Here is a 57,671-nt window from a genome sequence, read left to right as displayed (position 1 = left end):
CACTTTGCAGGAGTTTGTCGATGGTCTTCGTTGCCGCCACGTCGCCTAGAAGCATTTGGGCGAGCTCGGCGTACGAGTAGCCGTACTGCTTCTGCAGCAGCAGCACCTTGCGCTCAAGCGGCTCGAGGTTGCGCAAAGCACGGTCAAGTGCCTCTTGCTGTTCATACCGCATCGCAGGACCTGGCTCGAAGTTTACGGCATCGCACGCGGCGATCAGGTCTTCCGTCTCGACGGGAAGCTCCTGGTACCGCCGACGGGAGCCTGTTCGCTGGCGGACCACGTCGACGTAGGACAGGGCTGCAGCTTGAAATGCCCAAGCCGCGCCGCTTCCTCGGGTCGGATCAAAGCGGGAGGCAGTGCGACGGGACCTCTCAAGGGCATGCACAGCGACGTCGTGAGCCAACTCTTCTAGGTCGTGGGCATCTGCAAACGGCAGGGAGATTTGGCCTGTCGGGACGAGCCGTGCCGCGTTGGCGGCAAGGAGACCCCCTCGCTGCACCACGTGGGCGACCAGGTGCTCGAAGAGGAGTTCGTCGTACTCTTTTGCCGCATCTGGGTCACCCGCCGCGACGGCCAGTAGCAGCCGAGTCGCCTCCTCGGCCAAGAACTTGCTGCCCATCAGCCTCACCCGTCCTTACCGGTGGGTGTTCCGCCCGACCAACCGCCGCAGGCTGAGGCGGTTAACTTGCGCGGTTCGTATCGCGTCGGGATGTCGTCTCGACGCGAGACGACATCCCGACCCTCCGAACCACCGCTCTGAAGTCGCCCCAGGTTTCCGAGATCGCCTCTGAGGAGGCGATCTCGGGCTTAGGGACCTGCAGAGAACCTTCTCGGGCTCAGCTGCAGCCGCTGGTGGAGCCGCAGCCCTCGCAGACGTAGCAGCTACCGGCCGGCCGCATCTTCGTACCGCAGGTGAAGCAGAGCGGCGCGTCCGCGGCCTTGCCGATCACGGCCTCCAGCAGCTCGGTGCTGGAGCCGACCGACGGCGCCGGCTTGACGGCGGCGACGTCGGCGACCTCCTGCTTCGGCTGGGCGACCGCCTTCGGCTCGGGCGCCTCGACCGGGGCGGAGGCGGCCATCGCGGTGAGGTCCGCACCGCTCGCCTCCGCCTCCGCCTCGGCCTGAAGCTGGGCGGCCCGCTCCTTGGCGGTGAAGATGCCCAGCTCCGCGCGGCGCTCGTACGGCAGGAAGTCCAGGGCCAGGCGACGGAAGATGTAGTCCATCACCGAGGCCGCCATCCGCACGTCCGGGTCGTCGGTCATGCCGGCCGGCTCGAAGCGCATGTTGGTGAACTTGCTGACGTACGTCTCCAGCGGGACGCCGTACTGGAGACCGATGGAGATGGCCACCGAGAAGGCGTCCATCACGCCGGCCAGGGTCGAGCCCTGCTTCGACATCTTGAGGAAGACCTCGCCCAGGCCGTCGTCCGGGTACGACGAGGCGGTGAGGTAGCCCTCGGCGCCGCCGACCGAGAAGGAGATGGTCTCCGAAGGGCGCTTCTTCGGCAGGCGCTTGCGCACCGGCCGGTACTCGACGACCTTCTCCACGACCTTCTCGACCTCGGCGGCCGGGGTCTCGGCGGCGGCCTTGTTCGACTTGGCCACCGAGAGCGGCTGGCCGACCTTGCAGTTGTCCCGGTAGATCGCCAGCGCCTTGAGGCCGAGCTTCCAGCCCTCGAAGTAGATCTTCTCGACGTCCTCGACGGTCGCCTGCTCGGGCATGTTGACCGTCTTGGAGATCGCGCCGGAGACGAACGGCTGGATCGCCGCCATCATCCGCACGTGGCCCATCGGGGCGATGGACCGCTCACCCATCGCGCAGTCGAAGACCGGGTAGTGCTCCGGCTTGAGGCCCGGGGCGTCCACCACGTGGCCGTGGTCGGCGATGTGCTCGACGATCGCCTCGACCTGCTCCTCGGGGTAGCCGAGGCTGCGCAGGGCACGCGGCACGGTCTGGTTGACGATCTGCATCGAGCCGCCGCCGACCAGCTTCTTGAACTTGACCAGCGCCAGGTCCGGCTCCACGCCGGTCGTGTCGCAGTCCATCATGAAGCCGATGGTGCCGGTCGGCGCGAGGACGCTGGCCTGCGAGTTCCGCCAGCCGTTCTTGTCGCCGATCTTGTTGCCGAGCGTCCACTGCTTGGTGGCCTCGCGCTGGATGGCGGTGGCCACGGTGCCGGTCGGCTTGATGGCGTCGTTCGCGGCGGCGTGCTTGCGCATGACCCGCTTGTGCGGCTCCGCGTTGCGGGCGTAGCCGTCGTACGGACCGACGACGCCGGCCAGCTCGGCGGAGCGGCGGTAGGCGGTGCCCGTCATCAGCGAGGTGATCGCCGCGGCGACCTCCCGGCCCTGCTCCGAGTCGTACGGCAGGCCGGAGGCCATCAGCAGCGCGCCCAGGTTGGCGTACCCGATGCCGAGCTGCCGGTAGGCACGGCTGGTCTCGCCGATCTTCTCGGTCGGGAAGTCGGCGAAGCAGATCGAGATGTCCATCGCGGTGATGACGAACTCGACCGACTTGACGAACTTCTCCACCTCGAAGCTGCCGTCGGCGCGCATGAACTTCATCAGGTTCAGCGACGCCAGGTTGCACGAGGAGTTGTCCAGGTGCAGGTACTCCGAGCACGGGTTCGACGCGGTGATCCGCCCGGTCTCCGGGCAGGTGTGCCAGTCGTTGATGGTGTCGTCGTACTGCAGGCCGGGGTCGGCGCACTCCCAGGCGGCCTGGGCGATGCTGCGGAACAGCTTCTTGGCGTCGATCGTCTCGATGGTCTGCCCGTCGAGCCGGCCGCGCAGGTCGAAGCCGCCGCCGTTCTCCACCGCGGTCATGAACTCGTCGGAGACCCGGACCGAGTTGTTGGCGTTCTGGTACTGCACGCTGACGATGTCGGCGCCGCCCAGGTCCATGTCGAAGCCGGCGTCCCGCAGCGCGCGGATCTTGTCCTCCTCGCGCGCCTTGGTGACCACGAACTCCTGGATGTCCGGGTGGTCGACGTCAAGGATGACCATCTTGGCCGCGCGCCGGGTGGCGCCGCCGGACTTGATGGTGCCGGCGGAGGCGTCCGCGCCGCGCATGAAGCTGACCGGACCGGAGGCGTTGCCGCCGGAGGAGAGCAGCTCCCGGGAGGAGCGGATCCGGGACAGGTTCACGCCGGAGCCGGAGCCGCCCTTGAAGATCAGCCCCTCCTCCTTGTACCAGTCGAGGATCGAATCCATGGAGTCGTCGACGCTGAGGATGAAGCAGGCGCTGACCTGCTGCGGCGACGGCGTGCCCACGTTGAACCAGACCGGCGAGTTGAAGCTGAACACCTGGTGCAGCAGCATCCAGGTCAGCTCGTGCGCGAACACCTCGGCGTCGGCCGGGGTCGCGAAGTAGCCGTACTCCTCACCGGCGGTGCGGTAGGTGCCGACCACCCGGTCGATGAGCTGCTTGAGTGACCACTCCCGCTCCGGGGTCCCCACCGCGCCCCGGAAGTACTTGGTGGTCACGATGTTGGCCGCGTTGACGGACCACGACTCGGGGAACTCCACCCCGCGCTGCTCGAAGTTGATCGAGCCGTCCCGCCAGTTCGTCATCACGACGTCGCGGCGCTCCCAGGTGACCTCGTCGTAGGGATGCACCCCCTCGGTCGTCCAGACGCGCTCGATCTTCAGCCCCGCCCCGGCCTTGTTCCGTGACTTGCTGGTCGTCACGCCCTCGCCCCCCTCGTCGGCGCGGTCACCCACCGCGCCTCGTCATCTGTCAGAAATCCGAAAACTCAACTGGTCGCGTCGGCGGTCTCGGCCGCCCCGGCGCCCTCCCGGGCCCGCGCCGCCGCCCGCAGCGTCTCGATCTCGCGCTCGAAGTCGGCGAGCGAGTCGAACGACCGGTAGACGCTGGCGAACCGCAGGTAGGCCACCTCGTCCAGGTCGCGCAGCGGCCCGAGGATGGCCAGCCCGACCTCGTGGCTGGGGATCTCGGCGGCCCCCTTGGCCCGCACGGTCTCCTCCACCTTCTGCGCCAGCAGCGCGATGGAGTCGTCGTCGACCGGCCGACCCTGGCACGCCTTGCGCACCCCGCCGATGATCTTCGTACGGCTGAACGGCTCGGTCACCCCGCTGCGCTTGACCACCGCGAGCACCGCCTCCTCGACGGTGGTGAACCGCTTGCCGCACTCCGGGCAGGACCGCCGCCGCCGGATGAGCTGGCCGTCGTCGGCCTCCCGCGAGTCGACCACCCGGGAGTCGGCGTGCCGGCAGTACGGACACCGCATCGCCTGACCTCCTTCATCGATCGCGGGCACACCAACCGGCTCCCGGGCACGTTCCACCGCGGCGGAGCCATCGTCCGATGGCCGACGCCGGCTTGACGGTACGGGAGTGCGTTCGGTAGTTGAACCCAACCTGTAGGCGACTTACGCCCGTGTGACTACTACATCTAGGGGTTGACCGTATGCCGTCGCACTAGCGAGGTCAAGTTGGCCGGCGTGTCCGGCGCGTCATCAGAATCACTCACCCGTCCCACCTCTTCGCACGCGTCACCGAGGGGCCCAACGCCCGGCCGCCCCGGGGGTCACGGGACGCGCGGATAGAACATTCGTTCGACAGCGACGTACCATTTATCAGAACAGGCGTTCGGAAATCCAGGATTTCTGTGCGACACGCCGACAACAGGTCGTACAGATGTTTGAAAATGGCCGATCTCACCTATACGGTCAAGAACGACCGGACGCGGCGTGTCGCGTCGGGCCGGTCGGCAGCACCACCTGAGCACGCACCACGAGCCGACGAGGCACCCAGCGCCGACCAGGGAGGACGGACGTGACCGAGGACCGGGCCAGCCGGCAGAAGAACCCGCAGCCGATCGACGGGGCGGGTCCGCCGGCGACCCGTCGACCCCGCACCGCGCGCAGCCGGGCGGCCCAGCCCGCCGTGCGCCCGGTAACCCCGGTGGTCAGCAGCTTCCCCGACCCCACCACGGTCGACCTCACCGCCCGGCAGCGCCGGATCCTGGAGTTCATCCGCACCTGGGTGGAGCGGCACGGCTACCCGCCGAGCGTGCGCGAGATCGGCGAGGCGGTCGGCCTGGTCTCCCCGTCCAGCGTCGCCTACCAGCTCAAGGAGCTGGAGAAGAAGGGCTTCCTGCGCCGCGACCCGAACCGGCCCCGCGCCGTGGACGTGCGCGCCCCGGGCGACGTCGACGACGAGGTGGCCCGCGCCCAGCGGCCCGCCCCGGCGTACGTGCCGATGCTCGGCCGGATTGCCGCCGGTGGCCCGATCCTCGCCGAGCAGGCGGTGGAGGACATCTTCCCCCTCCCCCGCGAGCTGGTCGGCGAGGGCGAGGTCTTCATGCTCCAGGTCAAGGGCGACTCGATGCTCGACGCCGCGATCTGCGACGGCGACTGGGTGGTGGTCCGGCAGCAGCCCAACGCCGAGGTGGGCGACATCGTGGCCGCCATGCTCGACGGCGAGGCGACCGTGAAGACCTACCGCCGCCGCGACGGGCACGTCTGGCTGATGCCGCAGAACCCGGCCTTCGACCCGATCCCGGGCGACGACGCCACCATCATGGGTCGCGTGGTCGCCGTGCTGCGCCGGATCTGACGCGCGTACGGGTGACCGCCTCCGGGCGGTCACCCGTAGGTCAGCTCAGTAGCGGTCGCCCCGGTACTCCCGGCCGCCCGACACCGGCCCGTACTGGCCCCGGTCGTCGTAGCCGGCCCGGTCGTCGTAGCCCCGCCGGCCGTGCGGGTCGCCGTGGCCCCGCTCCCGCCGGGGCGGCTCGCCCCGACCGCCGCCGTAGCCGCCACCACCCTGCTGGTGGCCGCCGCCGTAGCCGCCCCCGCCCTGGGGGCCACCGCCGTAGACGCCGCCGCCCTGCGGCCGGCCACCGCCGCCGCGCGGGCCGCCGCCGTAGACGCCGCCACCGCCCCCGCCGCCGTCCTGGGGACGGCCACCGCCGTACACGCCGCCGGCCGGGGGCCGGGCGGGGGTGCCGTTGGCCGGCCCGCCGCCGTAGACGCCACCGCTGCCGCCGTAGACGCCGCCCCGCGGCGGCCCCGCCTCGGCCCGGTTGCCGGGCGGCGGGAAGCCGTCGTTCGCCGGGAACTCGTCGGCCCGGTCGGCCGGCTCCGGCGGCGCCGGCTTGCTGCGGGCCCGCATGATCCCGAAGATGCCCGCGAAGACCATCAGGGCACCGATCACACCCACCGCCGCGATCAGGTACGTGATCTCGTCGAGGGAGAGGCTCTCGAACCAGGACTTCTCGGCGGCCGGCTTCGCCGCCGCCCCACCGACGTTGGGCAGCGCCTCGACGCCCTTGGTCGACGGGACGTAGCTGAGGATCTCCACCGGCTCGGTGTCGTCCAGCAGGCCGACGTCGGAGACCGTGACAAAGCTCTTGCCGTCCGGGGTGTACGAGATCGCCTCGCCGAACACGTCGGCGAGCGGGGTCACCCGCGGGGTGCCCTTCAGCGCCCCGACGAGGTCGCCGTTGGCGACGTCGTACTCGAAGGCGTCGGCGTAGGTGCGCAGGACCACCTTGGTGCCGTCGGGCGAGCGGGCCGCGCCGGTGATCGTAAGCCGGCCGGGAGCGCCCAGCTTGTTGTCGGTGTTCGTCTTGGGAACGGTGACCTCGCCGACCTTCTCCATCGGCACCGGCTCGGTGTCACCCGACTTGAGGGCGCCCGCGGGCTTGAAGATCTCCGCCTTGCCCGACGGGTCCTTGGTGATGATCAGCGGCAGCTTGTCGTCCCCGACGAGCAGCGCCTCGGCGTCGTGCGGCTTGTTCTCCGGGTACGACAGCCGGTGCAGCACCGGCCGCTTCTTGCCGTTCAGCGGCATAGTCCAGACGGCGATCCGCTCCCGGCGGGTCTTGCTGGTCGCGTTGTCCCCGATGTCGGCGATCCAGAGCGTCTGCTTGTCCGGCCCGAGCGCCAGGTCCTCGGTGTCGTACGGTCCTTGGCCTGAGTAGGAGACCGGCTCCTTCGCAATGCCGCACTTGGTGTCGAGGTAGAAGACCTTCTTGTGGCTGTCGTCGTCGCTGCCGTCGTCGATCACGACGTAACCGGTGCCGGTGGCGACCAGCCCGGACAGCTCGCGCAGCCGCTTGTCTTCGACGGTGCACTTCTTCTTGGGAGCCGCGGCCAGCACGGGGGCGGCGGCGGGAGCCGCCACCGCGAGGCCGGCAGGCGCCACGACCGCGCCGATCAGGCTGAGCGCGATCGTGACCGAGGAGACAGCGTGCCGCATGGCGCCAAGTGTCGCACGGCGCGGGTTTCGGGCGGGTGACGCCGGACGGCTCAGCCGCCGACGCCCACCCGCTCGTCCGTGGTGAGCCGGTCCCCCGCCCGGTACGGCACCAGCTCGGCGGCGAGCGCCTCGCCGACCCGTACGTGCAGCAGGGTGCCCTCGGGCAGGTGGGCGGTGCTCAGCACCTCACCCTGCCGGTGCACCCGGGCCACCAGGTCACCCCGGTCGTACGGGAGCACCGCGCGGACCTCGACCGCCGGGCGGGGCAGCCGCTGCTCGACCGCCTCGCGCAGCCCGTCGATCCCGCGCCCGCTGTGCGCGGAGACGAAGACCGCCTCGGGCCAGAGCCGCTTGAGCCGCAGCAGCGTCTCCTCGTCGGTGGCGTCGGTCTTGTTCACCACCAGCAGCTCGGGCAGCCGGTCGGCGCCCACCTCGGCGAGCACCTCGCGGACCGCCCGGACCTGCTCCTCCGGGTCCGGGTGGGTGCCGTCGACCACGTGCACCACCAGGTCGGCGTCGGCGACCTCCTCCAGCGTCGAGCGGAACGCCTCGACGATCTGGTGCGGCAGGTGCCGGACGAACCCGACCGTGTCGGAGAGGGTGTAGAGCCGCCCGTCGGACGTGGTGGCCCTGCGGGTGGTCGGGTCCAGGGTGGCGAACAGCGCGTTCTCCACCAGCACACCCGCCCCGGTCAGGCGGTTGAGCAGGCTGGACTTGCCGGCGTTGGTGTAGCCGGCGATGGCCACCGCGGGCACCGCGTTGCGGGAGCGCCGGGCGCGCTTGGTCTGGCGTACCGTCGTCATGCTCTTGATCTCGCGGCGCAGCCGCGCGATCCGGTGCCGGATCCGGCGCCGGTCGGTCTCGAGCTTGGTCTCACCGGGACCGCGCAGACCCACGCCACCCGCACCGCCAGCGCGAGCGCTACCACCGGACTGGCGGGAGAGGGTCTCACCCCAACCGCGCAGCCGCGGGAGCAGGTATTCGAGCTGGGCCAGCTCGACCTGCGCCTTACCTTCGCGGCTCTTGGCGTGCTGGGCGAAGATGTCGAGGATCAGGGCGGTCCGGTCGACCACCTTGACCTTGGTGCGCTGCTCCAGGTTGCGCAGCTGTGACGGGGAGAGCTCACCGTCGCAGATCACCGTGTCGGCCCCGGTGGAGAGCACCACGGCGCCGAGGTCGTCGACCTTGCCCCGACCGATGTACGTGGCCGGGTCGGGCCGGTTACGCCGCTGGATCAGCCCCTCGAGCACCTGCGAGCCGGCCGTCTCGGCCAGCGCCGCCAGCTCGGTGAGGCTGTTCTCCGCGTCCTCCTGGGTCCCCTCGGTCCAGACGCCCACCAGGACGACCCGCTCCAGCCGGAGCTGGCGGTATTCGACCTCGGTGATGTCGGTCAGCTCGGTGGAGAGGCCGGGGACCCGCCGCAACGCCTGCCGCTCCGACAGCTCGTACTCGCCGGTGGTGGCGTCGAGCTCGTCGTCCTCGTAGGGGAGGTAGGTCTCCTGCTCGCGCAAACCGCGTCTCCTGTCCGTTATGTCTATCGTCGGGGTATTTCCCGTTCGTATGAGCATCCTGACATGTGCCAACGCCCGACGCACCTGCTATATGCCCGTGGCGCTACTAACTGGTAGCGGGGCCGGATGCCGGCCGAGCTGGGCGGGCGAGTAGAAATGCCAGGCGAGCCGCTCAGTGCCGACGGAGGAGTTCTACGTGGCCAACACCCGACTGCCGAGTGCCGGATTCTCGATCACCATCCGGATCGCGGTACCCGCGGACGCCTCCTCGATCGGCCGGCTGACCACCGCGGCGGGCGAGGCGGGCGCCATCGTCACCGCGCTCGACGTGGTCGACTCCGACCCGGCCCACGTGATCGTCGACCTCACCTGCGACACCGCCGACGCCAACCACGCCGACCAGGTGGTCGACGCGCTGACCGCGCTCGACGGGGTGGACGTCCGCAAGGTCTCCGACCGGACCTTCCTGCTGCACCTCGGCGGCAAGATCGAGGTCCACTCGAAGGTCGCGCTGCGCACCCGGGACGAGCTGTCCCGGGCGTACACCCCCGGGGTGGCCCGGGTCTGCCAGGCGATCGCGGAGAACCCGGCCGACGCGCGCCGGCTCACCATCAAGCGGAACACGGTCGCCGTGGTCAGTGACGGCTCGGCCGTGCTCGGCCTGGGCAACCTCGGGCCGGCCGCCTCGCTGCCGGTGATGGAGGGCAAGGCGGCGTTGTTCAAGCGCTTCGGCGGGGTGGACGCCTGGCCGGTGGTGCTGGACACCCAGGACACCGACGAGATCGTCTCGATCGTGAAGGCGATCGCGCCCGCGTACGGCGGGATCAACCTGGAGGACATCGCCGCGCCGCGCTGCTTCGAGATCGAGGCCCGGCTGCGCGAGGCGCTGGACATCCCGGTCTTCCACGACGACCAGCACGGCACCGCGATCTGCGTGCTGGCCGCGCTGACCAACGCGCTGCGCGTCGTGGGCAAGCAGCTGGAGGACGTCCGGGTGGTGGTCTCGGGCGCCGGCGCGGCCGGCACCGCGATCATGAAACTGCTGCTCCGGCAGGGTGTGGGCGACATCATCGCGTACGACCGGCAGGGCGCCCTGCACCGCGGGCTGCCCGACCTCAACCCGGCCTGGCAGTGGCTGGCCGACCACACCAACAAGGAGAACTACTCCGGCGACCTGCCCGGCGCGGTGCAGGGCGCGGACGTGTTCATCGGGGTCAGCGCGCCGAACCTGCTCACCGGCGAGGACATCGCCACCATGGCCAAGGACGCGATCGTCTTCGCGCTGGCCAACCCGGACCCGGAGGTGGACCCGCGGGAGGCGCGCAAGCACGCCGCGGTGGTCGCCACCGGCCGCTCCGACCAGCCGAACCAGATCAACAACGTGCTCGCCTTCCCGGGCGTCTTCCGCGGCATGCTCGACGCGCACGCCGAGGAGTTCACCGAGGAGATGGCGATCGCCGCGGCCCGGGCCATCGCGGACGTGGTCGGCGAAGACAAGATCAACCCGACGGTGATCGTGCCGAGCGTCTTCGACTCCCGGGTCGCCCCGGCGGTCGCGGCGGCGGTCCGCGCCGCCGCGCAGAACCCGGGCGCCACCCCGCCCCCGGCCGCGGACCCGGGCCCGGCCGACCTCCCGGAGATCGCCGCCAACGCCAGCGCCACCCCCTGACCCTCCATCGCAAGCGCCGCCCCGCCCCGCGCCGCCCGGCCCGCGCCGCCCGGCCCGCGACGGCCGGACCCCGACGGCCGGACCCCGCCGGCGGGGCCGCGACGGCCGCCGGCTTCGGCGTGTCTCGGGGGCTCAGTCCAAGCCCGGAGAGCGGTATGTCTCTCAGACATGTTTATGTCGCAGAGACATACCGCTGAAAACTCTTGTGCCGTCCGGGGCGGTCGACCCCATCCGGCGCGCGGACCGCATCGACCGACGGACGCCGCGGACGGAAGGAGGAAGGCGCGGCGGGGCAGCGGGTCAGGGACGCAGGGCGATGGAGGTGATCTCGCCGGTGGCGACCAGGACGGCCGGGCCGGAGAGCCAGCAGGAGTCGTCGGTGACGGTCACCGTGAGGCGGCCGCCGGGGACGTCCACGGTCATCGTGCCGGTGTCCAGGCCGGCGTCGCGCAGCGCGACCGCGGCGACCGCGCAGGCGCCGGTGCCGCAGGAGAGCGTCTCGGCGGAACCGCGCTCGTAGACCCGCATCAGCACGTGCCCGTCGGTGCCCCCCACCGGCTCGCCGGGGGCGGTGAACTCCACATTCACTCCGGACGGGAAGACCGCCGGGTCGATGCCGGGCGCCCGGGTGAGGTCCAGACCCGGCAGCTCCAGCCCGGTGGGCAGCGCGCAGACCAGGTGCGGGTTGCCGACGTCCACCGCGGTGCCGGCCAGGGTCAGCCCGCCCAGGGTCGCGGTGGCCGTGCCGGACAGCCGGGGGCGGCGCATCTCGACGGCGACGGCCTCCCCCTCGATCCGGGCACGCACGACGCCGGCCCGGGTGGCCACCGGCAGCGCCGCGCCGGCCGGGGTGGCCAGGCCGGTCTCCAGCAGGTAGCGGACGAAGACCCGGGCGCCGTTGCCGCACATCTCGGCGAGCGAGCCGTCCGAGTTCCAGTAGTCCATGAACCACTCGGCCTCGCCGGCCAGGGCGGCGCCCTCCGGGTGCTTGGCGGCCCGCACCACGCGCAGCACGCCGTCGCCGCCGATCCCGCGCCGCCGGTCGCAGAGCGCCGCGACCAGCCCGGGCGTCAGGTCGAGCGCGCCGTCCGGGTCGGGCAGGATGACGAAGTCGTTGCCGGTGCCGTGGCCCTTGGTGAACTCCACGCCCCCATCATTCCCGATGCTCGGCGACCAACCGCAGCGCAGTGTCGAGAAACGAGGGCGAGGCGGAGTCCAGCCAGTGGATCCGGGGGTCGCGCCGGAACCAGGAGCGCTGCCGGCGGACGAAGCGGCGGGTGGCGCGGATGGTCTCGTCGTGCGCCTCGGCCTCGGTCAGCTCCCCGGCCAGGAAGCGCAGCACCTGCTGGTAGCCGAGCGCCCGGCTGGCCGTACGCCCCTCGGGCAGGCCCCGGCCGACCAGGGTCCGGGTCTCGGCGACCAGGCCGTCGGCCCACATCCGGTCCACCCGCAGCGCGATCCGCTCGTCCAACAGCGCGGTGTCCAGGTCCACGCCGACCTGCACCGACGGGTAGAACGGGGTCGGCTCGGGCAGGGCGGCGGTGAACGGCGCGCCGGTCAGCTCGATCACCTCCAGGGCCCGGACGATCCGCCGCCCGTTGGTCGGCAGGATGCCGGACGCCGCCGCCGGGTCGGCCTCCTTCAGCCGGGCGTACAGCGGGGCCGGGCCGGCCGCCGCCAGCTCCGCCTCCAGCCGCTCCCGCACCGCCGGGTCGGTGCCGGGGAACTCGAACTGCTCCAGCACCGCCCGCACGTAGAGCCCCGAGCCGCCCACCAGCAGCGGCACCTTCCCCCGGGCCAGGATGTCGTCGACCGCCGCGCGGGCCAGTTTCTGGTACTCGGCGACGCTGGCCGGCTCGGTCACCTCCCAGATGTCGAGCAGGTGGTGCGGCACCCCTTCCCGCTCGGCCGGGGTCAGCTTGGCGGTGCCGATGTCCATGCCCCGGTAGAGCTGCATCGAGTCGGCGTTGACCACCTCGCCGTCGAGGGCGTGCGCGAGGGCGATGCTGAGCGCCGACTTCCCGGCCGCGGTCGGCCCGACCACGGCCACCACCCGGCCGGTCATGCCCGCTCCCAGTTCGCCACGAAGTAGGCAACGCCGTAGGGGGCCTCGTGGTGGCTGAGCCGACCCCGCCAGTCGCCGCCCGCCGCGCGGACCGCGCCGGCCAGCACCTGCCAGGGCGCCCGCCCGGCCGCCTTCAGCTCCGCGGACACCGCCGGGTCCAGGCCGAGCAGGGCGTCGGCGTCCGCGTCGGCCAGGGCTCGGGCCACCCCCTCGTCGTACGCCTCGGCGCGCGGGTCGTCGTAGCCGGGCGCCCGCACGCCCCGGCAGGCCGACCCGTCCCCCAGCACCAGCAGCGCGGTACGCCCCGCCGCCTCGGCCTCGATCGTCGCCCCGAGCTCGGCGCACTCGGCCGGGGACGCGTCGGCGGCGACCGAGCGGGCCAGCCGGGGCAGGTCGGTGCCGGAGCGGCCGACCAGCCACGCGCCGATGGTCAGGCTCAGCGGCAGCGATTCGATCCCGGAGCAGTTGGTGTGCCAGAGCCGGACGTACCGGTTCACGCCGTACCCGCGCAGCGAACCGTAGTCGGCGGCACCGAACCGCTCGGTCGCCGGACCGCTGCCGAGCAGCAGGATGACCTCGGGCTCCGCGGCGAGCAGCCCGGTGACGGCGGCGTCGCAGGCGGCGCGGAGATGATCCAGCTCACCGGCTGCCGCGCCGGCGACCTCGGGTACGAGCAGGGGCGGGTGGGGGCAGACGGCGGCGGCGACCAGTGGCACCCGTTCAACCTATCCGTATCACCCGGTGCGTCCCCGGGCCGATCCGGTCATCGCGGCGCTACGACACCGTATGGTCACGGTCGACGACAGGCGCTCGACACGGACGGGGGCGGACCTGTGACAATGCCGGGAGTAACTTTGCTGCGCCGTGGCGGCGATCGAGGGGGCAGCCCCGTCGACGCCGGGAGAACGAGGATGGGCACATGAGCGACTGGACTGCCTTCGGACGGGTGGACGCGGACGGCACCGTCTACGTCAAGACCGCCGAGGGCGAGCGGGTGGTCGGATCCTGGCAGGCGGGGGCCCCGGAAGAGGGGCTGGCCCACTTCGCCCGGCGCTTCGCCGACCTGGTGACGGAGGTGGACCTGACCGAGGCCCGGCTCAACTCGGGCGCGGCGGACGCCGGCCACTCGCTGGCCACGATCCGGCGGATCCGCGCCTCGCTGGCCGAGGCGCACGTGGTCGGTGACATCGACGCGCTGGCCGCGCGCCTGGACAAGCTGGCCGCGGTGGCCGAGGAGAAGGCCGGCGAGGCCAAGGCGGCCCGGGACGCCGCCCGGGGCGAGGCCCTGGCCCGCAAGACCGCCCTGGTGGAGGAGGCGGAGAAGCTGGCCGCCGAGTCGACCGGCTGGAAGACCGCCGGGGACCGGCTCAAGGAGATCCTCGACGAGTGGAAGACCATCCGCGGGGTCGACAAGAAGACCGACGGCGAGCTGTGGAAGCGGTTCGCCGCCGCCCGTGACGCGTTCACCCGCCGCCGGGGCGCCCACTTCGCCTCCCTGGACCAGCAGCGCAAGCAGGCGCAGTCGGTCAAGGAGGAGCTGGTCACCGAGGCCGAGAAGCTGAAGGACTCCACGGACTGGGCGATCACCGCCAACCAGCTCAAGGACCTGATGGCCCAGTGGAAGGCCGCGCCGCGGGCGTCCAAGGAGGCCGAGCAGAAGCTCTGGGAACGGTTCCGCGCCGCGCAGGACCACTTCTTCACCCGGCGCAGCGAGGTGTTCTCGGCGCGCGACAACGAGCAGCGGGCCAACCTGGAGCGCAAGCAGGCGCTGCTGGCGGAGGCCGAGGCGCTCGACGTCGACGGCGACCCGAAGGGCGCCCAGGCGAAGCTGCGGGAGATCCAGGCGCAGTGGCACGAGGCCGGTCGGGTGCCCCGCGAGGCCGCGGCCGGGCTGGAGCGCCGGCTGCGCGCCGTGGACGACAAGGTCCGCGAGGTCATGGACTCCGCGTGGCGGCGTACCACCAAGGAGGACAACCCGCTGCTGGCCCAGATGCGGGCGCAGGTCGCCGAGGCCGAGGAGCGGCTGGCCCGGGCCCAGGCCGCCGGCGACGCCCGGCGGATCAAGGAGGCCGAGCAGGCGCTCTCCTCGAAGCGGCAGTTCCTCCAGCTGGCCGAGCAGGCCGGCTGACCTGACCCACCCCGGCAGCCCCCGGTCCCGTGCAGGGATCGGGGGCTGCCGCGTGTTGACGCATCGAGGTGGGCTGATCAGAATGGGCGGCGGAGCCAGGTTCCGACACCGGCACGAGGGCACCGACGGCTGATCGCGCCGTCGGGGATTGCCGGTGCTCCCCCGCGGGTGGCCGTCCACGTGGCACGGCCCGGCGCGCACTGTCCGCGTACTCGATGACGAGCGGGCCGTCTCCCCTGGTCGCACCGTCCGCGGCGGCTACGCCCTGCGGGCATCCGAAGTGGAGCTTCCATGCACCGACCCACCGCCCTCGGCGGCGCGCTCGCCGCGCTCGCCACCGCCGCGGCCGGCGTCCTCGTCGCCGCCGCCGTCAGCACCACCCCGGCCGCCGCCGCCACCGGCGGGACCGGCACCGGCTACCTGCACACCAGCGGCAACAAGATCGTCGACAGTACGGGGGCCACGGTCCGGCTCACCGGCATCAACTGGTTCGGCATGGAGACCGACAACAAGACCTTCCACGGTCTGTGGTCGAGCAACCCGTGGCGCAGCCAGCTCGACACCATGGCCCGGCTCGGCTACAACACGCTGCGCATCCCGTACTCGAACGACGCGCTGAAGCCGGGCGCGACGGCCACCGGGATCAACGACTACGTCAACCCCGACCTGGTCGGCCTCTCCCCGTTGCAGATCCTCGACAAGGTCATCGACTACGCGGGCAGCAAGGGGATGCGGGTCATCCTGGACCGGCACCGGCCCACCTCGGCCGGGCAGTCGCCGCTCTGGTACACCTCGACGGTGTCCGAGGCGACGTGGATCGCCGACTGGAAGACGCTCGCCCAGCGGTACGCGAACAACCCCACGGTGATCGGCGCCGACCTGCACAACGAGCCGCACGCCGAGGGCACCAACCCGGCGGCCACCGGCGCCTGCTGGGGCTGCGGGGACACCGCCCGGGACTGGCGGCTGGCGGCCGAGCGGGCCGGCAACGCGATCCTCGGGGTGCAGCCAAACTGGCTGATCTTCGTGGAGGGGGTGAGCTGCCCCAGCGGCGGCCTGTCGAACGTCTGGGACAACGACCCCAGCAACGACGAGGACTGCGGCTGGTGGGGCGGCAACCTGTCCAAGGCGGGCGAGTTCCCGGTCCGGCTGAACGTGGCCAACCGGCTGGTCTACTCCCCGCACGAGTACGCCACCTCGGTCTACCACCAGGCCTGGTTCGACGACCCGACCTACCCCGCGAACATGCCGGGGATCTGGGACAAGTACTGGGGCTACCTCTACAAGCAGAACATCGCGCCGATCATGATGGGCGAGTTCGGCACCACGCTCCAGGACCCGAAGGACAAGGTCTGGCTGCAGAACCTGATGGCGTACACCGGGACCGGGGTGAACGGGATGTCCTTCACCTACTGGTCGTGGAACCCGAACTCGGGTGACACCGGTGGCATCGCGAACGACGACTGGACCACCATCAACCAGGCCAAGCAGGACATCCTCCAGCCGTACCTGATCCCGCCGGTGGGTGGCGGCGGCACCGGCAGCCCGTCGCCGACCGGCACGCCGAACACCTCGCCGTCGCCGACCACCCCGGCGCCGACCACCCCGGCCCCGACCGGGGGCTGCACCGCCACCTACAAGCAGGTCAACGCGTGGCAGGGCGGCTTCCAGGGCGAGCTGACGGTGAAGAACGCCGGCACCGCCACGGTGAACCCGTGGTCGGTGACCTGGTCCTGGCCGTCCGGGGTGACCCTGGCCAGCGGCTGGAACGCCACCGTGACGCAGTCCGGCACCACGGTCACCGCCGCCGCCCCCGACTGGTCGAAGGCGCTCGCGCCGGGCGCCTCGGTGACCATCGGCTTCACCGCCAACGGCACGGCGTCCGCGCCCGCGTCGGTGAAGCTCAACGGCACCGCCTGCTGAGCCGCGACGGCCGGGGCCTCCGCTGGAGGTCCCGGCCGTCGGCGGTCGCCTCAGTGGGCGGCGCAGCCGCCGCTGGGGGCGGGCGCCGCGGCCGGCGCGCCGATCGTCGGCAGCCCCAGCAGCACCCCGGGGGTACGCGGGGCGCGCCCCGCCTCGGCCGCGTCGCCGGCCCGGGTACGCCGGTGCGACAGCGGCTCCCCGTCGGCGTTCAGGTGGTGCGGGGCGGCGTACGTGACGGTGGTGTGCACGATGTCGCCGGGGCGGATCTGCCCGGCCAGGGTGCCCGCGTCGAAGTGCACCAGGCGGCCGTCCCGGGCCCGGCCGGACATCCGGCCGGTGCGCTCGTCCTTGCGCCCCTCGCCGACGGCGACCAGCACCTCGACGGTCTCCCCGACCAGCTTCCGGTTCTCCGCCCAGGTGATCTCCTCGACGGCGGCGATGAGCCGCTCGTAGCGCTCCTGCACGACCTGCTTGGGGAGCTGGCCGTCCATGGTCGCGGCCGGGGTGCCGGGGCGCTTGGAGTACTGGAAGGTGAACGCCGAGGAGAAGCGCGCCTCCCGGACCACGTCGAGGGTGCGCTCGAAGTCGGCGTCGGTCTCGCCGGGGAAGCCGACGATGATGTCGGTGGTGATCGCCGCGTCCGGCATCGCCGCCCGGACCTTCTCGATGATGCCCAGGTACTTCTCCGACCGGTACGAGCGGCGCATCGCCCGCAGCACGTCGTCGGAGCCGGACTGCAGCGGCATGTGCAGCGAGTGGCAGACGTTCGGCGTCTCGGCCATCGCGGCGATGACGTCGTCGGTGAAGTCCTTCGGGTGCGGGCTGGTGAAGCGGACCCGCTCCAGGCCCTCGATGTCGCCGCAGGCGCGCAGCAGCTTGCCGAACGCGTACCGGTCACCGAACTCGACGCCGTAGGAGTTGACGTTCTGCCCGAGCAGGGTCACCTCCAGCACGCCCTCGTCGACCAGGGCGCGCACCTCGGAGAGGATGTCGCCGGGTCGGCGGTCCTTCTCCTTGCCGCGCAGGGAGGGCACGATGCAGAACGTGCAGGTGTTGTTGCAGCCGACCGAGATCGACACCCAGCCGGCGTACGTCGACTCGCGCCGGGTGGGCAGCGTGGAGGGGAAGACGTCTAGGGACTCGAGGATCTCCACCTCGGCGGCGGTGTTGTGCCGGGCCCGCTCCAGCAGCACCGGCAGCGAGCCGATGTTGTGCGTGCCGAAGACCACGTCCACCCAGGGGGCCTTGCGGACGATCTCGCCGCGGTCCTTCTGGGCCAGGCAGCCACCGACGGCGATCTGCATCCCGGGGTGCTTGTCCTTCACGGGGCGCAGGTGACCCAGGTTGCCGTAGAGCCGGTTGTCGGCGTTCTCCCGGACGGCGCAGGTGTTGAACACCACCACGTCGGGCTGCTCGTCGGCCTCGGCGGCGCGCACGTACCCGGCCTGTTCGAGCAGGCCGGAGATGCGCTCGGAGTCGTGCACGTTCATCTGGCAGCCGTACGTGCGCACCTGGTAGGTACGCGGGCTGCCCGCGGCTGCGGTAGTCATGACCCGGACAGCGTATCCGGGCCGAGCCGGTCGGAACGAACGAGGAGGAGCCCTGTGCCGGAGCATCAGGACCCTGCTCGACCAGCTGGTGGTCCGGGGGCAGCAGCCGGCCGCCCGGGGCTGACGGGGCGCGGCCCGCATCGTTCACGCGCCGTACGCCTGACGGCCGGGGCCGGTGCCGTCAGGCGGCGGCCAGGGCCGGCGCGACCGTGTCGGGCGCCCAGCGGGAGCGGTGGCACTGCGACCAGCCCCGGCAGCCGGGGTGCGACACGGTGCAGAGCCGCTGATCGCTGAGCACCTCGCCGTCGTCGGTCTCCACGACCTCGAAGTGCACCGGACGGATCGTGCCGTCCGGGGCGATCAGCAGGTGCCGCCCGGCGTCGAGGGTGTCGTCGCGCATCAGGCAGTTGCGGTCCAGCAGCCGGGCCAGCGCCGCGATGCTGGGCAGTTCGGGCAGCCCTTCGGGCACCCCGTAGCAGTCGACCATGGTGCCGTACACCCCGGGCGCCTCCCAGACATCGCACACCACCGCGTACGCGGGGAGCCGGGCCGGGTCGGCGACGGCGAGGGGCATCACCACCCGGCCGAGCGCCTCGGCGAGCGCCGGGTAGACCTCCACGGGCGCTGCGCCGTCGATTCTCCAGTTCCACAGCTCGGTCATGCCGCCTCCTCGCTGTGCTCGTCCCACCGGCCTCCGGATCGGGCCTTACTGACGATGGTGGGGTGCATATGACCTCAGCCGGGGGCAAGTTACCGGTCTGTGACCATTCCGGGCAAAATTTCCTCGGGCGACGTTGCTCCGAGTAGCGGGAAGATGACAGTTTATCGGGTATGGTGCCGCTTTCGCGGCGCGGATCACCGGGTGTCGTGCCGCATCCGCGCCGACGACATGATGCTCAGCGGACCCGGACGAGGTGGTCGCTCGCCGGCAGCAGCCCGCCGACCACCGTCCCGCCCGGCACCTCGCCGGCGACCAGCAGGCCGCCGGAGGTCTGCGCGTCGGCCAGCAGCAGCCGCTCCCCGTCGTCGACCCGACCGAAGTCGGTCCACGGGGTCACCCAGTCCAGGTTGCGCCGGGTGCCGCCGCTCACGTACCCGTCGCGCAGCGCCTCCCGGGCGCCCGGCAGGTACGGCACGGCCGCCGCGTCGATCGCCGCCGTCAGCCGGCTGGCCCGGGCCAGCTTCGAGGCGTGCCCCAGCAGCCCGAACCCGGTGACGTCGGTGCCGCACCGGACGCCGGCGCCGACCGCCGCGCGGGCCGCGTCCCGGTTGAGCCGGGCCATCGAGGCGACCGCCTCCGGGAACCGCTCCCCGGTCCGCTTGTGCCGGGTGTTCAGCACCCCGACGCCGAGCGGCTTCGTCAGCGAGAGCGGCAGGCCGGCACGGCCGGCGTCCAGCGTGATCAGCTCCTCCGGGCGGACCACGCCGGTGACCGCGAGGCCGTACTTCGGGCCGTCGTCGTCCACGCTGTGCCCGCCGGCCAGGTGACAGCCGGCCTCCCGGGCGACGTCCTGGCCGCCGCGCAGCACCTCCCGGGCCAGTTCCAGCGGCAGCACCTCCCGCGGCCAGCAGAGCAGGTTGAGCGCGACCAGCGGGGTGCCGCCCATGGCGTACACGTCGGACAGGGCGTTGGCCGCGGCGATCCGGCCCCAGTCGTACGCGTCGTCCACGACCGGGGTGAAGAAGTCGGCGGTGCTGACCAGCCCGGTCCGCTCGTCCAGCCGGACCACCGCGGCGTCGTCGCCGTTCTCCAGGCCGACCAGCAGGTCGGCGGCGCCGGCGGCCGGGCCGAGGCCGGCGACCATCGCCTCCAGCTCGCCCGGCGGGATCTTGCAGGCGCAACCGCCGCCGCGGGCGTAATCGGTCAGCCGGAGCGCTTGGGTCATCCCCCCATGATCTCCGCGGGGTGAGGACTTCGCCACGCGGACCGGGCGGATCGTGACGGAATTCGGACTTGCGGGTACGCCGGGGACCGGTGTTACCGCTCCGTGACCATTCGAGTTGCGTTCCGCCACGTCACGCCGCCTACAGTGGCCCAACCGGGGGTCGATCGACCCCGCTTTCCGCACGGACACAGGGACGGTGGACGACGTGACGACGGGCGAACCGCTCATCGTGCTGGACGGGGTCAACAAGTGGTTCGGCCCCCTGCACGTGCTCGACGACGTCTCGCTGTCGGTCGGCCGGGGCGAGGTGGTCGTGGTGATCGGCCCGTCGGGTTCCGGCAAGTCGACGCTCTGCCGGACGATCAACCGGCTGGAGCCGATCAACTCGGGCACCATCACGTTCGACGGCACCCCGCTGCCGGCCGAGGGGAAGGCCCTGGCCAAGCTGCGCAGCGAGGTCGGCATGGTCTTCCAGTCGTTCAACCTCTTCGCGCACAAGACCATCCTGGAGAACGTCACCCTCGGCCCGATCAAGGTCCGCAAGGAGAAGCCGGCCGCCGTCCGCGAGCGCGGCCTGGCCCTGCTGGACCGGGTCGGCATCGCCAACCAGGCGGACAAGTACCCGGCGCAGCTCTCCGGCGGCCAGCAGCAGCGGGCGGCGATCGCCCGCGCGCTGGCCATGCAGCCCAAGGCGATGCTCTTCGACGAGCCGACCAGCGCGCTGGACCCGGAGATGGTCGGCGAGGTGCTGGACGTGATGACCTCGCTGGCCCGCGACGGCATGACCATGGTCGTGGTCACCCACGAGATGGGCTTCGCCCGGCACGCGGCCAACCGGGTGATCTTCATGGCCGACGGCAAGCTCGTCGAGGACGCCCCGCCGGCCGAGTTCTTCGCGAACCCGCGCAGCGAGCGGGCCAAGGACTTCCTCTCCAAGATCCTCACCCACTGAGCGTCCGTAGTGGAGCGCGCCGTCCCCCGGCGGCTCCGTCGAAGAAGGAGATGAATATGCGTTACAAGCGCGTGGCGGCGGTCGCCGCGGCAGCCACTCTGGCGCTCGGCATGAGCGCCTGCGGCGGCGACGGGGACGGCGGCTCCGGCAGCGGCGGGGCCAAGGGCATCGTCGGCAAGGCGCAGAGCCAGAAGAAGCTGGTCATCGGCGTGAAGGCCGACCAGCCGGGCCTGGGCCTGCAGACGGGCAGCCAGTACGAGGGCTTCGACGTCGAGATCGCCAAGATCATCGCCAAGGGCCTCGGCGTGGACGCAAACAACATCGAGTGGAAGACCACCGTCTCGGCCAACCGCGAGCCCTTCATCCAGCAGGGCACCGTCGACCTGGTGGTGGCCACCTACACCATCAACGACGAGCGCAAGCAGAAGGTCAACTTCGCCGGCCCGTACTTCATCGCCGGCCAGGACCTGCTGGTCAAGGCGGACTCCACGATCGCCGGGCCGGAGGGCCTGGACGGCAAGAAGGTCTGCTCGGTGCAGGGTTCCACCCCGGCCAAGCGGATCCAGACCGAGCACCCGAAGGCCAAGCTGCAGCTCTTCGACGCGTACTCGAAGTGCATCACCGCCCTTGACGGTGGCCAGGTCGACGCGGTGACCACCGACGACATCATCCTCGCCGGCTACGCCGCGCAGCCCCAGTACGCCGGCAAGTTCAAGGTGGTCGGCAAGCCCTTCTCCACCGAGCCCTACGGCATCGGCCTGAAGAAGGACGACAAGGACGGCTGCGAGAAGATCAACGAGATCCTCAAGACCGCCGCCACGGACGGCTCGTACAAGGCCGCCTGGGACGCCACCCTGGGCAAGAGCGGTAAGGCCGCGCCCGAACTGGACACCACCAAGCTGACCAACTGCGGCAGCGTCTGACCGGTTCCGGGGCCGGCATCCCTAGGGATGCCGGCCCCGCCCTGTCGCGACGCCGACGACGTGCCCCGGGAGTCGACGCATGCACGTGTTCACTGATCCGACCAACCTCGACGCGTACCTGTCGGGCTTTCTCTGGATCCTCAAGCTGACCGGAGCGTCGGCGGTCCTCGCGCTGCTGCTCGGCGTGCTCCTGGCCGCGTTCCGGGTCTCTCCCGTGCCGGTGCTGCGGGGTTTTGGCACCGCCTGGGTGAACATCTTCCGCAACACGCCGCTGACGCTGATCATCTTCTTCTGCTACTTCGGCCTCTACTCCACGCTAGGCGTGAGCCTCGCCGAAGACCTGAACGTGAACAACTTCTGGCTCGGTGTGATCGGCCTGTCCGTCTACACCGCAGCGTTCGTCTGCGAGGCGGTCCGCTCCGGCATCAACACCGTCCCGGCCGGGCAGGCCGAGGCCGCCCGGGCGATCGGGCTGACCTTCTTCCAGACCTTGCGGATCGTGATCCTGCCCCAGGCCGGGCGGGCCGTGGTGGCTCCGCTCGGCAGCGTGCTCATCGCGCTGTGCAAGAACGCGACGATCGTCGGCACCATCGGACTGATCGAGGCGTCCAGCGTGATGAAGCAGTTGATCAACGATAACGGCGACGCCGTCATCCCGATCTTCCTGGTCTTCGCCGGCACATTCGCGGCGATCCTCGTCCCCACCGGCTACTTCTTCGGCTGGCTGGCCAACCGTCTGGCGGTGAAGCGCTGATGAGCACCAGCACGGTCCTGTACGACCACCCGGGGCCCCGGGCCCGCGTCCGCAACGCGCTGCTCAGCGTCGTCTTCGGCGTCGGCCTGGCCGCACTGCTCTGGTGGATCTACGCGAAGTTCGATCAGGCCGGGCAGTGGGAGGGCAACCTCTGGAAGCCGTTCGCCGAGGTGCCGACCTGGACACAGTTCATCCTGCCTGGCCTGCGGCAGACCCTACTCGCCGCAGCCACGGGCATGGTGCTGTCGCTGGCCTTCGGCATCATCTTCGCCGTCGGCCGACTCTCCGACCACTGGTGGGTCCGGGTGCCGTCCGGCGTGGTAGTCGAGTTCTTCCGCGCTGTGCCGCTGCTCCTGATGATCTTCTTCATCTTCTACGGCGTGCCGTTCCTCATCCAGGGGCCGGTCCCGGCATTCTGGTCGGTGGTCGTCGGCCTCACCCTCTACAACGGGTCGGTGCTGGCCGAGGCGTTCCGCGCCGGCATCCGAGCCATCCCCGGCGGGCAGTCCGAGGCCGCGTACGCCGTGGGCATGCGCAAGAACCAGGTGATGCGGCTCATCCTGGTGCCCCAGGCCGCGCGGGCCATGCTGCCGGTGATCGTCAGCCAGCTCGTGGTGCTGCTCAAAGACACCGCGCTCGGCTACATCGTGGCCTTCCCCGAGCTGCTCCAGCGGGGCGTCAACGATCTATCCGCCAACCGGGGCAACGTGGTGGCCGCCGCGATCGTGGTGGCCGCGATCTACATCCTGATCAACTCACTGCTAACTACGCTGGCCGGCTGGCTGGACCGGCGTACCCGGCGGCGGGGCTTCCGGATCCCGAAGCAGGCCGCAGCGCCGGACTCCACCCCGGCTGGTGGCAACACGGTGGCCGAGCCGCAGGGCTGACCCCGTCCATCCACGCGAAAGCCCTGCCACCTTACGGAGGTGGCAGGGCTTCCTTCCTAGGGTCGCCATACATAACAGTCCACCTGTGTCGCCGCTAGGGTGCGGCGAACGCCCTGGGCAATGCCCCTCACCTACGGGGACTCGCCGAGACTGCGCTGCCGGCCTGGGCCTTTGGGGGCGGAGCAGCGGATCCGGCTGCTGTATGAGATTAGCGACACGGCCGGCTGGACCCGTACCGCAGGCCCCGCCGACTTTGTTGATCGCCTGCTCGCGGTTATCGACGCTGCCATGGTCGTATTCTCGTTGCCAGAGGCTATCGGACACGGCACCCGATCTTCGCGACGAGCCTGCTCGCTACGTTGGGCGGGTTGGTTCGCCACCTACCTCGGTGCGCTTCGGGCACGACCTTCGCGTGTTTTCAACAACTCCTTGCCGAGCGGGACACCCATATGGTCAAACTCCGGTAGAAGCTAGTTCAGCGGCCGTTTTTCTCGCTGGGTAGCGCAGAACGTCTTCTACCATCCGCAACTACCTTCCAGCGTCTGGAAGCAAGACGATCGATGATACTTATTCCGTATAGCTCCTGAGAGCGGCGAGACGGGTGCGTAGTTCTCCGGCCTCATGAGAGTTCGGTTCGGGGTGTAGTGCCAGTGCTCGAATGCAGTGCTGGAGGGCACGGTCGCGGTGGCCCAACGTCTGGTGGGCGCGGGCCAGGCCGGCGTGCGCGCGGGCGTGCTGGTCACGAGCACCGATCTCCGTGGCGATGGCGTGAGCGGCGGTGTGGTGACTAGTCGCCTCGGCGGCGTCGCCAGCGGCGTGAACGGCTTCGCCGAGACCGTTCAGAGCCCACGCCTCGCTGTCCCGGGCGCCGATCTCGCGAAACAGGGTGAGCGCCTGCAAGTGGTGCTCGGCAGCTTGGCTAGGCCGGCCCAGGCGGGTGTAGACGATCCCCAGGCTGTCCAGAGCGCTGCCTTCGCCGCGCGGATTGCCCAGTCGCCGGAACAGGGTCAAGGCCCGCCGAAGATGATCGGCGGCGGCCTGGTACCGCTGCAACCGTTGCTCAACGAGACCAAGGTTGTTCAGGGCCGTCGCTTCACCGTGTGGGTCAGCGAGCCGCCGGAACAGGGCCACAGCCTGCTGGAGATGATCGGCCCCGCGTTCAGCCTCATTCAATCGATGCTCGACTGTGCCCAGGCCGGTCAGCGCATCTGCCTCGCCCATCGGGTCGCCAACACGGCGATACAACGATAAGGCCAGCATGTGGTGGTGGACGGCCATCCGGTAATGGCCGGTGCGCCGCTCAACATCGCCGAGGCCGTCCAGCGCCCTGGCTTCGCCGAGCGGGTTCCCGAGTCTGCGGAACAGGGTCAATGCCTGCTGCAGACACTCCGCAGCCACCTCGTACCGGCCTAGTCGATAGTGGACGCCACCGAGACCGAGTAGCCCCTGCGCCTGTCCTTCCCGGTCGCCGATACGGCGGCCGACGTCCAGAGCATGGCTATGGATGGCGATGGCGTCGCCGTAGTGGCCGCTGACGAGGTATGTAAGCAGGATGGCGGAGAGCCGGATGGTGTGGCTGGGCAAACCATGGTCGGCGGCGTGGCATGCGACCGAGACCAGGCAGGGCAGCTCGGCGGCTAACCACGCGCGGGCGGTGTCGGGGGAGACGAAAACGGGCGCCGGGGTGACGCAGGGTGGGATGCGGGGGCGCCGGTGTGCCTCGGCCGGCTGCACGATGTCCATCGCGGCCGCCGCCGTTGCCAGGTAATAATCGAACAGGCGGGTTAGGGCCTCGCGTCGTTCGGCCGGCCGGTCCTCGTCGGCGGCCCGCTCCATGCCGTACACCCGCACGAGTTCGTGGAACGCGAACCGTCCCGGCCTGCCCTGCTGCAATAGGTGATCGCTGTCCAGGAGGCGCAACTGCTCGCCCGCGGTGTCCAAATCGATGTCGGCGAGTGCGGCGGCGGCGTAGGTATCGAAATCGAGACCGGGATGCAGCGCCAGCAGCCGGAACAGCCGCTGCCGCAACGCCGGCAGGTGCTGACACGAGAGAGCGAGGGCCCTTTCCACCCCGGCCTCCAACCGCCGATCTTGGTGCCGTTGTTCGAGCCGCTCGGCATGATCGCTTACGCTCCAGCTGGGCGTGGCGCGCATGAGGCTGGCGAGCAGGGCCAGCGCGAGCGGCAGGTGTCCACAACGATTTGCGATACGCCCCAAGGCGTCGGAATCCTCGTTGGCGCTGATGTCGGGAACGAGCCGAGCCAGGAACGCGGTGGCCTCGTCCGGCGTGAACACATCCAGAGTGATACGAATTGCCACTCGCAGCCGGCCCAGGCTGTGCCGGCTGGTGATCAGGGCGACAGAGCCGGGGCTGTCCGGCAAAAGCGGTTCGACCTGCTGTTCGTTAACGGCGTTGTCGAGCACCACCAAGATTCGGCGATCGGCTAGCCACCGCCGGTACGCCGCGGTGCGCGCCGGAAGGCCGTGCGGGATGCGGTGAGCAGGCACGCCGAGCAGACGCAGGAAGCTGTCGAGGACGGCAACCGGCTCGACCGGAGGCTGGGCGGGGTCGGGGTGGACACCCCGCAGGTCCACGAAGAGCACATGATCGAATGGCTTCTCCCCGGCGAGCAAGTGTCCTACATGGGTCGCAAGCCGGGTCTTGCCGATCCCCGCCAGCCCCTCGATCGATGCGACCGCCAGCGAGGCATCATGAGCGTTCACAAGGTGCCGGATTCGCTCCACTTCAACATCGCGGCCGACGAACTCGGGCAGGTCGTTGGGCAGCATGTCCTGCGCACGGACTTGAGCGCCCGCCTGCATCTCGCCACTGATGACATACAAAGCCTGGCGCCACTGCGTCACATACCCAGCGTCCGGATGCAGCGCCTTCACAACGGCGGCGACCAGGTCGACATTGAGTCGCCGCCGGCCGACCTTGAAGCAGTCTACGACGGTGCCCTTCTTGGTTAGCTCCGCAGCGGGTCGTCCGGCCGTCTGCCATGCCGCATTTACGCGATTCTTGATCGTTTCAAACGACGGGTTCCCGGCCCAGATCTTCAGTAGCCGCAGCCGCCCGACCAACTCATCCAGTGTGCGGCACTGACCCGGGTCGGGCGGCGCGGTGAAGGTGTCACGATGCGCTGCCTGATTCACCGGCCAGTCCGAGAAGGACGCCCGTCGCATGCGTGATCATGCGGTTCAGGATGATCGATGAGTTGATCTAAGAATGGTTTCATGTGTGGAATTGTATGGGATTTCCTCTCCCAACGCAGGTGATGCGGCAGGGTCATATCAGCGGCGATGGCCTATAGAAGGAGCAAACGAGACTGGACTTCGGCAATAGACAGGCCAGCGCAGACCTTGCTCGTTCGCCGCATGACCTCATGAAGGGGAAGTAAGTCTGCTTTATGGGAAGCGGCCATCGCCTGCCATCGGTGTCAATAGGTCGGCACCAACGACAATACCGGCATATGTCACATGAGGAGGAGGCAATGATGAGATCTACGGAGCCAAGTCGTGTTCCACAGCGGCAGCCAGTAGTGCGCCAGGCGGGAAGGACGATTGCAGCAACCATCGCGCTGGCGTGCATGACGGTGGCGATGGGGTCGGCACCGGCAGCAGCGTCGACGAAGCTGACATGCAACACGGGTTTCGCGGGGACCTGCACTACAGGTAGCCTCTACCCGTACTATAACGGCCCCTACGATGGCATCTTCTACCTCGGAAAGGGCACCTCAAGCTGCGCCGACGTGTCACTCGAAGTCGTTCAAGCGGACAACGGGTTCGTCCACACAAGCATCATCGTCACCACCAAGTCGACCTGGCACGACTACCGCGGCGGCTTCAACCCCAGTAAGCGCTACTACCTGCGTGTGGGAGGGCCCGGCCACTACTGCGAGGGCATAGTCGGCAGTATCGAGAACCGACCACTTCCCTAACTAGTGCATGCTGGCCGTCCTTGCCATTAAGCAAGGACGGCCAGCATGGCAGCACTGCCATCCTCCCTTTAGCTTTGGCTCGGAGGAGAGGAGCAAAATGGCGGATCTCGAATTATCCGATATAGCACGACGAAAAGCTGCGGCCTGGTGCGAACGGCCAGCAGCAGATCTCGCCTCAGATGATCGTTGCCCTTGCTCAACGGGCGATCTCGGTGACCCGGGACTCGCGGACCACGGTGACCCGGATCTGACCCGGGTAGGTCAGCTCCTCCTCGATCTGCTTGGCCACGTCCCGGGCGAGGACCGCCGCGCCGATGTCGTCGACGTCCTCCGGCTTGACCATCACCCGGATCTCGCGGCCCGCCTGCATGGCGAAGACCTTCTCCACACCGATCTTGCCGGCCGCGATCTCCTCGATCCGCTCCAGCCGCTTCACGTACGCCTCGAGGCTCTCCCGCCGCGCCCCCGGCCGGCCGCCGGAGCACGCGTCGCTGGCCTGAGTGAGCACGGCCTCGATGGTCTGCGGCGGCACCTCGTTGTGGTGCGCCTCGATGGCGTGCACCACGTCCTCGCTCTCGCCGTACTTGCGGGCCAGGTCGGCGCCGATGATGGCGTGGCTGCCCTCCACCTCGTGGGTGAGCGCCTTGCCGATGTCGTGCAGGAACGCGCAGCGCTTGATGGTCGGCACGTCCAGCCGCAGCTCGGCGGCCATGATGCCGGCGATGTGCGCGGTCTCCACCAGGTGCTTGAGCACGTTCTGCCCGTACGAGGTCCGGTAGCGCAGCCGGCCGAGCAGGGTGACCAGCTCCGGGTGGATCTCGGTGATGCCGACCTCGACCAGGGCGTCCTCGGCGGCCCGGTGGCAGAGCTCCTCGACCTCGTGCCGGGCCAGGTCGTAGACCTCCTCGATCCGGTGCGGGTGGATCCGCCCGTCCAGCACCAGCTTCTCCAGGGTGAGCCGGCCGACCTCGCGGCGTACCGGGTCGAAGCAGGAGAGCAGCACCGCCTCGGGGGTGTCGTCGATGATCAGGTTGACCCCGGTGACCGACTCGAAGGCGCGGATGTTGCGCCCCTCCCGGCCGATGATCCGTCCCTTCATCTCGTCGCCGGGCAGGTGCAGGACGCTGACCACGCTCTCCGCGGTCTGCTCGCTGGCGACCCGCTGGATGGCGTCCACCACGATGTGCCGGGCCCGCTGCTCGCCGGTGCTGCGGGCGTCCGCCTCGATCTCCCGGACCAGCAGCGCCGCCTCCCGCTTGGCCTGGCCCTCGATCGACTCGACCAGCTCGGCACGGGCCGCCTCGGCGGTCAGCCCGGCCACCCGCTCCAGCTCGCGGCGGCGCTGCTCCTCCGCCGCCGCGACGGCCTGCTCCCGCTCGACCAGGGCGGCCTCCCGGGCGGCGAGGGCGGCGCTGGCGGCGGTGAGCTGCCGCTCCCGTTCGGCGAGCCGCTCCACCTCCTCGGTGTGCAGCCGCTCCCGCTCGTCCATCCGGGCCGCCCGCCGCTCCACCTCGGCGGCCTGCTCGCGGGTGGTCGCGGCGAGCACCGCCACCTCCCGCTCGCCGCTGCGCCGGGCGGCGGTACGCAGCTGCTCGGCGTCCGCCTCGGCCTGCCTGTGCGCCCGCTCCAGCACCGTGTCGGCCTCGGCGCGGGCGTCATCGAGGACCCGGCGGGCCTCGGCCCGGGCCGCCTTCGCCTCGGCCTTGGCGGCGGCCGCCTCGGCGCGGGCCGCGGCGGCGGCCGACTTCGCCACGTCGATGGTGCTGTTCGCCTCGTCGGCGGCGCTGCGCAGGGCCGCCAGGGACTGCTCCTGCCGGTCCTTCTCGGCGATGAAGGCCGGATCCTCGGGCGCCGGTGCCACACTGATCCGGCGCAGGGTACGCACGCCGAACACCACGGCGCCCACCACCACGACGGTGAGGATCAGCACCACCACCAGGAGAACCACGTCGAAGCCGCTCATGCCGCCGCCTCCCACGGACGGCCGGACGGACGGGCCGTGGCGGTGCGCGTCGCGCTGACCCGGGAGCCGCCGGCCGGCCTGAGGCGTACGGCGTGGCCGGGGCCGGTGGCCGGACGGGCGCGGTCGGGAACGCGGCCCGGCGAGGAGCGACCGGCAGCGCGTGGAAGACCGCCGGTGAACCTCTGCCGCCCCGTCATGGCCGCCTCCCCTGAACGTCACGCCGCAGACGACGTGCCGACTGGGCACGCACCTGCGGCTCTGGACGCCCGACCGGAGCGACTGGCCGTGGGTAGCGTTCCGTCGGCGGTGCCCACGGAGGGGGCATCGCCGACAACCGGTTGCAGTTGTCGGTCGGCTCCGGACCGGTTGTCCGGAGCTGCCGTCAAAGGCCGGTGACGCTGGCCGAAAGTGATGCTGTTCTGTTACGCGATCTATGTTGTGCGCTTAGCCTGCGCTGGTCGGGCAAAGTGAGCCTGTATGGCGAGGCTAGGTCGCCGGAGGCGGTTCGGTCAAGGACTCATGATCAAACCACCCGGACGGAGAGAAGTTACGACATCACGCAGCGCTCATCAGATGCCGGACACGGCCGGACAAACCTCGCGTCCGCCAAGCCCCTCCGTCGCCTTCCCGACCTGCTCAGAGCCCTCGCGCCGCCACCCACCGGACTCCCTGACGCGCCGCGTCGCGTCACCTCCCCCGGCAATGACCAACGGCACGTCGCGGTGGCGACAACTTCCCCGAAAGTGTGGCCTCCGACTCGCGGGAGGCGACAACTTCCGGGAAGTTGCGCGGATCATGACGGCCGTGAGTGGCGGGCGGCGGAGGCCGCCGACCGGTCAGGCGGCGCCGAGAGTGCGGGCAGCGGCCACGAGGGCGGTGTTGTCGGACGCGACGGAGCCGTCCGGCAGGAGCAGGGTGTCCTCCAGGCCGATCCGGGTGGCCAGGCCCCGGAGTACCGCCTCGGTGAGGACCGGCCAGGTGGCGGCACCCTCGCCGTGCAGCAGCACCGGCGGGCCGCCGGCGGGCAGCGCGCCGAGGATCGCGGCGGCGTCGGCCAGCGCCACGTCGGGCTCCTCCGCCAAGCACTCGACGAGGATCCGACCGACCGGCACCCGCCAGCGCAGCCAGGCTTCGACCGCCGCCACGGTCCAGAGCCCGACCTCCACCATGACCCCCCGCTCGTGCAGGGCCGCGGCGACCGCCGCCGCGCCCGGCTCGTGGGCGTTGACCGAGGCGAAGTCGGGCAGCACCGTCCAGGCCCGGACGGCGGCGACCCGGACGGCCGGGTCGGGCGCGATCCAGGCTCCGGTGCTCACCCCGATCGGCAGGCCCGGCGGGCGGCCCGGACGGCGGTGACCGCGTCGGCGATCGCGGTCGGGGCGAGGGACTCGGCACCGGCCGGGTCCCGGGGGTGGACGTGCACGGCCGCGACCCCCGACGCGGCGCACCGGACGGCATCGGCAGCCAACTCGGCCGGCGTGACCGGCACGGCCAGGTGCTCCTCCCGTCGCCGCCCACCGTTCAGACAGGCTTTCAACATCCGGCCATCATGGCCCGACCGAGCGACATTCTGGCCGACTCGGGCCGCCCGCCGTGCCCGGGCAAGCCCCGTCGCCGGCCGCGCGCCGAGATACGGCAATCCGGCCCGCCCCGGCGCCCCGACATGCCGCACCCCGCGCGTCCACCCGCCCGGCACGGGTCGCACCCCGGACCACGGGCCGCGGCCCCGGAACCACGGGCCGCGCTCGGCATGCCGCAATCCGGCCGTCCCGGCGCCCGCATGCCCCGACATGCCGCACCCCGCATACCGGCCACGCCAGACCGGCCGACCACGCCAGACCCGGCCGGGCCTGGCGCACGGTCAGTCGAGGGGGCGGGAGTCGCGGTCGAGGTCGTTCTCGGCGTCGGCGAGGGCGTCGGCGTCGATGTGCTCGGCGAACTCGGCGGCCTCGGCGCTCTGCGCGGCGAGGCCGTCCTTCACCGCCCGAATCGCCACGCCGGGCGGGTAGCCCTTGCGGGCCAGCATGCCGACCAGGCGGCGGAACACCGCGTCGGGCTCGCCGCGGGCCGAGCGCAGCTTCCGCTCGACCAGGGCGCGGGCGGTCTCCGCCTCGGTCTCCTCGTCCAGCTCGCCGAGGGCCTCGGTGGCCACGTCGCCGTCGACGCCGCGTTGCCGCAGCTCGTTGGCGAGCGCCCGCCGGGCCAGCCCTCGGCCGGTGTGCCGGCTGGTGACCCAGGCCCGGGCGAAGGCGGCGTCGTCGATGATGCCGACCTCGTCGTACCGGTCGAGGACCTGGGCGGCGACCTCCTCGGAGATGCCCCGCTTGGCCAGGACCCCGGCCAGTTCTGCCCGGGTACGCGGCCGGACCGCGAGCTGCCGCAGGCAGATCTCCCGGGCCACCTCGGCCTCGTCGCGCGGCGGAGCCGGAGCCTCCCCGGAATCGGGCTCCTCCGCGCGGCCACGTCGACCTCGGCGGGGTCGGGGCGTGCTGTTGGCGTCACCCGCGCGGGGCGGACTGGCGTCCCAGCCGCGCCCCGTACGGGCACGTCGTCCTGCCACGGGTCAGCGGATCAGAAGTCGACCGGCGGCAGCTCCGGGCCACCGGCGGCGTCGCCGGCGCCGCCGACCCCGACGCCGAGCTTCTCCAGGATCTTCTTCTCGATCTCGGCGGCCACGTCCGGGTTCTCCCGGAGGAACTCGCGGGCCTTCTCCTTGCCCTGGCCGAGCTGGTCGCCGTCGTAGGTGTACCAGGCGCCGGACTTGCGGATGATCGCCTGCTCCACGCCGACGTCGATCAGCGAGCCCTCGCGGGAGATGCCCTTGCCGTACATGATGTCGAACTCGGCCTGCTTGAACGGCGCGGCGACCTTGTTCTTCACGACCTTGACCCGGGTGCGGTTACCGACCACGTCGGTGCCGTCCTTGAGGCTCTCGATGCGGCGCACGTCGAGCCGGACCGAGGCGTAGAACTTCAGGGCCCGACCACCGGTGGTGGTCTCCGGGCTGCCGAACATCACGCCGATCTTCTCGCGGAGCTGGTTGATGAAGATCGCCGTGGTGCCGGTGTTGTTGAGCACACCGGTGATCTTCCGCAGCGCCTGGCTCATCAGCCGGGCCTGGAGACCCACGTGGCTGTCGCCCATCTCGCCCTCGATCTCGGCGCGCGGCACCAGGGCGGCCACCGAGTCGATCACGATGATGTCGAGCGCGCCGGAGCGGACCAGCATGTCCGCGATCTCCAGCGCCTGCTCGCCGGTGTCCGGCTGGGAGACCAGCAGGGCGTCGGTGTCGACGCCGAGGGCCTTCGCGTACTCCGGGTCGAGCGCGTGCTCGGCGTCGATGAAGGCGGCGATGCCGCCGGCCCGCTGAGCGTTGGCCACGGCGTGCAGGGCCACGGTGGTCTTACCGCTGGACTCCGGGCCGTAGATCTCGATGACCCGGCCGCGGGGCAGACCGCCCACGCCGAGCGCCACGTCGAGCGCGATGGAGCTGGTCGGGATGACGGCGGTCTGCACGACCGGCCGCTCCCCCAGCCGCATCACCGAACCCTTGCCGAACTGCTTGTCGATCTGAGCGAGAGCAAGGTCGAGCGCCTTCTCCCGGTCCGGCCCTGCCGCCATCGTTGCCACCCCTGCCTTCGCCGGCGTCTTACCTGAGCTTCGCGTCACGCGGGACACGCTAGGCGCTGGGTCCGACAGAAAACCAGCCGACGGGCCGCGAGCTGTGGACGAGCACCCCGCTGTGGACAATAGCCGAACAGGTGTACGACTCGGCAAGCGACACGCGGAACCGGAGAAAAGGCTGCTCAGCGTAGTCGCGCGGGTACCCGGTCGGGATAGGCGGCGACGACCGCCCGCCACACCACGTGGGTCTCCTCACCCGCCGCCAGCGCCTGCTCGATGGTCCGCCCACCGAGCTGGGACAGCACCTGGTCGCTGGCGATGCTGGCCGCGTAGCCCGGCCCGAACGCCTCCTCCAGCCGCGCCCAGAAGTCGGTCAGCCGCACGTGATCATTCCTCCTTGACCGGCACCCCGGCGGGCACCGGACGCAACGCTAGCGCCACCAGCGGCACCACCGTGATCGCCGCCAGCAGGGTGAGCGTGGGATAACCGGCCACCCGCATGACAAACCCGCTGAGCGCCGCGGCGCCTGCGCCGGCCAGCCCCATGATCAGGTCGGAGAACCCCTGCACGGCCGGCCGCACCCCGGTGGGCACCGACTCCGACAGCAGCGTGGAACCGGCCACCATGGTGCCCGACCAGCCCAGCCCGAGCAGCGTCAGGCCGACGGAGAGCGCCGGCGTGTGGTGCCCGGCCGTGCCGGCGACCGCGCAGGCGGCCAACAGCACCGCGACCCCACCGAGGATCACCGCCCGCCGGCCGAGCCGGTCGGTCAGCCAGCCCACCACCGGCGACAGCGCGTACATGCCGGCGATGTGCAGGCTCAGCACGATGCCGACCACCCGCAGCACGTCGGCGTCGTGGTGGAACTCGCCGAGCCGTACCGGGGTCATCGACATCACCGCGACCATCACCACGTGGCCCACCGCCACGGCCGCGATGCCGAGCCGGGCGGCCGGCCGTTCGCGTACCACCAGCCAGGCCGCACGCATCCCCGCGCCGCGCCGCGCGGCGACCTTGACCGGCGGGGAGCCGACCGGCTCGGCGACCGGCGCGTCGGCCGCCGCCAGGCGGCGCGCGGTGAGCAGCGGGTCGGGGCGCAGCAGGGCCAGCAGGACGACCGCGGCCAGCACGAACGCGGCCGCACTGAACGCGAACGGGCCGGCCAGCGGCGGCAGGCCCCAGCCGTTGGTGGTGTGATCGGCGAGCGCGGCGAAGTTCGGCGCCGCCACCGCACCGATGGTGGTGGCCCAGACGATCAGCGAGAGCTGCCGCCCGCGGCGGGCCGGTTCGGCGAGGTCGACGGCGGTGTAGCGGGCCTGGAGGTTGGCCGCGGTGCCGCCGCCGAAGAGCAGCATGCCGAGGAAGAGCAGTGGCACCCAGCGGGTGACCGCGGCGAGCACCACCAGCACGCCTCCGGCCGCCCCGGCGAGGTACGCCAGCGCCAGACCCGGCCGGCGGCCGTGACCGGTCATGATCCGGGTGACCGGGACGGCCAGCAGCGCCCCGCCGACCACGGCGGCGCTCTGCGCGAGGCCGGCCACGGCGGTGCCGGCGATCCGGGCGGCGAGCAGCGCGCCCACGGCGATGCCGATGGTCACCCCGATACCGCCGATGATCTGGGTGACGAAGAGCAGGCGCAGCGTGCGCCGCTGGATCGGCGCGACGTCGGGCCGGGTCAGGGCCGGCGCGGTGAGGTCGGTGGCCATGTGGGCATCTCCTCCGTAAGGGGCGACCCATCCTTGCGCACCGGACCGGGCGGGCTCCACCCGGTTCTGCTACAGGCCGAGCCCCCGGCCGATGATCTCCTTCATGATCTCGGTGGTACCGCCGTAGATGGTCTGCACCCGGCCGTCCAGCCAGGCCTTCGCGACCGGGTACTCGAGCATGAAGCCGTAGCCGCCGTGCAGCTGGAGGCAGCGGTCGGCGACCTTGTTCTGCAGCTCGGTGGTCCACCACTTGGCCTTCGCCGCGTCGGTGACCGAGAGCCGGCCGGCGTTGAACTCGGCGACGCAGTGGTTGACGAAGGTACGCGCGATGGTGACCTCGGTGTCCAGCTCGGCCAGGAGGAAGCGGTTGTGCTGGAACTTCCCGATCGGCCGGCCGAACGCCTCCCGGGAGCGGACGTGGTCGAGGGTGAGCGCGAGCAGCTTCTCGGCGGCGGCCACCGCGGCGACGGCGATGCTGAGCCGCTCCCGGGGCAGGTTGGCCATCAGGTGGTAGAAGCCGTGGTTCTCGGTGCCGATCAGGTGTTCCGCCGGCACCCGGCAGTCGTCGAAGAAGAGCTCGGCGGTGTCGTTGGCCTTCAGGCCGACCTTCTCCAGCCGCCGTCCCCGGGTGAAGCCGGGCGTGCCGGTCTCCACCACGACCAGGCTCACCCCGTGCGCGCCCTGGTCCGGCGCGGTCCGCACGACCACCACCACGAGATCGGCCATCTCCCCGTTGGTGATGAACGTCTTCTGGCCGTTGAGCAGGTAGGTGTCGCCGTCGCGGACCGCGCTGGTCCGGATGCCGGCCAGGTCGCTGCCGGCGCCGGGCTCGCTCATCGCGATGGCGGTGACCAGGTCGCCGGAGCAGAAGCCCGGCAGCCAGCGCTTGCGCTGGTCCTCGGTGGTCAACTCGGTCAGGTACGGGGCCACCACGTCGTTGTGCAGCCCGAAGCCCAGCCCGGAGCAGCCGGCCGCGACGATCTCCTCGACCAGCACCGCGTTGAACCGGAAGTCCCGCTGCCCGCCGCCGCCGTACTCCGGGTCGACGTCCATACCGAGCAGCCCGGCCGCGCCGGCCTTGCGCCACACCTCGCGGTCGACGATGCCCTCGGCCTCCCAGCGGGCGTGGTGCGGCACGGCCTCCCGGGCGAGGAACTCGCGGCACAGGTCCCGGAACTCTTCGTGGACGGGCTCGTAGAGATGCTGCTCCATGGCGACGAGTGTGCCCGCCGGGACGGCCGGCGGGAAGGGGCCGCCCGGCAAGGCAAACCGCCATCAGCTCTTGACGACGCTATCCGTCGCGGCTCTATTCTCACGGCACGATTTCCGTGGACCCTGGTCCGCTGGCGCAACGTTAACCGTAGGACTGAGGAGCGCCCATGTCAGCCGGGCCCGCCACCCCCGCCGTCTCCCTCCGCGGGCTGCGCAAGTCGTTCGGCCCGGTGGAGGCGGTGGCCGGCGTCGATCTGGACATCGCCGACGGCGAGTTCTTCTCGATGCTCGGGCCGTCCGGCTCGGGCAAGACGACCGTGCTCCGCATGATCGCCGGGTTCGAGCCGCCGACCGCCGGGAGCGTGCTGCTCGGCGGACGCGACGTCACCCGGCTGGCCCCGTTCGAGCGGGACGTCAACACCGTCTTCCAGGACTACGCGCTGTTCCCGCACATGACCGTCCGGCAGAACGTCGAGTACGGCCTGCGGGTGCGCAAGGTCGGCCGCGCCGAACGCCGCCAGCGGGCCGACGAGGCGCTGCGCGGCGTACGGCTGGAGGGCCTGGCAGACCGGCGACCGGCCGCGCTCTCCGGCGGGCAACGGCAGCGGGTGGCCCTGGCCCGCGCGCTGGTCGTCCGGCCGAAGGTGCTCCTGCTCGACGAACCGCTCGGCGCCCTGGACCTGAAGCTGCGCGAGCAGATGCAGGTCGAGTTGAAGGCGCTCCAGCGGGAGGTGGGCATCACCTTCGTCTTCGTCACCCACGACCAGGAGGAGGCGCTCACCATGAGCGACCGGGTGGCGGTCTTCGACAACGGCCGGATCGCCCAGGTGGGCACCCCCGCCGAGGTCTACGAGCGGCCCGCCACCCCGTTCGTCGCCGGCTTCGTCGGCACGTCCAACCTGCTCACCGGCGACGCGGCCCGCACGGTGCTCGGCCGCGACGGCACCTTCTCCATCCGGCCGGAGAAGATCCGGCTCGACGGTCCACCGCCGACCGACGGGGAGACCTCGGCCACCGGACGGGTGGCCGAGGTCGTCTACGCCGGGGCGAGCACCCGGTTCGTCGTCGACCTCGACGCCGGCGCGCGGCTGGTCGTGACGCAACAGAACCTGACCACCTCCTCGGCCGACGTGGCGGCACTGCGCGGCACCCCGGTACGCCTGGCGTGGCGCACCGAGCACGCCGTGGCCGTACCGGTCCCCGCCGTACCGACCCCCCTTACGAAGGAGAGCGCTCATGCGTACCGGTAGAACCCTCACCGCGCTCGCCGCGGTCGGCCTGCTCGCCCTGACCGGCTGCGGCGACGGCGGCACGACCACCGGCGGTTCTGGCCCGGGCGGCATCAAGCCGCCGAAGATCGACAAGCTCGCGTCGCTGGGCGCGGGCGAGGGCCAGGTCAACGTCGTCGCCTGGGCCGGGTACGTCGAGGACGGCTCCACCGATCCGAAGGTGGACTGGGTCACCGACTTCGAGAAGCAGACGGGCTGCCAGGTCAACGTCAAGGTCGCCGGCACCTCCGACGAGATGGTGACGCTGATGAAGACCGGCGAGTACGACGTGGTCTCCGCCTCCGGGGACGCCTCGCTGCGGCTGATCTACGGCGGCGACGTCGCCCCGGTGAACACCGACCTGATCAGCAACTACAAGGACGTCTTCGACGGGCTCAAGCTGAAGCAGTGGAACTCCGTCGACGGGGTGGCCTACGGCGTCCCGCACGGACGCGGCGCGAACCTGCTGATGTACCGCACCGACGTGGTCAAGCCGGCCCCGACCTCCTGGGGCGCGGTGTTCGACGCGAACTCCCCCTACAAGGGGAAGATCACCGCGTACGACTCGCCGATCTATATCGCGGACGCGGCGCTCTACCTGATGAAGCACCAGCCGGAACTCGGCATCAAGAACCCGTACGCGCTGGACGACAAGCAGTTCGCCGCGGCGGTCGACCTGCTGAAGAAGCAGAACGAGCTGATCGGCGAGTACTGGTCGGACTACACCAAGGAGGTGCAGGCATTCAAGGCCGGCAACTCGGTGCTCGGCACCACCTGGCAGGTCATCGCCAACCTGGCCACCGCCGACAAGGCCCCGGTCGAGGCGATCCTGCCCGAGGAGGGGGCGACCGGCTGGTCCGACACCTGGATGATCTCCGCCAAGGCGAAGCACCCGAACTGCGCGTACCGCTGGATGGACCACATCATCTCGCCGAAGGCCAACGCCGCGGTGGCCGAGTGGTTCGGTGAGGCGCCGTCCAACAAGCTGGCCTGCGCCGAGACCGCCGACAAGAAGCACTGCGCGACGTACCACGCCGAGGACGAGTCCTACTTCGAGAAGGTCTGGTACTGGAACACCCCGGTGCAGCAGTGCCTGGACGGGCGTACCGACGTCACGTGCAAGGACTACGCGGCCTGGACCCAGGCCTGGACGACGATCAAGGGCTGAGGTGGCCACCTCCACGCTCGACCGGCCCGCGGGCGGCGCCAGCGCCCTCCGCGGGCCGGTCCGCCGGCTCTCGGCCTGGCTGCACCGGCACGCCGGGGTACGCCTCGCCGCCCTGCTCGCCGCGCCGCTGTTCTGGCTGGTGGTCGCCTACCTGGGCGCGCTGGCGGTGCTGTTCGTCTCGGCGCTCTGGACGGTCAACGGGTTCACCGGGGAGGTCGTCCGCCAGCCCACGCTGGACAACTTCCGCACCATCGTCACCGACGAGGTCTACCGGACGGTCGCGCTGCGCAGCGTCGGCGTGGCCGCCGGGGTAACGGTGATCGACACCCTGATCGCCCTGCCGATGGCCTTCTACATGGCGAAGGTCGCCAAGCCCCGCCACCGGCGCTGGCTGGTGGTCGCCATCCTCACCCCGCTCTGGGCCAGCTACCTGGTCAAGGCGTACGCCTGGCGGGTGCTGCTGGCCAACGGCGGGCCGGTGGACTGGCTGTTCGGCGGGCCGGGCAGCGGCCCCGGGTACGGGCTGGGCGCGACCGTGCTGGTGCTGGCCTACCTCTGGCTGCCGTACATGATCCTGCCGGTGTACGCGGGCCTGGAGCGGTTGCCCGACTCGCTGCTGGAGGCGTCGGCGGACCTGGGCGCCCGGGCCGGCCGGACGTTCCGCGCGGTGGTGCTGCCGGTGGTGGTCCCGTCGGTGATCGCCGGCTCGATCTTCACCTTCTCGCTCTCGCTCGGTGACTACATCACCGTGCAGATCGTGGGCGGCAAGACGCAGCTCATCGGCAACCTCGTCTACGTCAACATCGGGGCGGCGAACAACCTGCCGTTCGCCGCCGCGCTGGCCACCATCCCGGTCCTGATCATGGTCGGCTACCTGGTCGCCGTACGGCGGTCCGGGGCCCTGGAGGAGTTGTGACCCTCTCCCGGTCGGCACGCTGGCTGCTGCGCGGCGCGATGGCGCTCGGCCTGGCCTTCATCTACCTGCCGCTCTCCATCGTGCTGGTCAACTCGTTCAACGCGGACCGCACGTTCGCCTGGCCCCCGCCCCGCTGGACCACCGAGTGGTGGGTACGCGCCTGGGAGAACGCGGGCGCCCGGGAGGCGCTGTGGACGTCGGTCCAGGCCGGGCTGGGCGCCACCGCCGTCGCGCTGCTGCTCGGCTCCCTGGTCGCCTTCGCCGTGCAGCGGTACCGGTTCTTCGGTCGCGAGACCGTGTCGCTGCTGGTGGTGCTGCCGATCGCGCTGCCCGGCATCGTCACCGGCATCGCGCTGGACACCGCGTTCCGGTCGGTGCTGGCGCCGCTCGGCATCGGCAAGGGACTCTTCTCGGTCATCGTCGGGCACGCGACGTTCTGCGTGGTCGTCGTCTACAACAACGTGCTGGCCCGGCTGCGCCGGTCCGGCGGCAACCTCCAGGAGGCATCGGCCGACCTGGGCGCCGACGGCTGGCAGACCTTCCGGTACGTGACGTTCCCGGTGCTGCGCTCGGCGCTGCTGGCCGGCGCGCTGCTGGCGTTCGGCCTCTCCTTCGACGAGATCATCGTCACCACGTTCACCGCCGGGCCGGGCGTGCAGACCCTGCCGATCTGGATCTTCAGCAACCTGTTCCGGCCGAACCAGGCGCCGGTCATCAACGTGGTGGCCGCCGTGCTCATCGTCGCCTCGGTGGTGCCGATCTACCTGGCCCAGCGGCTCTCCGACACGGCCAGCGGCGGCCGCCTCTGACCGCCCGCCACGGCCCGCGCGCCGTGGTGGCGCGCGCTCAACCCCACCAGGTGGCGTCGGCGACCGGGACGAAGCCGAGCGAGTCGTAGAGCGGGCGGCCGGCGCGGGCCGCGGTGAGCGTCATGGGTACGCCGCCGAAGCGGCCGAGCACGCCGTGCAGCAGGGCCCGGCCCACGCCCCGGGACCGGTGCGCGGGCAGGGTCGTCATCCAGTAGAGGCCGACGCCCTCGTCGCGGACGGTCAGGCAGGCTCCGGCCGGCGTGGCGCCCGGTCCGGTGGCGTCGGCGACGTCCCGGTGGACCAGGAAGAACCGGACCTCCGGCCGGTCCAGCAGGGCGGGCGGGAACGCCTGCCCCGGGCGGTACGGCTGGAACGGCTCCAGCGGGAAGCCGTGCACCACCACGTCCTCGGCGACGGCCAGTCGGTCGGCGTGCCCGACCGGGGTGACCGGCAACGACGGGTCGGGCACCGGCCCGGGGCGGCGGATCATCACCGGCAGGGTGCGCGGGCTCAGCCCGAGGTCGGCGAGGTCCAGCCGCGCGTACTGGTCCTCGACGACGACGCGGCCGGTCCGCCCGCGGACGAGCGCGGCCAGCGCGGCCCGGTCGTCCGGGGAGGGGTCCGGGTCGGCCAGGAGGATCCGCAGCCCGGCGGGCGCGTCGCCCAGCACGGCGAGGAAGCCCGGCCGGCTCAGCAGCCGGTGCCCGCGGCTCTCGGCGAGCGCCGTCCACATGGCGGCGGCGTTGCGGACGGACAGCTCAAGATCACTCGTCATGCCCCGACGCTAGGCCCGGTGGCCGGCACCGCGCAGGTCCATTTCGCCGCCGTCGGGCTGGTCCGTTCCGCCGACGTACGCCAGCATGGCGGGATGACCACGCTGACCGGACGACAGATCGCCGACGAGAAACTGGACGGCTGGACCTACCTGCTGGGCGGCCTGCAGACCCGGATCCGGACGCCGAACTTCGCCACCGGGCTGTCGATCGTGGACGCGATCGGCGCCGAGGCCGAGCGGATGGACCACCATCCCGACCTGGACCTGCGCTACACCCACGTCGACGTCCGGCTCTGGTCGCACGACGCCCGCGGGGTCACCCGCCGGGACGTCCGGCTGGCCCGGGCCATCTCGGCGATCGCCGCCGAGGCCGGGGTGACGCTGGCGCACACCGGCGTCGCCCGCCTCGAACTCGCGCTGGACAGCCCGGACTTCGCCGCGGTGCTGCCGTTCTGGCGGGCGGTGCTGGCCTGGGAGCACCTCGCGGGGCCGGGGTTCGGCGACGAGCTGCGCGACCCGGCCGGCACGCTGCCCACCGTGTGGTTCCAGGAGTCCGGCCGGGAGGAGCCCCGGCAGCGCTGGCACCCGGACGTGTGGGTGGACCCGGCGGAGGTGCAACCGCGGATCGACGCCGCCCTCGCGGCCGGCGGGACGCTGGTCAGCGACGCGGCGGCGCCGCACTTCTGGGTGCTCGCCGACCCGGACGGCAACCGGGTCTGCCTCTGCACCTGGCAGGGACGCGATTAGCGGGCCAGGGCGCGGGCGGCGACCTTCAGGTCCTTGACCAGGCCCTCGTACGCCACCTCCTGGTTGTCGGCGCGCAGCACCGCGGACGGGTGGATGGTGGCCAGCAGCCGGGCCTCGGGGGCGTCGGCCACCTTCCCGGCGCTGTCCACCGGCACCTGGGCGAAGTCCTCCGGATGCTGGGCGGCGGCGGGCCAGGGCATCAGTTCGCCGCGCTGCTTCGTCACCCGGAAGGTCGGGCCGAGCAGCGCCTTGGCGGCGGTGGCGCCGAGCACCACCACGATCTCCGGGCGGAGCCGGGCGAACTCGGCGACCAGCCAGGGCCGGCAGGCGGTGATGTGCACCCGGTCCGGGCTCTGGTGGATCCGCCGCTTGCCACGCAGCTCGAAGCGGAAGTGCTTCACGGCATTCGTGATATATACCCGGCTTGCATCGATTTTGGCGTCGTCGACCGCCCGCCGCAGCACCCGGCCGGCCGGCCCGACGAAGGGCAGGCCCTGCTTGTCCTCCATGTCGCCGGGCTGCTCCCCGACGAAGACCACCTGGGCGCTCTCGTCGCCCCGGCCGAAGACGGTCTGGGTGGCGTCGCGGTAGAGCTGGCAGCCGCGACAGCCGGCCGCCGCGGCGCGTAGCTGGTCGATGGTGTCCGCCTGCGGCGGGATGAACTCCTGGGCTCCGGGCGCGCTCTCGGTCTCGGCCATGCCGACTTTATATACCGGTTTCGTCACCGACGCCCGGCCCGGGCGTCAATAGCCGCCGCCACCACCGCCGCCGCCGCGCGAAGCCAGGGCGATCGCGATGATGATGAGAATGATCACCACCACCGCCACGCCGATCCAGACGCCTCTGCGGGACCCGTTCGAAGCCACGCCACCCACCTCCCGGCCCGGGGTACCCGCCGGCGGCCGGGACATGCGGTCCCGGGCCCGCGCCGGTCCGGTCGACGCCGTCGACCCGGGCGATGCGCGACCGCGTCAGGCGGTGAAGCCGGTGGCCGTCGGGTGCAGGGCGCGGGCGACGGCCGCGGCGAGCGGGCCGAGGTCGGCCTCGTCGAGCGAGCTGACGGTGATCCGCACGCCGGGTCCGGCGGCGATCCGGTGCGGCGCGCCCGGGGCGACCGACCAGCCGGCGTCGCGCAGGGCGGTGACGGCCAGCGTCTCGTCCGGCACCGGGATCCAGACGTTGATCCCGGTGCGGCCCTGGGCGGCCACCCCGTGCGCCGCGAGCGCGTCGACCAGCCCGTCCCGGCGGCGCTCGTAGCTCTCCCCCGCGCGGTGCACGAGGTCGGCCGTGGCCGGGTCGCGCCAGAGCGCCAGCACCAGGCGTTGCAGCACGGTGGAGACCCAACCGGCGCCGACCTGGGCCCGGCCGGCCACCCGGGCCACCGTGGCCTCGTCGCCGGCCAGCACCGCGAGGCGCAGGTCCGGGCCGTAGGGCTTGCTCACCGACCGGACGAAGGCCCACGTCGGGGTCGCCCCGGCGAGCGGGTGCAGGGGTACGCGGGCCAGCTCGGCGGCGTGGTCGTCCTCGATCAGCAGCAGGTCGGGGCGGCCGGCCAGCAGCGTACGCAGCGCCTCGGCGCGGCCGGCGGAGACGGCGGCCCCGGTCGGGTTCTGGGCCCGGCTGGTGACCACCAGGGCGCGCGCCCCGGCGGCGAGGGCGGCCCGGACGCCCGGCTCGGTGGGGCCCTCGTCGTCGACCGGCACCCCGATCACCCGCAGCCCGAGCGCGGCGACGAGGTCGAGCAGGTTGGCCCAGCCCGGGTCCTCGACGGCGACCGCGTCGCCAGGGCGCAGGTGGGCGGCGAGCAGGCGCTCGATGCCGTCCAGCGCGCCCCCGGTCACGGTGATCTCCTCGGCCGGTACGCCGTCGGCGGCGAACCGGTCCCGGGCGAGGGCGGCCAGCTCGGGCAGGACGGCGGTGGCCGCGTACCCGGTGGGGGGCCCGATCTCGGTGGCGAGCGCGGCCAGGTGCGGGCCGAGGGGCGGGAGCAGCCGGTTGTCGGGCTGGCCGGAGGAGAGGTTGCGGGCACCGGGCAGCGGCGGCGGCAGCAGCGCGGACCGGCGGGTGGCCACGGGTGGGCGGGGCCGGACCCGGGTGCCGTGCCGGCCGGCGGTGACCACGAGGCCGCGCTGCCGCAGCTCCTGGTACGCCTTCGCCACGGTGGCCGGGCTGACGGCCAGCTCGGCGGCGAGGACGCGGACGGCGGGCAGGGGGTCGCCGGGGGCGAGCGCCCCGGTGCGGATGCCGCTTTCCACGCTCGCCGAAATGGCGGCCGACGAGGATCCGGCGATCTGATAATGTGCTGCCACAGTTCGGAGATTGTACTAGAACAAAGGTGGGATGTCGCATGTACCCCCCGACCGAACGGACCACCGCCACCCGGATGCGCGACCGGATGAGCTACGACGCGGCCGCCGCGCACGCCGTGCTCGACGAGGGGTACCACTGCGCGCTGGCGTTCGTCGTGGACGGCGAGCCGCGCGTCCTGCCCACCCTGCACGTCCGGGTGGACGACACCCTCTACCTGCACGGCTCCACCGGCAGCCGGCCGCTGCTCGCCGCCCGCACCGGGGACGGCCTGCCGGTCTGCGTCGCGGTCACCCACCTCGACGGCCTGGTCTTCGCCCGGTCGCAGTTCAACCACAGCGCCAACTACCGGTCGGTGGTGGTGCACGGCAGCGCCCGCCTGGTCACCGACGAGCGGGAGAAGCTGGCCGTGCTGACCGCCCTGGTGGAGAAGGTGGCCCCGGGTCGCGCCGGGGACAGCCGACCGCCGAGCCGCAAGGAACTGGCCGAGACCGCCGTGCTGGCGCTGCCGCTGCGGGAGGTGTCCGTCCGCGCCCGCGCGGGCGGGGCCAACGACGACCCCGCCGACCTCGACCTGCCGTACTGGGCCGGAGTGCTGCCGCTGCGCCTCACCCCCGGGATCCCGGTACCGGCCGACGGGGTGACCGCGCCGGTGCCGGCGTACCTGCGGCCGGCCCGCTCGCCCTGGCTCGACCCGGTGGTGCTGCGGGGCGAGCACGTGGTGCTGGAACCGCTCGACGAGTCCCACGCCGAGGAGCTGTACGCCGCCCTCGACGACGAGGAGGTGTGGCGGTACGTCGGCAGCCCGCGCCCCGGCAGCGCCGAGGAGATGGCCGGGTACGTCCGGGCCGCGCTGGACGCCCACCACCGCGGCGTCCGGACCCCCTGGGTGCAGCGGTGCGCGGTGACCGGGGCGGTGGTCGGCACCACCTCCTACTACCAGCCCGACCCGGACCTGCGCGCGGTCGAGATCGGCTACACCCAGCTCGGTCGGCCGTGGTGGCGTACCGGGATCAACACCGAGGCGAAGCTGCTGCTGCTCACCCGGGCCTTCGAGGAACTGGACGCGGTCCGGGTCACCTGGCAGACCAGCACGCTCAACGAGCGGTCGCAGCGGGCCATCGAGCGGCTCGGCGCCACCCGGGAGGGGACGCTGCGGTCCAACCGGCGGCGCGCCGACGGCACCTGGCGGCAGTCGGCGCTCTACTCGATGCTCGCCGAGGAGTGGCCGAACGCACAGGTCACGCTGCGGGAAAGGCTTCGCCCGGCGGTGCCGGCGGCGTCATGATGTCCGGCGTGCTGGGCATCACCGACATCTGGACGTACGTGCTGGGGACCGTGGCGATCGTGCTGCTCCCCGGGCCGAACTCGCTCTTCGTGCTCTCCACCGCCGCCAAGCGCGGGGTACGGGCCGGCTACCGGGCCGCCGGCGGGGTGTTCGTCGGCGACTCGGTGCTGATGTTCCTCTCCGCCGCCGGGGTGGCGTCGCTGCTCAAGGCGTACCCGCCGCTCTTCCTGGTGATCAAGTACGCGGGCGCCGCGTACCTCGGTTATGTGGGGTTGACCATGCTGCGCGGCGCGTGGCGGCGCTGGCGCGACCGCAACGACCCCGCCGCCCCGCGGCTGATCGACGCGGCGGAGCCGGCGGCGCTGCGCAGCCCGTTCCGGCGGGCGCTCGTCATCAGCCTGCTCAACCCGAAGGCGATCCTCTTCTTCATCTCGTTCTTCATCCAGTTCGTCGACCCCGGGTACGCCTGGCCGGCGCTGTCGTTCCTGCTGCTCGGGCTGATCGCCCAGGTGACCAGCGCGCTCTACCTCACCGCGCTGATCTTCGCGGGCACCTTCCTGGCCACCCAGTTCCACCGTCGGCGTCGGCTGGCCGCCGGCGGCATCACCGCCGTGGCGATGCTCTTCCTCGGCTTCAGCCTGAAGCTCGCCACCGCCTCGGTGTAAGGAGAGGCCCCTCCTTGACGCCTCGCGGCGGCACCTCTCCCGGTCAGGTGCCGTCGCCGCCACCGCCGACGCCGGCGCCGCCGGCGGTACCGCCCAGGCCGTAGCCGGGGGCGACGGGTTCGTCGGGCGCCCGGCTGACGTGGGCGGACTCGCTGACCGTGGCGGACCAGTCGGCGTGCGCCGCGGCGGCGGCGTGCCGGTTGATCGCGTGCCGCAGCCAGCCGTCCACGGTGGCGACCCAGTCCCGCCGCTCGGCCCCGGCGTGCCAGACCCGGAACCGGCTGATGCTCTGGTGGGTCACCCCGGCCAGGGCGAGCCGGCGGTCCATCCAGAGCAGCACCTCCAGCCCGGCCGGGTTGGTCACGAAGATCACCTCCAGTTCGGTGATCGGGCCGGCGTAGAGCGGGGCCACCCAGTAGCCCAGCCGCTCGTGGAACGGCAACGTCTGCTCCACCCCGGGCAGCCGGCCGTGCTGGAGCCCCGCCTGCCGCATCACGAAGCCCAGGGTCTCCAGCGCGGCCAGCACGTGCTGCTGGGTCGGCAGCGGGTGGACGAAGACCGGCACCATCGCCCCCTGATCCAGGTCGGGATCGACCGACACCTCGGTCCGCAACCCGGTACGCAGGCTCATCAGCGGCACCCCGCCGAAGATGGTCACCGGGGTCTCCCAGGGCAGCGGGAACGCGAACTCGACCGCCCGCCGCCGCCCCGCCGGCACCACGAACCGGCCGGCGATCGGCACCTGGTGATACTGCACGAGCCGCCGCGGCGAGCCCGGGTCCTCCGGCTCGACCTGCGCGACCAGCCCCAGCCGGATGTGCCGGACCGCGACGTCCGTACCGGCGGAGGTGAGCGTGACCCGGCCGGGCAGGCGCAGTCCCGGGCGGGTGCTCGGGTTGGGCAGCGTGGTGCTCACCGAGAGTCCCGTCCACACCGACTCCGACGACACCCCGGTCAGCCGCATCCCCGCGCTCCTTCCCCCCGGCCCGTCCGCTTTCCCGCTCCCCGACCGGCCACTCCTGCCGGCGGCGGTGGCGGAAGGACAGCCGGCCGCCGGGTCGCGGGGACCCGGCGGCCGGCTGGAGGGGGGAGGGAGCGCGTCAGCGCAGCCGGCGGCCCCGGGGCACCGGGTCGGTCTCGTCGTCGAACTCGCCGATGACCTCCTCGAGGAGGTCCTCCAGCGCGACGAAACCGATCGGCCGGGTGGGGCCGCCGCCGTTGCGGACCAGCGCCAACTGGGCCTGCTGGCCGCGCATCGCCGCGACCGCCTCGGTGACCGTGGCCTCCCCGGGCAGAGTGAACGCCGGGGTCATCAGCTCACCGGCGGTCGCCGGCCGGCCGGTGGTGACCGCCCGGACCGCCTCGCGTACGTGGACCAGCCCGCAGACCTCGCCGCCGGCGTCCAGCACGGCCAGCCGGGACCGGCCGCTGTCCCGCGAGACGTGCTCGATCCGGTCGGCGGTGTCCTCCCGCCGGACCGTGACGATCCGGTCGAACGGCTCCATCACCTGCGCCACCCGGGTGCCCTGCAGCTCCAGCATGCTGGTCAGCAGCTGGTGCTGCTCGGCGCCGAGCAGCCCGTGCTCGCGGGACTGCTCCAGCAGGATGCGCAGTTCGTCCGGGCCGTGTACCTGGGCGAGCTGGTCCTGCTGACGTACGCCGACCAGCCGCAGGACCGCGTTGGCCAGCGCGTTCAGCGCGGAGAGCACCGGGCGGGCGACCCGGGCGAAGGCCCGGAACGGCAGCGCCAGCAGCGTCGCCGAGCGCTCCGCGTCGGTGATCGCCCAGGACTTCGGGGCCATCTCGCCGACCACCAGGTGCAGGAAGGTCACCAGGGCCAGCGCGAACAGCAGCCCCACCAGGCGACCGACCGCGTCCGGCAGCCCCACGGCGTGCAGCAGCGGGCTGACCAGGTGCTCGATGGCCGGCTCGGCCAGGGCACCGAGGCCCAGGGTGCACAGCGTGATGCCGAGCTGCGCGCCGGCCAGCATCAGGCTCAGCTCGCGGACGCCGTCCAGCGCCGCGCGGGCCGCCCGGCCGCCGCCGGCGGCCATCTGTTCCAGGCGGTACCGCTTGGCCGCCACCAGGGCGAACTCGGCGGCCACGAAGAAGCCGTTGAGCGCCAGCAGCACCACGGAGAAGAAGAGCGCGAACCCGGGGCTCATGCCGCCTCCTCCCCGCGCTCCACGGCGGTCGTCCGCAGCCGGACCGAGTCGGCCACGTGCCGGTCCACGGCCAGCACCTCGACCAGGGCGCGCGGCTCGACGTCCGGCTCCTCGCCGTCCGCGGCGAGCGCGATCTCCAGCCGGTCGCCCACCTCGGGCACCCGGCCCAGCTCCCGCATGACCAGCCCGGAGAGGGTGTCGTACTCGGGCGCCTCGGGCAGCGCGATGCCGGTGCTGTCCGCGACCTCGTCGATCCGCCAGCGGGCCGGCACCACCCAGGAGCCGTCCTCCTGCCGGGCCGGGGCCCGCTCCGGTGGGTCGTCCTCGTCGCGGATCGGCCCGACCAGCTCCTCGGCGATGTCCTCCAGCGTGATCACGCCGGCGAAGCCGCCGTACTCGTCGACGACGCAGGCGAGCTGCCGGTGGCCGACCCGGAGCCGGTCCAGCACCGTGGGCAGCGGCAGCGTCTCCGGCACGAGCAGCGGGGGTACGGCCACCGCGCCGACCCGGGTGGTGGCCCGCTTCGCCGGGGGTACGCCGAGGACGTCGGCGATGCCGATGACGCCGACCAGGTCGTCGACGCCCTCGGCGCCCCGGACGGGGAACCGCGAGTGGCCGGTGTCGAGCAGCTCGACGACCCGGCTGACCGGCTCGTCGGCCCGTACGGTGTGCACGTGGACCCGGGGGACCATCGCCTCCCCGGCGGTCAGCTCCCGGAAGTCGAGACCCCGGTCGAGCAGGTCCGACATCGCCGCGTCGAGGTGCCCCTCCTCCCGGGACTCGGCGATGATCTGTTCCAGGTCCTCCGGGGTGGCGCCGCTGGGCAGCTCCTCGATCGGCTCGATGCCGACCCGGCGCAGCAGCCGCACGGCGGCCCGGTCGAAGAGGGTGATCACCGGTCCGGCGATCTTCAGGTAGATCAGGGTGGACCGGGCGAGCGCCCGGGCCAGGGGCTCGGCGCGGGCGATGGCGAGGTTCTTCGGCGCCAGCTCGCCGAGGACCATCTGCACCACGGTGGCGATGATCAGGGCGAGCACCACCGACAGCGGCAGCGCGACGGCGGTGGAGACCCCGGCGACGCCGAGCAGCTCGGCCAGCCCGGCGCCCAGGTACGGCTCGGCGGCGTAACCGACCAGCAGGGCGGTCACGGTGATGCCGAGCTGGGCGCCGGAGAGCATGAACGACAGCCGCCCGGTCACCGCCAGGGCGCGCGCGGCGGCCTGGTCGCCGCCGTCGGCGAGCTGCTTGAGCTTGCCCCGGTCCACGGCGACGTAGCCGAACTCCTGCGCCACGAAGTAACCGGTGGCGGCGGTGAGAACGATGATGAGAAAAAGCCCGACGAGGATCAACACGGGACGCTCAGGGCTCCCGGGGCCGTCGGGGCGAAGGGTTGCCGGGCACGACCCGGCTGGCTACTGCTGCCCTCCTGGGCAGAGGAGTCGATCATGCGACCATTTTATCGGCGTCGGCTGGGCGTCCGCTGAAGGTGCCCGGAAGCCTCCCCGCCGTCCGGTTCACCGCCCCGCCAGCTCGTCGGCGTCCAGCAGGTCCCGGTCGACCCGCCCGGACCGGTAGGCCGCCCGCCCGATCATCTGCGCGGCGACCGGCGCGGTGGCCAGCTGGAAGACCGCGACCAGCGCGATCATCCCCAGGTCCGACGGGGTACGCAGGCGCAGCGCCAGGCCGAGCAGGAGCAGCAGCACCCCGAGCACCTGCGGCTTGGTGGCGGCGTGCATCCGGTCCAGCACGTCCGGGAACCGCAGCACGCCGATCCCGGCGGCCAGGCTGAGCAGCGCCCCGGCCAGCAGGCAGGCCGCGCCCAGCCAGTCGGCGACGACGCCCATCACGCCTCCTCGCGGACGGCGAAGCGGACCAGCGAGACCGAGCCGACGAAGCCGAGCAGGGAGAGCACCACCAGCACGGGCAGCGTGGTGGCGTGCCGGTTGACGGCCGCCTCGGCGCCCACCGCGCCGAGCATGGTGGAGAGCAGCAGGTCGGCGGCGACGACCCGGTCCAGCAGCGAGGGCCCCCGGTAGATCCGGGCCAGGGCGAGCAGCGCGGTGACCGAGAGCAGCCCGGTCAGCGCGACGGCGAGGAACGTGGTCACGGGTGGGTCCTCCTGTCGACGGGTTCGGTGCGCAGCCGGCGTACCTCCGCGGCGGAGCCGACGGCGCGGACGATGCGCCGCTCGACGGCGCGGACGCGGTCCCGGCCAGCGGTCAGGTCCCCGGGGCCGCGTACGTCGAGGACGTGCACGTAGAGGACGCCGTGGTCGCGGTCCACCTCGAGGATCAGGGTGCCCGGGACCAGGGAGATCACCTCGGCGGTGAGCGCCAGGTTGAGGTCGGTGCGCACCCGCAGCGGGACCGCGATGATCGCGCCACGCGGCCGGTAGCCGGGGCGGATCGCGACGGCGGCGACGTGCACGCTGGCGCTGACCAGCTCCCCGACGAAGGTGACCGCGAGGAGCAGCAGCGCGCCGGGGCGGAGCCGGCCGCCGAAGGTGACCGGCGGCAGCGGGAAGAAGAGCAGCACGGCCGCGCCGACGACGAGCCCGCCGAGCAGGTTGCCCCAGGAGAGGTCGCCCCAGAGCAGCATCCAGACGGCCACCAGCCAGGCGAGCGCGACGGCCTGGTCGCGGCGCCGCCCACCGCGGCCGACCGTGGGCGGCGGTGGGCGGCCGTCGGCCACGGCGGGGCGGCCGGCCGACGCCGGCGGACCGTCGTCGCGGGCCGGGCGCCCCGCGGGCAGGTCGTCGGTCATGGCACCTCCGCCGGCAGGACGGCCCGCACGTACGGGGTGCGCTGGCGCAGGTCGGTGGCGGCGTCCACGGTGACCCGGAAGAGCGGCCCGGCGGCCAGGGTCAGCGCGACGCCGAGCGCCACCAGGGCGGCGGTGGCCCCGACCATCAGCGCCGGCAGTCGGACGGTCGGCCCGGAGCTGGGCAGCCGGGGCGCCCGCCAGAACGCGATGTTCCACACCCGGGAGGCCGCGTAGAGGGTGAGCAGGCTGGTCAGCGTCCCGGCGGCGACCAGCACGGCGGGCAGCGTCCCGCCGGCCGCCACCCCGGCCTGGAGCAGGCCGAGCTTGCCGAGGAAGCCGGAGAACGGTGGGATGCCGGACAGGTTCATCGCCGGGACGAAGAAGAGCACGGCCAGCAGCGGGGTGATCCGGGCCAGCCCGCCCAGCCGGCGCAGGTCGGTGCTGCCGGCCCGCTCCTCGACCAGCCCGGCGACCAGGAAGAGGGTGGTCTGGATGGTGATGTGGTGCACCACGTAGAAGATCGCCCCGGAGAGGCCGGCGACGCTGCTCAGCGCCACCCCGAAGATCATGTAGCCGATGTGGCTGACCAGGGTGAAGGAGAAGACCCGCTTCATGTCGGACTGGGCGACCGCGCCGAGGATGCCGACCACCATGGTCAGGCCGGCCACCACCATGAGCAGGCGGGAGACCTGGCCGCCGGGGAAGAGCAGGGTTTCGGTGCGGATGATCGCGTACACGCCGACCTTGGTGAGCAGGCCGGCGAAGACCGCGGTGACCGGGGCGGGCGCCGTCGGGTAGCTGTCCGGCAGCCACGCGGAGACCGGGAAGACCGCCGCCTTGATGCCGAAGGCGAGCAGCAGGGTCAGCTGCAACGCCAGGCGTACGCCGTCGGGCAGGGCGTCCAGCCGCCCGGCGAGCTGGGCCATGTTGACGGTGCCGGTGGCCGCGTACACCAGGCCGACCGCGGCCAGGAAGATCATCGAGGAGAGGACGCTCACCACCACGTACGTGGAGCCGGTGCGGATCCGCGCCTCGGTGCCGCCGAGGGTGATCAGGACGAAGCTCGCGGCCAGCAGGATCTCGAAGCCGACGAAGAGGTTGAACAGGTCCCCGGCGAGGAAGGCGTTGGTCACCCCGGCGGTGAGCACCAGGTAGGTGGGGTGGTAGATGCTCACCGGCGCGCTCTCGCTGGTCTCCCCCCGACCCTGCCCGATGGAGTAGAGCAGCACGCAGAGGGTCACCGCGGAGGACACCACCAGCATCAGTGCGGCCAACTGGTCGGCGACCAGCACGATGCCGACCGGCGGCGGCCAGCCGCCCACCCGGACCACCACCGGCCCGTGCCGGTACGCCTCGACCAGCAGCACCACCGCGACCGCCAGGGTGGTGGCGAGCCCGACCACGCTGACCGACCGCTGCAACCCGGGGCGGTTGGCCAGGATCAGGGTGAGCGCGGCACCGAGCAGCGGCACCACCACCGGCAGCGGCACCAGGGCGGCGGTCGTGCTCACCGCGCCATCTCCGTTCGCGACTGCGGGGCTCGCAAACCCGGCTCATGCGCGCATTCCGGCTCGACCGCGTCCCACGCGAGCCGCCCCGGAATGCGCGTCCTCGCGCTCACCCTTGCTCCCCCCGGCGGCGCAGCCGGCGCAGCGCCGGCCCCGGGTCCACCTGCTCCGGGTCGTTGTTCGGCCCCTCCCCGCCGAGGTCCGCGGTGGACACCTCGTTCCGCTCGGCGAGCCGGACGATCTGCCGGTCCTCCAGGTCGTCCTGCACCTCGTCGTCGCCGCTGAGGTACCAGCTCCAGTACGCCACCGCGAGCAGGAACGCGGTCAGCCCGAACGTGATCACCACGGCGGTCAGCACCATGGCCTGCGGCAGGGCGTCGCTCATCTCCCCGGCCGGCGCGGTGCCGACCAGGGGCGCGGCGCCGGACCGGCCGCCGAGCAGGATCAGCAGGTTCACCCCGTTGCCGAGCAGGATGACGCCGAGCAGGATCCGGGTCAGGCTCCGCTCCAGCAGCAGCGTGACGCCGGTGGCGACGAGCACCCCGACGGCGATCACCAGGACCAGGGTGGGTCCCGGGACGCCCCTGGTCATGTCGGGCCCCCGTCCCGCTCGACGACGAGCCCCCGGGCCGGCTCGCCCGCCGCCTCGACGTGCCGGTCCACCTCCGCGCCCAGGCTGCGCAGGATGTCCAGCACCAGCCCCACCACGATCAGGTAGACGCCGATGTCGAAGAAGAGCGACGTGACCAGGTGGAAGTGCCCGACCAGCGGCAGCCAGAGGTTCACCTTGACGCTCTGCAGCACGTCCCCGGCGAGCAGCAGCCCGAGCACGCCGCCGCCGACCGAGACGGCGAGCCCCGCGCCGAGCACCGTGCCGGCCCCGACCGGGGCGGCCTCGGCCAGTTCGTACCGGCCGCCGGCCAGGTAGCGGACGGCCAGCGCCAGGCTGGCGACGAGACCGCCGGAGAAACCACCGCCCGGGGCGTTGTGCCCGGAGACGAGCAGGAACAGCGAGAAGAGCAGCACGGTGTGGAAGATCAGCCGGGTGACCACCTCGAAGACGATCGAGCGCCGGCGGGCGGGCAGGGTGGCCCCGCCGCGCAGCCAGACCGTGCGCCGGTCGGGGCGTGGCCCGGCGGGGCGCAGCCGGCGCGGCCGGGGCCCGGTGCGGGACCGCTCGAAGATCAGGCTGGCCACCCCGGTCGCGGTCACCACCAGCACCGAGATCTCCCCCATGGTGTCCCAGGCCCGGATGTCCACCAGGGTCACGTTGACCACGTTGCGGCCGTAGCCCTGCGCCACGGCGAGGTCGGGGAAGGACGCCGAGATCGACGGGAACCGCCGGGCGCCGGACGCGGCCAGGGCGAGGCCGGCCAGCACCAGGCCGGCGGCCGCCCCGATGCCCCGGCGTACCCAGCGGCTGCGGCGCAGCGGGCGGGCCGAGAAGCGTTCCGGCAGCCGGCGCAGCACCAGCACGAAGACCGCGATGGTGGCGGTCTCCACCAGGAACTGGGTGAGCGCCAGATCGGGCGCGCCGTAGAGGACGAACATCATCGCGGTGCCGTAGCCGGTGACGCCGACCAGCAGCATCGCGGTGAGCCGGCGCCGGGCGCGGACGGCGAGCAGCGCGGCCACCGCGATCACCACGCAGACCACCAGCTGCACCGGGTTGTCCCAGGCCGCGATCTCGTTCCGCCACGGCCGGGTGAGCAGCATCGCCGAGCCGGGCACCAGCACCAGGGCGAGCAGGATCGTGCCGAGATACTGCGGCAGGGAACCGCGCTGGGTCGCGCCGGTGACCTCGATGGCGAACCGGTCGAACCGGTGGGTCACCCACTCGTACCCCTGGTTGCCGCCGACCGGGAAGCGCAGCCGGGCCAGCGCCGGGGCGAGCGGGCCGCGGACCAGGTGCAGCAGCACGCCGCCGCCGACGGCGACGGCGGAGAGGCCCAGCGCCGCGGTCGGTCCGTGCCAGAGCGCCAGGCGCTCCTCGACCGGGCCGAAGAGTTCGGCGTACGGGCGGAGCAGGTCGCCGAGCGGGCCGGCCCCCGGCCCGGCGGCGAGCCCGGCCAGGGCGAGCAGGCCGGCCGGCCAGAGCATCGCCGCCGGGGGCCGCTCGATCCCGGTGTCCGGGATGCCCGGCCGCGCGGCGAAGGCGCCCCAGCAGAAGCGGATGCTGTACGCGACGGTGAGCGCGCTGCCAGCCACCACCACCGCCAGCACCAGCGGCCGGCCGGGGAACGCGCCGAGGACCGCCTCCTTGGCGACGAAGCCGAGCAGCGGCGGCAGCCCGGCCATCGAGGCGGCGGCCAGGACGGCGATGCCGGCCAGCAGCGGCGCCCCGCGCCCCACTCCGGACAGTTCGCGCAGGTCCCGGCTGCCGGCGCGGTGGTCGAGGATGCCCACGACGAGGAAGAGCGCCGCCTTGAACAGCCCGTGCGCCAGCAGCATCATCGCCCCGGCGAGCGCCGCCTTCGGGGTGCCCGCGCCGAGCACCACGACGAGCAGGCCGAGCTGGCTGACCGTCCCGTACGCCAGCAGCAGCTTCAGGTCGGTCTGGCGCAGCGCCGCCCAGCCGCCGAGGACCAGGGTGACCAGCCCGGCGACCGCGGTGACCGGGCGCCACGGCCCGACCGCGGCGAGCGCCGGGCCGAGCAGCCCGACCAGGAAGACGCCGGCCTTCACCATCGCCGCCGCGTGCAGGTACGCGCTGACCGGGGTGGGCGCGGCCATCGCCACCGGCAGCCAGGAGTGGAACGGGAACACCGCCGACTTGGCGAGCGCACCGGTCAGCACCAGCAGCACGGCCACGGCGAGGTACCCGCCGCCGGGCAGCGGCCCGGCGACGAGCTGGGACCAGCGGTAGCCGCCGGCGTGGTGGCCGAGCAGCAGGAAGCCGACCAGCATGGCCAGCCCGCCCAGCGTGGTGACGGTCAGCGCCTGGGCGGCCGCCAGGCGGCTGGACCGCCGTTCGGTGCTGTGCCCGATCAGCAGGTAGGAGAAGACCGTGGTCAGCTCCCAGAAGACGTAGAGCAGCAGCAGGTCGTCGGAGACGACCAGGCCGAGCATGGCCCCGGCGAACGCGACCATGACGGCCGCGAACCGGGCCAGCCCGGCCGAGCCGGCGTGGAAGTAGCGGGCCGAGTAGACCAGCACCAGCGCGCCGACGCCGCCGACCAGCAGCAGCATCAGCCAGGACAGGGTGGTGACGCGCAGCGCCAGGTCGAGCTGGAGCTGCGGGATCCACGGGTACGTCTCGACCACCGCGCCGCCGTCGCGGACCGCACCGGTGTGGGCGACCGCCCAGCCGACCGTGGCGGCGGGGGCGAGCGCGAGCGGGTAACAGGCGCGCGGACCCCACCACCGGACCAGCAGCGGCGCGAGCAGGGCCGCCACCAGGTGCAGGATCAGCAGGACGAGCACGCGCACTCCACGGTCGAGGTGGCAGCGCGCGCCGGCACGCTGCGGCCACGACGATCAGACGTCACCCGGTCGCCGCCCCGGGCGCTTTTCCGGAAACCCGCCCGCCGGGCCCGGGTCGGCGGATCCGGACCGGGCGGGACGGCAGACGTCCTGCTCAGCGGCGGGAGGGGCGGGTCTCCACCAGCAGGTCGGGGCGGCCGAGCTGGCGGACCACCTTGTTGACCACCCGCTGCGCGGCGGCGAGCGAGCGCACCGGGAGCAGCTTGCCTCGGCTCTCCCGGCGCAGCACGAAGTAGTGCACCGCGGCGCGGACCAGCCCGCGGTCGGCGGCGCTGGAGTGGGCGGTGGCGACGACCAGCTCGCGGAGGCAGCGGGCCAGCTCCTCGGCCAGCTCCAGCTCGGGACCGTGCAGGCCGGTGCGGAGCACGGCGAGGTGGCCGTCGACCTTACGGATGAGCACGTCGGCACCGGGCCCGGAGCCGCGTTCCTCGACGATCATCCATGCCCTCCACCCCGACGCCGCGTTGGGAGTGAAGTTACTTTATGTTGCGCGGCGCAAGCAAGCAGTTAAGTAAGACTTAACGCTAGTAACGCCTCAACCGTCGCTTAAGACCTCTACCCGGACAGAACAGCGTCCGGCCCGGCGTGAATGTCACATCGGCGAGGCAGGATGGAAGGCGTGGCGAACGAGGTGACCGGCGGGAGCGCCGTGCTGGCGGATTTCGGCCCGGCGACCCGGGAGTGGTTCGGCGCCGCCTTCGCCGCCCCCACCGCCGCCCAGGCCGGGGCCTGGCGGTCCGTCTCCGCCGGGCGCAACGCCCTGGTCGTCGCCCCGACCGGCTCCGGCAAGACCCTGGCGGCGTTCCTCTGGTCGCTGGACCGGCTGGCCAAGGAGCCGCCGCCGGCCGAGGCCCGGCAGCGTTGCCGGGTCCTCTACGTCAGCCCGCTCAAGGCGCTCGCCGTCGACGTGGAGCGCAACCTGCGCGCCCCGCTCGCCGGCATCCGCCAGGCCGCGACCCGGCTCGGGCTCACCCCGCCGGACATCACCGTCGGCATGCGCACCGGCGACACCCCGGCCGACGAGCGGCGGGCCTTCGCGCGTACCCCACCGGACATCCTCATCACCACACCCGAGTCGCTCTTCCTGCTGCTCACCTCCGCCGCCCGGGACTCGCTGCGCGGGGTGCGCACGGTGATCGTCGACGAGGTGCACGCGGTCGCCGGCACCAAGCGCGGCGCCCACCTCGCCCTCTCCCTGGAACGCCTCGACGCGCTGCTGGAGACGCCGGCCCAGCGGATCGGGCTGTCGGCCACCGTCCGGCCGATCGACGTCTGCGCCCGGTTCCTCGGCGGCGCCCGCCCGGTCGACGTGGTGCAGCCGGCCAGCAGCAAGACCATCGAGGTCAGCGTCCAGGTGCCGGTGGAGGACATGACCCGCCTCGACGAGCAGGAGCCACCGGAGGACGATCTCGGCGGCATCGGCCCGCGCCGGGCGTCGATCTGGCCGGCCGTCGAGGAGCGGGTCTTCTCGCTGATCCGGTCGCACCGGTCGACCATCGTCTTCACCAACTCACGGCGCAGCGCCGAACGGCTCTGCGCCCGCCTCAACGAGCTGGCCGCCGAGGAACTGGCCGCGGCGGTCCCGCCCGCGGACGGCCCGGACGCGTGGGCAGGCCCGGTCGGGCCGTTGCGCGCGCCGCGCCAGCCGGCCGAGATCATGGCGCAGTCCGGGGCGGCGACCGGCGCGGCCCCGGTGATCGCCCGGGCCCACCACGGCAGCGTCTCCCGCGAGGAGCGCAAGCACATCGAGGAGGCGCTGAAGTCGGGGCAGCTCCCCGCCGTGGTCGCCACCTCCAGCCTGGAGCTCGGCATCGACATGGGCGCGGTCGACCTGGTGGTGCAGATCGAGGCCCCGCCGAGCGTCGCCGCCGGCCTGCAACGCGTCGGG

51 protein-coding genes (2 of these 51 cut by a window edge) are annotated in these 57,671 nt (G+C 72.3%); 17 read left to right on the top strand and 34 right to left on the bottom strand.

Annotated elements, in window-relative coordinates:
* The 3 genes from ACGFI9_RS13595 to nrdR all read right to left on the bottom strand — a co-directional run.
* Positions 1–619 carry the 5' portion of a sigma-70 family RNA polymerase sigma factor gene (locus ACGFI9_RS13595; protein ID WP_393178270.1) on the bottom strand. It extends 50 nt beyond the left edge of the window, so the window shows 619 of its 669 coding nt (coding positions 1–619); its start codon is at positions 617–619; the stop codon falls past the left edge of the window.
* A 217-nt stretch (positions 620–836) separates the two neighbouring features.
* Positions 837–3,722 (bottom strand): vitamin B12-dependent ribonucleotide reductase, encoded by a 2,886-nt coding sequence (locus ACGFI9_RS13590; protein ID WP_393178268.1) that lies wholly within the window; start codon positions 3,720–3,722, stop codon positions 837–839.
* 32 nt (positions 3,723–3,754) lie between these two features.
* Positions 3,755–4,249 carry a transcriptional regulator NrdR gene (gene nrdR / locus ACGFI9_RS13585; RefSeq protein ID WP_393178267.1) on the bottom strand — a complete coding sequence of 165 codons (495 nt, stop codon included), beginning with the start codon at positions 4,247–4,249 and terminating at the stop codon, positions 3,755–3,757.
* Positions 4,250–4,796: 547 nt separating this feature from the next.
* Between nrdR and lexA the strand changes: the two genes are divergently transcribed.
* Complete coding sequence (lexA, locus tag ACGFI9_RS13580) at positions 4,797–5,579, top strand: transcriptional repressor LexA (protein ID WP_393178266.1); 783 nt, start codon at positions 4,797–4,799, stop codon at positions 5,577–5,579.
* Positions 5,580–5,624: 45 nt separating this feature from the next.
* On the opposite strand, the gene ACGFI9_RS13575 is transcribed toward lexA, so the two are convergent.
* Positions 5,625–7,226 carry a hypothetical protein gene (locus ACGFI9_RS13575; protein ID WP_393178265.1) on the bottom strand — a complete coding sequence of 534 codons (1,602 nt, stop codon included), beginning with the start codon at positions 7,224–7,226 and terminating at the stop codon, positions 5,625–5,627.
* Between the two features lie 50 nt (positions 7,227–7,276).
* Positions 7,277–8,737: a GTPase HflX gene (hflX, locus tag ACGFI9_RS13570; RefSeq protein ID WP_393178264.1), complete on the bottom strand. Its 1,461-nt coding sequence runs from the start codon at positions 8,735–8,737 to the stop codon at positions 7,277–7,279.
* 196 nt (positions 8,738–8,933) lie between these two features.
* Between hflX and ACGFI9_RS13565 the strand changes: the two genes are divergently transcribed.
* A complete protein-coding gene (locus ACGFI9_RS13565; protein ID WP_393178262.1) occupies positions 8,934–10,406 on the top strand; it encodes an NAD-dependent malic enzyme in 1,473 nt (490 codons plus the stop codon).
* A gap of 300 nt (positions 10,407–10,706) precedes the next feature.
* On the opposite strand, the gene dapF is transcribed toward ACGFI9_RS13565, so the two are convergent.
* Genes dapF through ACGFI9_RS13550 form a run of 3 tightly spaced genes read right to left on the bottom strand, consistent with a single transcriptional unit; the run spans position 10,707 to position 13,187 of the window.
* Entirely contained in the window at positions 10,707–11,552 is an 846-nt protein-coding gene (gene dapF, locus ACGFI9_RS13560) for a diaminopimelate epimerase (protein ID WP_393178261.1), read from the bottom strand.
* Positions 11,553–11,559: 7 nt separating this feature from the next.
* Positions 11,560–12,471 (bottom strand): tRNA (adenosine(37)-N6)-dimethylallyltransferase MiaA, encoded by a 912-nt coding sequence (gene miaA / locus ACGFI9_RS13555; RefSeq protein ID WP_393178260.1) that lies wholly within the window; start codon positions 12,469–12,471, stop codon positions 11,560–11,562.
* A complete protein-coding gene (locus ACGFI9_RS13550; protein ID WP_393178259.1) occupies positions 12,468–13,187 on the bottom strand; it encodes a hypothetical protein in 720 nt (239 codons plus the stop codon). Before ACGFI9_RS13550 ends, miaA begins: the two co-directional genes overlap by 4 nt.
* 203 nt (positions 13,188–13,390) lie before the next feature.
* Between ACGFI9_RS13550 and ACGFI9_RS13545 the strand changes: the two genes are divergently transcribed.
* Together ACGFI9_RS13545 and ACGFI9_RS13540 are read left to right on the top strand one after the other, a co-directional pair.
* Positions 13,391–14,599, top strand: a complete 1,209-nt coding sequence (locus ACGFI9_RS13545; RefSeq protein ID WP_393178257.1) for a DUF349 domain-containing protein — start codon at positions 13,391–13,393, stop codon at positions 14,597–14,599.
* A gap of 291 nt (positions 14,600–14,890) precedes the next feature.
* The gene (locus ACGFI9_RS13540) at positions 14,891–16,522 is read left to right on the top strand and encodes a cellulase family glycosylhydrolase (RefSeq protein WP_393178256.1); all 1,632 of its coding nucleotides are present in this window, start codon (positions 14,891–14,893) and stop codon (positions 16,520–16,522) included.
* Positions 16,523–16,572: 50 nt separating this feature from the next.
* Here ACGFI9_RS13540 and miaB read toward each other — a convergent pair whose 3' ends face one another.
* The 3 genes from miaB to selD form a co-directional block, all read right to left on the bottom strand.
* Positions 16,573–18,072 carry a tRNA (N6-isopentenyl adenosine(37)-C2)-methylthiotransferase MiaB gene (gene miaB / locus ACGFI9_RS13535; protein ID WP_393178255.1) on the bottom strand — a complete coding sequence of 500 codons (1,500 nt, stop codon included), beginning with the start codon at positions 18,070–18,072 and terminating at the stop codon, positions 16,573–16,575.
* A gap of 181 nt (positions 18,073–18,253) precedes the next feature.
* The gene (locus ACGFI9_RS13530; protein WP_393178254.1) at positions 18,254–18,733 is read right to left on the bottom strand and encodes a hypothetical protein; all 480 of its coding nucleotides are present in this window, start codon (positions 18,731–18,733) and stop codon (positions 18,254–18,256) included.
* 235 nt (positions 18,734–18,968) lie between these two features.
* Positions 18,969–19,958 (bottom strand): selenide, water dikinase SelD, encoded by a 990-nt coding sequence (gene selD / locus ACGFI9_RS13525; protein WP_393178253.1) that lies wholly within the window; start codon positions 19,956–19,958, stop codon positions 18,969–18,971.
* Positions 19,959–20,154: 196 nt separating this feature from the next.
* Between selD and ACGFI9_RS13520 the strand changes: the two genes are divergently transcribed.
* The 4 genes from ACGFI9_RS13520 (at position 20,155) to ACGFI9_RS13505 (ending at position 23,474) form a co-directional block, all read left to right on the top strand.
* Positions 20,155–20,910, top strand: a complete 756-nt coding sequence (locus ACGFI9_RS13520) for an amino acid ABC transporter ATP-binding protein (protein WP_393178252.1) — start codon at positions 20,155–20,157, stop codon at positions 20,908–20,910.
* Between the two features lie 56 nt (positions 20,911–20,966).
* Positions 20,967–21,833, top strand: a complete 867-nt coding sequence (locus ACGFI9_RS13515) for a glutamate ABC transporter substrate-binding protein (protein WP_393178251.1) — start codon at positions 20,967–20,969, stop codon at positions 21,831–21,833.
* Between the two features lie 79 nt (positions 21,834–21,912).
* On the top strand, positions 21,913–22,587 hold the full coding sequence (locus ACGFI9_RS13510; protein WP_393178250.1) for an amino acid ABC transporter permease: 675 nt from the start codon (positions 21,913–21,915) through the stop codon (positions 22,585–22,587).
* Positions 22,587–23,474 carry an amino acid ABC transporter permease gene (locus tag ACGFI9_RS13505; protein ID WP_393178249.1) on the top strand — a complete coding sequence of 296 codons (888 nt, stop codon included), beginning with the start codon at positions 22,587–22,589 and terminating at the stop codon, positions 23,472–23,474. The genes ACGFI9_RS13510 and ACGFI9_RS13505 overlap by 1 nt, the downstream gene beginning before the upstream one ends.
* Positions 23,475–24,041: 567 nt before the next feature.
* Here ACGFI9_RS13505 and ACGFI9_RS13500 read toward each other — a convergent pair.
* Positions 24,042–26,630, bottom strand: a complete 2,589-nt coding sequence (locus ACGFI9_RS13500) for a tetratricopeptide repeat protein (RefSeq protein WP_393178248.1) — start codon at positions 26,628–26,630, stop codon at positions 24,042–24,044.
* 317 nt (positions 26,631–26,947) lie between these two features.
* Between ACGFI9_RS13500 and ACGFI9_RS13495 the strand changes: the two genes are divergently transcribed.
* Positions 26,948–27,415, top strand: a complete 468-nt coding sequence (locus ACGFI9_RS13495) for a hypothetical protein (protein ID WP_393178246.1) — start codon at positions 26,948–26,950, stop codon at positions 27,413–27,415.
* Between the two features lie 196 nt (positions 27,416–27,611).
* Here ACGFI9_RS13495 and rny read toward each other — a convergent pair whose 3' ends face one another.
* The 8 genes from rny to ACGFI9_RS13455 form a co-directional block, all read right to left on the bottom strand.
* Positions 27,612–29,378, bottom strand: coding sequence for a ribonuclease Y (gene rny, locus ACGFI9_RS13490; RefSeq protein WP_393178245.1), 1,767 nt, complete (start codon positions 29,376–29,378; stop codon positions 27,612–27,614).
* A gap of 836 nt (positions 29,379–30,214) precedes the next feature.
* On the bottom strand, positions 30,215–30,694 hold the full coding sequence (locus ACGFI9_RS13485; RefSeq protein WP_393178244.1) for a 3-keto-5-aminohexanoate cleavage protein: 480 nt from the start codon (positions 30,692–30,694) through the stop codon (positions 30,215–30,217).
* The gene (locus ACGFI9_RS13480) at positions 30,691–30,918 is read right to left on the bottom strand and encodes a 3-keto-5-aminohexanoate cleavage protein (protein ID WP_393178243.1); all 228 of its coding nucleotides are present in this window, start codon (positions 30,916–30,918) and stop codon (positions 30,691–30,693) included. Before ACGFI9_RS13480 ends, ACGFI9_RS13485 begins: the two co-directional genes overlap by 4 nt.
* Positions 30,919–31,239: 321 nt before the next feature.
* Entirely contained in the window at positions 31,240–31,938 is a 699-nt protein-coding gene (locus ACGFI9_RS13475; protein WP_393178242.1) for a regulatory protein RecX, read from the bottom strand.
* A gap of 11 nt (positions 31,939–31,949) precedes the next feature.
* On the bottom strand, positions 31,950–32,999 hold the full coding sequence (recA, locus tag ACGFI9_RS13470; RefSeq protein WP_393178240.1) for a recombinase RecA: 1,050 nt from the start codon (positions 32,997–32,999) through the stop codon (positions 31,950–31,952).
* Positions 33,000–33,184: 185 nt separating this feature from the next.
* Entirely contained in the window at positions 33,185–33,385 is a 201-nt protein-coding gene (locus tag ACGFI9_RS13465) for a DUF3046 domain-containing protein (RefSeq protein WP_073832642.1), read from the bottom strand.
* 4 nt (positions 33,386–33,389) lie between these two features.
* Positions 33,390–34,709, bottom strand: coding sequence for an MFS transporter (locus ACGFI9_RS13460; protein WP_393178238.1), 1,320 nt, complete (start codon positions 34,707–34,709; stop codon positions 33,390–33,392).
* Positions 34,710–34,778: 69 nt separating this feature from the next.
* Complete coding sequence (locus ACGFI9_RS13455) at positions 34,779–35,921, bottom strand: acyl-CoA dehydrogenase family protein (RefSeq protein ID WP_393178237.1); 1,143 nt, start codon at positions 35,919–35,921, stop codon at positions 34,779–34,781.
* Between the two features lie 167 nt (positions 35,922–36,088).
* On the opposite strand from ACGFI9_RS13455, the gene ACGFI9_RS13450 reads away from it, so the two are divergent.
* Genes ACGFI9_RS13450 through ACGFI9_RS13435 form a run of 4 tightly spaced genes read left to right on the top strand, consistent with a single transcriptional unit; the run spans position 36,089 to position 40,082 of the window.
* On the top strand, positions 36,089–37,171 hold the full coding sequence (locus ACGFI9_RS13450; protein WP_393178236.1) for an ABC transporter ATP-binding protein: 1,083 nt from the start codon (positions 36,089–36,091) through the stop codon (positions 37,169–37,171).
* Positions 37,158–38,357, top strand: coding sequence for an ABC transporter substrate-binding protein (locus ACGFI9_RS13445; RefSeq protein ID WP_393178235.1), 1,200 nt, complete (start codon positions 37,158–37,160; stop codon positions 38,355–38,357). The genes ACGFI9_RS13450 and ACGFI9_RS13445 overlap by 14 nt, the downstream gene beginning before the upstream one ends.
* 1 nt (position 38,358) lies before the next feature.
* Positions 38,359–39,273: an ABC transporter permease gene (locus ACGFI9_RS13440; protein ID WP_393178234.1), complete on the top strand. Its 915-nt coding sequence runs from the start codon at positions 38,359–38,361 to the stop codon at positions 39,271–39,273.
* Complete coding sequence (locus ACGFI9_RS13435; RefSeq protein ID WP_393178232.1) at positions 39,270–40,082, top strand: ABC transporter permease; 813 nt, start codon at positions 39,270–39,272, stop codon at positions 40,080–40,082. The genes ACGFI9_RS13440 and ACGFI9_RS13435 overlap by 4 nt, the downstream gene beginning before the upstream one ends.
* A 37-nt stretch (positions 40,083–40,119) precedes the next feature.
* Here the strand turns inward: ACGFI9_RS13435 and ACGFI9_RS13430 are convergent, their stop codons facing one another.
* A complete protein-coding gene (locus ACGFI9_RS13430; RefSeq protein WP_393178231.1) occupies positions 40,120–40,857 on the bottom strand; it encodes a GNAT family N-acetyltransferase in 738 nt (245 codons plus the stop codon).
* A gap of 93 nt (positions 40,858–40,950) precedes the next feature.
* On the opposite strand from ACGFI9_RS13430, the gene ACGFI9_RS13425 reads away from it, so the two are divergent.
* Entirely contained in the window at positions 40,951–41,604 is a 654-nt protein-coding gene (locus ACGFI9_RS13425; protein ID WP_393178470.1) for a 4a-hydroxytetrahydrobiopterin dehydratase, read from the top strand.
* Here the strand turns inward: ACGFI9_RS13425 and ACGFI9_RS13420 are convergent.
* From ACGFI9_RS13420 to ACGFI9_RS13410, 3 genes are all read right to left on the bottom strand, one after another.
* Positions 41,601–42,302: a UdgX family uracil-DNA binding protein gene (locus tag ACGFI9_RS13420; protein WP_393178230.1), complete on the bottom strand. Its 702-nt coding sequence runs from the start codon at positions 42,300–42,302 to the stop codon at positions 41,601–41,603. The genes ACGFI9_RS13425 and ACGFI9_RS13420 overlap by 4 nt on opposite strands.
* A 45-nt stretch (positions 42,303–42,347) precedes the next feature.
* A complete protein-coding gene (locus tag ACGFI9_RS13415; protein WP_393178229.1) occupies positions 42,348–42,470 on the bottom strand; it encodes a hypothetical protein in 123 nt (40 codons plus the stop codon).
* A gap of 105 nt (positions 42,471–42,575) precedes the next feature.
* Entirely contained in the window at positions 42,576–43,913 is a 1,338-nt protein-coding gene (locus tag ACGFI9_RS13410) for an aminotransferase class I/II-fold pyridoxal phosphate-dependent enzyme (protein WP_393178228.1), read from the bottom strand.
* 38 nt (positions 43,914–43,951) lie between these two features.
* On the opposite strand from ACGFI9_RS13410, the gene ACGFI9_RS13405 reads away from it, so the two are divergent.
* Entirely contained in the window at positions 43,952–45,199 is a 1,248-nt protein-coding gene (locus ACGFI9_RS13405; protein ID WP_393178227.1) for a bifunctional pyridoxamine 5'-phosphate oxidase family protein/GNAT family N-acetyltransferase, read from the top strand.
* Positions 45,196–45,864 (top strand): leucine efflux protein LeuE, encoded by a 669-nt coding sequence (gene leuE, locus ACGFI9_RS13400; RefSeq protein WP_393178226.1) that lies wholly within the window; start codon positions 45,196–45,198, stop codon positions 45,862–45,864. The genes ACGFI9_RS13405 and leuE overlap by 4 nt, the downstream gene beginning before the upstream one ends.
* A gap of 43 nt (positions 45,865–45,907) precedes the next feature.
* On the opposite strand, the gene ACGFI9_RS13395 is transcribed toward leuE, so the two are convergent.
* The 10 genes from ACGFI9_RS13395 to ACGFI9_RS13350 form a co-directional block, all read right to left on the bottom strand.
* Entirely contained in the window at positions 45,908–46,828 is a 921-nt protein-coding gene (locus ACGFI9_RS13395) for a sporulation protein (RefSeq protein ID WP_393178225.1), read from the bottom strand.
* Between the two features lie 136 nt (positions 46,829–46,964).
* On the bottom strand, positions 46,965–48,029 hold the full coding sequence (locus ACGFI9_RS13390) for a hemolysin family protein (protein ID WP_393178223.1): 1,065 nt from the start codon (positions 48,027–48,029) through the stop codon (positions 46,965–46,967).
* A complete protein-coding gene (locus tag ACGFI9_RS13385) occupies positions 48,026–49,381 on the bottom strand; it encodes a hemolysin family protein (protein ID WP_393178222.1) in 1,356 nt (451 codons plus the stop codon). The genes ACGFI9_RS13390 and ACGFI9_RS13385 overlap by 4 nt, the downstream gene beginning before the upstream one ends.
* Before the next feature lie 162 nt (positions 49,382–49,543).
* Positions 49,544–49,873, bottom strand: coding sequence for a monovalent cation/H(+) antiporter subunit G (mnhG, locus tag ACGFI9_RS13380; RefSeq protein WP_393178220.1), 330 nt, complete (start codon positions 49,871–49,873; stop codon positions 49,544–49,546).
* Entirely contained in the window at positions 49,873–50,136 is a 264-nt protein-coding gene (locus ACGFI9_RS13375; RefSeq protein ID WP_393178219.1) for a monovalent cation/H+ antiporter complex subunit F, read from the bottom strand. The genes mnhG and ACGFI9_RS13375 overlap by 1 nt, the downstream gene beginning before the upstream one ends.
* Positions 50,133–50,792, bottom strand: a complete 660-nt coding sequence (locus ACGFI9_RS13370; RefSeq protein WP_393178218.1) for a Na+/H+ antiporter subunit E — start codon at positions 50,790–50,792, stop codon at positions 50,133–50,135. Before ACGFI9_RS13370 ends, ACGFI9_RS13375 begins: the two co-directional genes overlap by 4 nt.
* Entirely contained in the window at positions 50,789–52,303 is a 1,515-nt protein-coding gene (locus ACGFI9_RS13365) for a Na+/H+ antiporter subunit D (protein ID WP_393178217.1), read from the bottom strand. Before ACGFI9_RS13365 ends, ACGFI9_RS13370 begins: the two co-directional genes overlap by 4 nt.
* A gap of 106 nt (positions 52,304–52,409) precedes the next feature.
* Positions 52,410–52,892, bottom strand: a complete 483-nt coding sequence (locus tag ACGFI9_RS13360; RefSeq protein ID WP_393178216.1) for a Na(+)/H(+) antiporter subunit C — start codon at positions 52,890–52,892, stop codon at positions 52,410–52,412.
* Entirely contained in the window at positions 52,889–55,723 is a 2,835-nt protein-coding gene (locus ACGFI9_RS13355) for a Na+/H+ antiporter subunit A (protein ID WP_393178215.1), read from the bottom strand. The genes ACGFI9_RS13360 and ACGFI9_RS13355 overlap by 4 nt, the downstream gene beginning before the upstream one ends.
* Before the next feature lie 154 nt (positions 55,724–55,877).
* Positions 55,878–56,222 carry a hypothetical protein gene (locus tag ACGFI9_RS13350; RefSeq protein WP_393178214.1) on the bottom strand — a complete coding sequence of 115 codons (345 nt, stop codon included), beginning with the start codon at positions 56,220–56,222 and terminating at the stop codon, positions 55,878–55,880.
* A gap of 171 nt (positions 56,223–56,393) precedes the next feature.
* Between ACGFI9_RS13350 and ACGFI9_RS13345 the strand changes: the two genes are divergently transcribed.
* On the top strand, positions 56,394–57,671 hold the 5' portion of the coding sequence (locus ACGFI9_RS13345) for an ATP-dependent helicase (protein ID WP_393178213.1). 3,336 nt of this gene lie beyond the right edge of the window; only the first 1,278 of its 4,614 coding nucleotides appear in the window; it begins with the start codon at positions 56,394–56,396; its stop codon lies off the right edge, out of view.

It is taken from the genome of Micromonospora sp. NPDC048930, from assembly GCF_043197935.1.
Lineage (GTDB): Bacteria > Actinomycetota > Actinomycetes > Mycobacteriales > Micromonosporaceae > Micromonospora.
This window is presented reverse-complemented; position numbering and strand designations above follow the sequence as displayed.

Coding starts and splice junctions, on each gene's coding strand:
- ACGFI9_RS13545 (WP_393178257.1), top strand. CDS start 13,391: ATGAGCGACTGGACTGCCTTCGGACGGGTGGACGCGGACGGCACCGTC.
- miaA (WP_393178260.1), bottom strand. CDS start 12,471: ATGACCGGCCGGGTGGTGGCCGTGGTCGGGCCGACCGCGGCCGGGAAG.
- nrdR (WP_393178267.1), bottom strand. CDS start 4,249: ATGCGGTGTCCGTACTGCCGGCACGCCGACTCCCGGGTGGTCGACTCG.
- recA (WP_393178240.1), bottom strand. CDS start 32,999: ATGGCGGCAGGGCCGGACCGGGAGAAGGCGCTCGACCTTGCTCTCGCT.
- rny (WP_393178245.1), bottom strand. CDS start 29,378: ATGAGCGGCTTCGACGTGGTTCTCCTGGTGGTGGTGCTGATCCTCACC.
- ACGFI9_RS13405 (WP_393178227.1), top strand. CDS start 43,952: ATGTACCCCCCGACCGAACGGACCACCGCCACCCGGATGCGCGACCGG.
- ACGFI9_RS13370 (WP_393178218.1), bottom strand. CDS start 50,792: ATGACCGACGACCTGCCCGCGGGGCGCCCGGCCCGCGACGACGGTCCG.
- ACGFI9_RS13395 (WP_393178225.1), bottom strand. CDS start 46,828: ATGCGGCTGACCGGGGTGTCGTCGGAGTCGGTGTGGACGGGACTCTCG.
- ACGFI9_RS13505 (WP_393178249.1), top strand. CDS start 22,587: ATGAGCACCAGCACGGTCCTGTACGACCACCCGGGGCCCCGGGCCCGC.
- ACGFI9_RS13575 (WP_393178265.1), bottom strand. CDS start 7,226: ATGCGGCACGCTGTCTCCTCGGTCACGATCGCGCTCAGCCTGATCGGC.
- ACGFI9_RS13360 (WP_393178216.1), bottom strand. CDS start 52,892: ATGACCAGGGGCGTCCCGGGACCCACCCTGGTCCTGGTGATCGCCGTC.
- ACGFI9_RS13480 (WP_393178243.1), bottom strand. CDS start 30,918: ATGTTGAAAGCCTGTCTGAACGGTGGGCGGCGACGGGAGGAGCACCTG.
- ACGFI9_RS13390 (WP_393178223.1), bottom strand. CDS start 48,029: ATGAGCCCCGGGTTCGCGCTCTTCTTCTCCGTGGTGCTGCTGGCGCTC.
- ACGFI9_RS13430 (WP_393178231.1), bottom strand. CDS start 40,857: ATGACGAGTGATCTTGAGCTGTCCGTCCGCAACGCCGCCGCCATGTGG.
- ACGFI9_RS13460 (WP_393178238.1), bottom strand. CDS start 34,709: ATGGCCACCGACCTCACCGCGCCGGCCCTGACCCGGCCCGACGTCGCG.
- ACGFI9_RS13540 (WP_393178256.1), top strand. CDS start 14,891: ATGCACCGACCCACCGCCCTCGGCGGCGCGCTCGCCGCGCTCGCCACC.
- leuE (WP_393178226.1), top strand. CDS start 45,196: ATGATGTCCGGCGTGCTGGGCATCACCGACATCTGGACGTACGTGCTG.
- ACGFI9_RS13425 (WP_393178470.1), top strand. CDS start 40,951: ATGACCACGCTGACCGGACGACAGATCGCCGACGAGAAACTGGACGGC.
- ACGFI9_RS13350 (WP_393178214.1), bottom strand. CDS start 56,222: ATGATCGTCGAGGAACGCGGCTCCGGGCCCGGTGCCGACGTGCTCATC.
- selD (WP_393178253.1), bottom strand. CDS start 19,958: ATGACCCAAGCGCTCCGGCTGACCGATTACGCCCGCGGCGGCGGTTGC.
- ACGFI9_RS13455 (WP_393178237.1), bottom strand. CDS start 35,921: ATGGAGCAGCATCTCTACGAGCCCGTCCACGAAGAGTTCCGGGACCTG.
- ACGFI9_RS13450 (WP_393178236.1), top strand. CDS start 36,089: ATGTCAGCCGGGCCCGCCACCCCCGCCGTCTCCCTCCGCGGGCTGCGC.
- ACGFI9_RS13420 (WP_393178230.1), bottom strand. CDS start 42,302: ATGGCCGAGACCGAGAGCGCGCCCGGAGCCCAGGAGTTCATCCCGCCG.
- ACGFI9_RS13510 (WP_393178250.1), top strand. CDS start 21,913: ATGCACGTGTTCACTGATCCGACCAACCTCGACGCGTACCTGTCGGGC.
- ACGFI9_RS13515 (WP_393178251.1), top strand. CDS start 20,967: ATGCGTTACAAGCGCGTGGCGGCGGTCGCCGCGGCAGCCACTCTGGCG.
- miaB (WP_393178255.1), bottom strand. CDS start 18,072: ATGACTACCGCAGCCGCGGGCAGCCCGCGTACCTACCAGGTGCGCACG.
- ACGFI9_RS13530 (WP_393178254.1), bottom strand. CDS start 18,733: ATGACCGAGCTGTGGAACTGGAGAATCGACGGCGCAGCGCCCGTGGAG.
- ACGFI9_RS13495 (WP_393178246.1), top strand. CDS start 26,948: ATGTCACATGAGGAGGAGGCAATGATGAGATCTACGGAGCCAAGTCGT.
- mnhG (WP_393178220.1), bottom strand. CDS start 49,873: ATGGGCGTCGTCGCCGACTGGCTGGGCGCGGCCTGCCTGCTGGCCGGG.
- ACGFI9_RS13445 (WP_393178235.1), top strand. CDS start 37,158: ATGCGTACCGGTAGAACCCTCACCGCGCTCGCCGCGGTCGGCCTGCTC.